Below are 57,671 nucleotides of genomic sequence, written 5' to 3' on the forward strand. Positions count from 1 at the left end.
CGGATGGAGCGCCGCCTCGCCGGTATCCCTGGTCAGCGCGCGCAGGACGAGACCGGGGACGCCGGGGAGACCGCGGCGGAGCCCGGCGCCCCGGAGGCGCCCGCGGCGGTCTGAGCCACGGCAGGACACACCGGTCCGAGGGGGCCCGCCGGTCGACGGCGGGCCCCTTCGGCGTTCCCGGGTGCCCGCTCCCGGCGGCCGTCCGCGCACGGTCGGACCATAGACTGTGCGGGACATCCGCAGGCGACAGTCGCCGGTCCGGTACGAGAGCGAGCCGAGGGAATTCCGATGGCCGAGTGGCGCCCCGTGCGGCAGGTCCGCACGCATGAGCTGGTGCTGGAGAGCATCGAGGCGCAGGTGCTCGCCGGGGAGCTGAAGGCCGGGGACCGGCTGCCGCCGGAGCGGGAGCTGGCGCCGGTGCTGGGGGTCAGCCGGTCGGCGCTGCGCGAGGCGCTGCGGGTGCTGGAGACCATCGGGGTGCTGGTCGCGCAGGCGGGCCGGGGCGCGGACGCCGGGGCGCGGATCGTACGCCACCCCGACGACGCGCTCGGTCGGCTGCTGCGGCTGCACTTCGCGCTCGGCAGCTACAGCCTCCACGACGTGCTGGAGGCCCGGGTCACGCTGGAGCGCTCCAGCTTCGAGGCGGCGGCGCGCCACGGTGCGCCGGACGCGCTGGCGGAGGCCGAGGAGCTGCTGGGGCGGCTGGGCGCGGCGGGCCTGTCCCCCGCGGACTTCAACGATCTGGACACCCGCTTCCACGTCGCCATCGCCCGCAGCTCCGGCAACGACCTCACCTCGACGCTGACCTCCGCGGTCCGTGAGTCGGTCCGCCCGCTGATCCTGCGCGCCCTGGAGGCGGCCGAGGACTGGCCGGCCACCGCCGCCGCCCTCAACGCCGACCACACCGAGCTGCTCCGCCTGGTCCGCGCGGGCGACGGCCCGGCCGCCGCCGACCTCGCCGAACGCCATATCCGCGGCTTCCACGGGACGCTGGTCGCGGACGCGGACGAGCCTGCGGACTCCCCCGCCCCCGGCGGCACGGAGGGCGCGGGCACGTAGCCCGCGCGGGCGGCGAGGCGCCGCCCGCATCCGACGGCCCCGCCGCACCCACGGCCCGGGGCCGGACTCCCGTTGCCCGGGTCGTCCCCGGGCCTCCCCGGCTTTCCCCCTGGCCGACGCCTGCCCGGCTGCCCGGACACCCGCCATCGGTCCGCCCGTAAAACCCCCTCCCCCACCCCCGTACGCCCCGATCGGCGCCGCCTCCTGTCCGGACTTCCGGACCGACGCTAGAATGGTCGGACCGTAAAACTCTGTGGGAGGCGCTCCATGCGTATCGGACTCTTCGCCACCTGCCTGGGGGACACGCTCTTCCCGGACGCGGTGAAGGCCACCGCCCTGCTGCTCACCCGTCTCGGGCACGAGGTGGTGTTCCCGCCGGAGCAGACCTGCTGCGGCCAGATGCACGTCAACACCGGCTACCAGCGCGAGCCGGTCCCCCTCGTCCGCGGCTTCGCGGAGCAGTTCGGGGACGCGTCGATCGAGGCGGTGGTGATGCCGTCCGGTTCCTGCGCCGGTTCGGTCCGCCATCAGCACGAGATCGTCGCCGCGCGCTACGGCGACGCCGCGCTCCGGTCCGGGGTCGCCACCGTCAAGGAGAAGACGTACGAACTCTCCGAACTGCTGGTGGACGTGCTCGGCGTCACCGACGTCGGCGCGTACTTCCCGCACCGCGTGACCTACCACCCCACCTGCCACTCGCTGCGGATGCTGCGGGTCGGCGAGAAGCCGCTGCGGCTGCTGCGCGCCGTCGAGGACATCGACCTCGTCGAACTGCCCGAGGCGGACTCCTGCTGCGGCTTCGGCGGCACCTTCGCCGTCAAGAACGCCGACACCTCCACCGCGATGCTGCACGACAAGGTCGGCCACATCACCGCCACCGGCGCGGACATCTGCGCCGCGGGCGACTCCTCCTGTCTGATGCACATCGGCGGCGGACTCTCCCGTATCAGGTCCGGCACCCGCACCCTGCACCTCGCACAGATCCTCGCCGCCACCCGCACCGCGCCGTACGTCCCGACGGAGGCCGTCCGATGAGCACCTTCCTGGGCATGCCCGCCGCCCCGCCCCGCGCCCCGTACGGCGCCGGGAACCTCCGCGGCGACCGCAGCTTCCCCAAAGCCGCCCATGACGAGCTGCGCAACGACCAACTGCGCCGCAACCTCGGCAAGGCGACCCACACCATCCGCGCCAAGCGGCTCGCGGTCACCGGCGAACTCCCCGACTGGGAGCGGCTGCGCGACGCCGGATCCGCCCTGAAGACCGCCACCATGAACCGCCTCCCCGACCTCCTGGAGGAGCTGGAGCGCAAGGTCACCGAGCGCGGCGGCACCGTCCACTGGGCGCGCGACGCGGTCGAGGCCAACGCGCTCGTCACCGAGCTGATCGAGGCGACCGGCAGCCGTGAGGTCATCAAGGTCAAGTCGATGGCCACCCAGGAGATCGGCCTCAACGAACACCTCGAAAGCCGCGGCATCACCCCGTACGAGACCGATCTCGCCGAGCTGATCGTGCAGTTGGCGCACGACAAGCCGTCGCACATCCTCGTCCCGGCGATCCACCGCAACCGCGACGAGATCCGGGAGATCTTCCTCAAGGAGATCCCGGGCGTCGACCCGGAGCTGGACGCCGTGCCCGCCCATCTGGCCGCCGCCGCCCGCGCCTATCTGCGGGAGAAGTTCATGACGACGAAGGTCGCCGTCTCCGGCGCCAACTTCGGCGTCGCCGAGACCGGCACCCTCGCCGTCGTCGAGTCCGAGGGCAACGGCCGGATGTGCCTGACGCTGCCCGAGACGCTGATCACCGTCATGGGCATCGAGAAGGTCATCCCGCGCTACCAGGACCTGGAGGTCTTCCTCCAGCTGCTGCCGCGCTCCTCCACCGGTGAGCGGATGAACCCGTACACCTCGATGTGGACCGGCACCACCCCCGGCGACGGGCCGCAGGACTTCCACCTCGTGCTGCTCGACAACGGCCGCACCGCCGCCCTCGCCGACTCCGTCGGCCGCGAGGCGCTCAACTGCATCCGCTGCTCGGCCTGTCTCAACGTCTGCCCGGTCTACGAACGCGCCGGGGGCCACGCCTACGGCTCGACGTACCCGGGCCCGATCGGCGCCGTCCTCACCCCGCAGCTCGCCGGGATGCACGCCGCCAAGGACGACCCCAACAGCTCGCTGCCGTACGCCTCCAGCCTCTGCGGCGCCTGCTTCGACGCCTGCCCCGTCAAGATCGACATCCCGTCGCTCCTGGTCGAACTCCGCCACCAGAAGACCGAGGAGTCCGGTACGACCGCGGAGAAGCTGGCCATGAAGGCGGCAGCCGGGGTGATGAAGCGGCCCAAGGTCTACACCGCCGCACAGAACGCCGCCCGCCTCGGCCGGGTCGCCGGTGGCCGCAGCGGCACCATCTCCCATCTGCCGCCGCCCTTCAACGGCTGGAGCGAGAGCCGCGACACGCCCGTACCGCCCCGGCACACCTTCCGCTCCTGGCTCGCCTCGGACGAGGGCACCGCCGCGCTGCGCGACGCCGCCGCCGAGGGCGCCCGGCAGCGGGCCGCCGCACCCGAGACCCCCGACACCCCCGAGGAGGACCGGTGACCACGACCGCACGCGAGACGGTGCTCGGCCGGATCCGCGACGCCCTGGCACTCGCCCCCGCCCCGGAGGCGGATGTCCCCCGCGCCTACCGCACCGGCCGCACCCTCCCCGACGCCGACCGGCTGGCGCTCCTGACCGACCGGCTCGTCGACTACCGCGCCGAGGTCCACCCCTGCACCGCCGAGGAGACCGCGGCCACCGTCGCCGCCGTCCTCACCCCCCGCGGCGCCCGCCTCGTCGGCATCCCCGCCGGACTCGACCGCACCTGGCTGACCGCCTACGACGGTGCACTCCGCGTGGACGACGCCGCGGTGGCGCCGCCCACGCTGGACGCCCTCGACGGCGTGGTCACCGCCTCCGCCGTCAGCTGCGCCGAGACCGGCACGATCTTCCTCGACGGCTCCCCGGACCAGGGCCGCCGCGCCCTCACCCTCGTCCCCGACCTGCACGTCTGTGTGGTCGATCTGTCGAGCGTGGCGGTCGGCGTCCCCGAGGCCGTCGCCCGGCTCGTCCCCGACCGGCCGACGACGCTGATCAGCGGCCCGTCCGCCACCTCCGACATCGAACTGGAACGCGTCGAGGGCGTCCACGGACCCCGCACCCTGGACGTGATCATCCGGACGGACGTCTGACCGGAGGCACCACAACGGCGAGGGCCCCGGGGAACACGCTCCCCGGGGCCCTCGCCGTGTGCCGGATGTCTCAGGCGGTGTGCCGGACGTCTCAGAACGGGCGGAAGCCGTCGTACTCCTGCTCCGCCTCGTCCCGCGCCGCGTCGCGGTCGCGGCGGCGCTGGGCCGCGGGCCGCGGCGCCTCCATACGGTGGTCCTCACCACGGCGGCCGAGCATCTCCGCACCGGCGGCCATCGTCGGCTCCCAGTCGAAGACCACGGCGTTGTCCTCGGGGCCGATAGCCACACCGTCACCGGTGTGCGCACCGGCCTTGAGCAGCGCGTCCTCGACACCGAGACGGTTGAGCCGGTCCGCGAGGTAGCCGACCGCCTCGTCGTTGTTGAAGTCCGTCTGCCGCACCCAGCGCTCCGGCTTCTCGCCGCGCACCCGGTAGAAGTGGTCGCCCTCCTCGGTGACCGTGAAGCCGGAGTCGTCCACCGCCTTGGGCCGGATGACGATCCGCGTCGCCTCCTGCACCGGCTTGGCGGCACGCGCCTGCGCCACGATCTCGGCGAGCGCGTACGACAGCTCCTTCAGCCCCTGCCGGGCGACGGCCGACACCTCGAAGACGCGGAAGCCGCGCTCCTCCAGATCGCCGCGGATCATGTCGGCGAGGTCCTGACCGTCGGGGATGTCGACCTTGTTGAGGACGACGATCCGCGGCCAGTTCTCCAGACCGCCGTACTGCGCCAGCTCCGCCTCGATCATGTCGAGGTCGGAGAGCGGGTCACGGTCCGACTCCAGCGTGGCGGTGTCCAGGACGTGGACCAGCACCTCGCAGCGCTCCACATGGCGCAGGAACTCCAGGCCCAGGCCCTTGCCCTGGCTGGCGCCGGGGATCAGACCGGGCACGTCCGCGATGGTGTAGACGGTCGAACCGGCCGTCACCACCCCGAGGTTGGGGACGAGCGTGGTGAACGGGTAGTCCGCGATCTTCGGCTTGGCCGCCGACAGCACCGAGATCAGCGAGGACTTACCGGCGCTCGGGAAGCCGACCAGCGCGACATCCGCGACGGTCTTCAGCTCCAGCACGATGTCGCGCGCCTCACCGGGCTCGCCGAGCAGCGCGAAACCGGGCGCCTTACGGCGCGCCGACGCCAGCGCGGCGTTGCCCAGACCGCCGCGCCCGCCCTGCCCCGCGATGAAGGTGGTGCCCTGCCCGACGAGGTCGGCGAGGACATTGCCCTTGCGGTCCATGACGACCGTGCCGTCCGGAACCGGCAGCACCAGGTCCTGGCCGTTCTTCCCGGCGCGGTGGTCACCGGCGCCGGGCTGGCCGTTGGTCGCCTTGCGGTGCGGATGGTGGTGGTATTCGAGAAGTGTGGTGACGTCCTGGTCGACGACGAGGATCACATCGCCGCCGCGCCCGCCGTTGCCGCCGTCCGGCCCGCCGAGCGGCTTGAACTTCTCCCGCATCACGGAGGCCACGCCGTGGCCTCCGTTACCCGCGGCGACATGCAGTTCGACGCGGTCCACGAAGGTGGTCATGGTGAGGTGCCTCCAGATAACTACGGGAATGTCTCTGTACTAACACGCCAAGGGCGGACCGGCCTTCCCGCACGTGCGAGAAAGGCGGTCCGCCCTCGGAGTGGTGCTACTGCTGAGCTGTCGCCCGGCGGCTGATCACTCAGCGACCGGAACGATGTTCACGACCTTGCGACCACGGTGGGTGCCGAACTGCACCGCGCCCGCGGCCAGGGCGAACAGGGTGTCGTCGCCGCCGCGACCGACGCCCGTGCCCGGGTGGAAGTGGGTGCCACGCTGGCGGACCAGGATCTCACCGGCGTTGACGGCCTGACCGCCGAAGCGCTTCACGCCGAGCCGCTGAGCATTGGAATCGCGACCGTTCCGAGTGGACGATGCGCCCTTCTTGTGTGCCATGTCTCCTCAGTCCCTTACTTCGCCGGAGCGTCGATGCCGGTGATCTTCAGCGCCGTGTGGAGCTGGCGGTGGCCGATCCGCTTCTTGTAGCCGGTCTTGTTCTTGTACTTCTGGATCCGGATCTTGTCGCCCTTGTGGTGGTCGACGACCTCGCCCTGGACCTTCACGCCGGCCAGGACCCACGGGTCGCTGGTGACCGACTCGCCGTCGACGACCAGCAGCGTCGAGAGCTCGACGGTGTCGCCGACCTTGCTGGTGGAAATGCGGTCAATCTCGATGACGTCGCCGACAGAAACCTTCTGCTGGCGTCCGCCGGTGCGCACGATCGCGTACACGCGGAACTCTCCTTCGCTGGAAACGGATCCTCTGATGCCAGCCGCTCACACGGGCTTGGGAGACTCCCGTGAAATCCGAGTGGACGAGCGGCCTCCCCCGGCCCGGAAGCCAGGAGGTGTGTGCTCAGGGGTTTGGCGTCACAGACACCGACGGTCAAGGTTACGGGGCCTTGACCTGGGGGTCAAACCGGCCCCGGGTCGTCACCGACCCGGGGCGCGGTCGGGACCGTCAGTCCTCCGCGGCGGGCTCGGCGACGGCGGTCTTCTTGGCCGCCGCCTTCTTCGTCGTCGCCTTCTTCGCCGTGGTCTTCTTCGCGGTCGTCTTCTTCGCGGCGGTCTTCTTGGCGGCGGTGGTGGTCTTCTTCGCCGCCGCCTTCTTCGTCGCCGTCGTCTTCTTGGCCGTGGTCTTCTTCGCGGCCGTCTTCTTGGTGGCGGTCTTCTTCGCCGCCGCCTTCTTCGCCGTCTTCTTGGCGGCGGGCGCCTCCTCGGCCGGAGCCTCGGCGGGCGCCTCGACGGTCTCCGCCGGAGCCTGGACCGGCTCCGCGGGGGCCTCGGCGGCCTGCGGTGCGGCGGCCTCCGGGGCCTCCACCACGACGACCGTCGCCTCGGCGGCCTGCGGGGAGCCCGCCGGGGCGGACACCTTGCGGGTCGCACGGCGGCGCGGACGGGCCGGTGCGGGCTCCGGGGCGGCGGGCGCCTCGGGCTCCGGCTCGGGCGCGGCCTCGGGCTCCGGGGCGGTCTCCGCCACCGGCACCACGATCGACGCGGCCTCGGCGGCCTTCGGCGCGCCCGCCGGGGCGGTCGCCTTCCGGCTCGCCCGGCGACGGCCACGGCCGCGCGAGGCGGCGGCCGCCTCGGCCTCGGCCGGGCTGCTGAACCACTCGTCGGCGTCGGCCACCGCGGGCTGCAGCTCCGCCTCGGTCACCGGCGCGGGCTCCAGCTCCGGCGCCTCGGCCTGCCCGGCCACCGGCTCCGCGGGCTGCTCGGCCACCTGCTCGTGGTGGTCGTGGCGCTCGCCGCCGCCCTTGCCCTTCTTCTTGCGCTTGCCGCCACCACCGGTGGTCGTCGGCTGGTCCATGTGGACGATGACGCCGCGACCGTTGCAGTGGACACAGGGCTCGGAGAACGACTCCAGCAGGCCCTGACCGACCCGCTTGCGGGTCATCTGGACCAGCCCCAGCGAGGTGACCTCGGCCACCTGGTGCTTCGTCCGGTCGCGGCCCAGGCACTCCAGCATCCGCCGCAGCACCAGATCGCGGTTGGACTCCAGGACCATGTCGATGAAGTCGATGACGACGATGCCGCCGAGGTCGCGCAGGCGCAGCTGACGGACGATCTCCTCGGCCGCTTCGAGGTTGTTCCTCGTCACGGTCTCTTCGAGGTTGCCGCCCTGACCGGTGAACTTGCCGGTGTTGACATCGATCACGACCATCGCTTCGGTCTTGTCGATCACCAGCGAACCACCGCTGGGCAGCCAGACCTTGCGGTCCAGCGCCTTCATCAGCTGCTCGTCGATCCGGTACGTCGCGAAGACGTCCACGTCCGACGTCCACTTCTGGAGCCGGTCGGTGAGGTCCGGGGCGACGTGCGCGACATAGCCGTGGATGGTCTCCCAGGCGTCGTCACCGCTGACGATGACCTTCGAGAAGTCCTCGTTGAAGATGTCGCGGACGACCCGGACGGTCATGTCCGGCTCGCCGTAGAGCAGGCTCGGCGCGCTCGTCGAGGGCGTCTTCGCCTTCTTCTGGATCTCCTCCCACTGCGCCTGGAGGCGCTCCACGTCACGGCGGAGCTCGTCCTCGCTGGCGCCCTCCGCGGCGGTACGGACGATGACGCCCGCGTCCTCGGGGACGATCTTCTTGAGGATCTGCTTCAGCCGGGCGCGCTCGGTGTCGGGCAGCTTGCGGCTGATGCCCGTCATCGAGCCCTCGGGCACGTAGACGAGGTAGCGGCCGGGCAGCGAGACCTGGCTGGTCAGGCGGGCGCCCTTGTGGCCGATGGGGTCCTTGGTGACCTGCACCAGCACGGACTGGCCGGACTTGAGGGCGGACTCGATGCGGCGCGGGCCGTTGCCCATGCCGAGCGCCTCGAAGTTGACCTCACCCGCGTACAGCACGGCGTTGCGGCCCTTGCCGATGTCGACGAAGGCCGCCTCCATCGACGGCAGGACGTTCTGCACCTTGCCGAGGTAGACGTTGCCGACGTACGAGGTCGACTGCTCCTTGTTGACGAAGTGCTCGACGAGGACGTTGTCCTCCAGCACGCCGATCTGGGTGCGCTCGCCGCTCTGGCGGACGACCATGACCCGCTCGACGGCCTCGCGGCGCGCCAGGAACTCCGCCTCGGTGATGATCGGCACCCGGCGGCGACCCTGCTCACGGCCCTCGCGGCGGCGCTGCTTCTTCGCCTCCAGACGGGTCGAGCCCTTGATGGACTGGACCTCGTCGGCGCTGGTCGACTCGGAGTCCTTCGCCTTGCGCTCGCGCGGCTCGCGGACCTTGACGACGGTGCGCTCGGGGTCGTCACCGTTGTGGGCCTCGCCCCCACCGTCGTCCCCGCTGCGACGGCGGCGGCGACGGCGACGGCGGCTGCTGCTGGAGCCGCCGGACGGCTCGTCGGCCTCCGCCTGCTCCTCGGCGGGCTGCTCCTCGGCGGGCTCCTCGGGCTCGGCGCCCTCCGGCTCCTGCTCGGACGCCTCGGCACCCTGCTCGTCCGCGTCGGCGGCCTCACCGCGACGGCGGCGGCGGCCACCGCGGCGACGGCGGCGCGAGGGGCGGTCGCCCGACTCGTCGTCGTGCGCCTCATGCTGCCCGGCGGTCTCCTCGGCCTCCTCGGGCTCCTCGGCGCTCTCCTGCGGCTCCTCGACGGGCGCGGCGGCGACCGGCTCGGCGACCCGCTCGGCGCGGCGACGGCGGCGACGTCCGGCGGGCTGCTCCTCGCGGGGCTGCTCGGGCTCGACCGCGGTGGCGGCCTCCTCCTCGCGGCGGGCCGCGGCGGCGGCAGCGGCCGCGGTCTCCGGGGTCTGGAACATCGGCTCGGCGAAGACCGGCGCCTGGAAGACGGCCGTCGGCGGACGCTGCGCACGGCGGCGGCCCCGGGCCGGGGCCTCCTTGGCGGGCGTCTCCTCGGCGGCGGGCGCCTTCTTCGCGGTGACTGCCTTCTTGGCCGCGGGCGCCTCGGCGACCGGCTCGGCGGCGCGCTCACCACGGCGGCGGGCCCGGCGGCGCGGCGCCTCGTCGGCCTCGGCCTTCGGCTCGGCCGGGGTCTCCCCGGCGGGCGTCTCCTCGACCGGAGCCTGGTCCCCGCCCTGCGGGGCACCGGCGGGCGCGGTGGCCTTACGGGTGGCCCGGCGGCGGGCGCGGGGGGCGGGCGTCTCCTCGACGGCCTGCGGGGTCTCCTCGACGGGCACGGCGGCCGACGCCTCGGCGACCGGGGCCTCCTCGGCGGCGCGCGGGGCACCGGCCGGGGCGGTGGCCTTACGGGTGGCACGGCGACGCGACCGGGCGGGCGCGGCCTCGGCGGCGGGCGTCTCCGCGGCGGGTGCCGCCGCGGCCGGGGCCTCGGCGGCGGGCGCCTCGGTGGTCCCGGCGGTCTCCGGCGCGCCCTGCGGGGCACCGGCGGGCGCGGTGGCCTTACGGGTCGCGCGGCGGCGGGTACGGGCGGGCGGCGCGGCGTCCTCGGCGGGCGCGTCGGCCGCGGGTACGGCCTCGGCCTGCGGCGCGGGCGCCTTGGCGGCGGCCTGCGGGGCTCCGGCCGGGGCGGTGGCCTTACGGGTGGCACGGCGGCGCGAGCGGGCCGGGGCGGCCTCCGCGGCGGGTGCTTCCCCGGCGGGCGCCTCGGACGGCTGCGGCGTGGCCGCGGCCTGGGGGGTGTCGCTCACCACGGCGGCGGCTCCGGCGCCCTGCGGCGGACCGGCCGGGCGGGAGGCCGCACGGCGCCTGCGGCGCGGCGGCAGCGTGTCGCTGGGGGAATTGTTGTCGTCCGCGCCACGGTCCGTGGACGGCGCGGGTGCGGTGGGCTCAATGGGTTCGAGCATGCGGGCGGTTCTCCCGTCACGCTCCCGGGCGCCGGGCCTGGTCCGGCCGCAGCACCGCGTCGTGGCGCGGATCTGCGGTCCGGGGCGCGGGCGCCGCACGGGAGCTGTCGTCTCGCTCGCCGGGCCCGTGGTCCGGGGCCGGCGAAAGTCTCCTGGTCAGTGCGTCTGCCGCACCGGGGTGGCTCCCTGGTTGGTCGGCGACGCGACGACGGCGCTCTACGCGGTGCCGTGCCCGGCACCAGCCGGGTTGACCCCGCTCGTCACCGTCGCGGCACGTGGCCCGGCGGCCGTGGATGGGGCGGCCGTGGCAGCGTCGCGGTCGGGCGCCAGCGGGTCGGTCACCGCGCCGGTCTCCTCATCGAGCAGCCCCTGCGCCAGCCTGGTCACCGCTGCGGGGACCGGCGGCGCCAGGTCGGCCGCGGCTCGGAGGCCGGACAGGACGTCGTCGGGTCGAACGGCAGGTGTCACATGCCGAACAACCAGCCGCAGTATCGCACAGGCTCTGCCGTCGGGCCTATCGGCCTCGGCGGCCGACGCCTCCAGCGCGCTGACCGCGGCCCGCGCGTCGAAGGCCCGCATGCCGTTCTTGGTACGGCGCTCGACCTGCACCTCCTCGGCGGCGAGGAACGCCGCCGCGGCCCGCTCGGCCTCCGCCGGCTCGACGCCGTCGAGCCGCAGCTCCCAGACCGAGGCCTGGAGCCGGTCGGCGAGACCGCTGGTCCGCGCCTCCACGGCGTCGATCACGTCGAGGCCCGAGGGCAGCGACGCGTCCAGCAACTCGCGCAGGGTCGCGGGGTCGCGCTCCTGGGTGAGCTGGATCTCCAGATACTCGGCCTCACTGCCCGTACCCGTCGGGGCGGCGTTGGCGTACGACACCTTGGGGTGCGGGGTGAAGCCCGCCGAGTAGGCCATGGGGACCTCGGCGCGGCGCAGTGCCCGCTCGAAAGCGCGCTGGAAGTCGCGGTGGCTGGTGAACCGGAGGCGGCCGCGCTTGGTGTAGCGCAGACGAATGCGCTGCACCGCCGGTGCGGGCGGCGGGCCTTCGGGCTGTCGCTTGCCCAGTGTCGTTCAGTCCTTCGTGAGTGCGGTCGTACTGCTACCAAGAGTACGTGCCACCCGCACCGCCGGTTCCCCGCGGTGCGCCCCGACCGCCGCCCGGGGCCGTGCTCAGCGGCCGATGAGGGCGCGGCGGACCTCGCGGGCGGCGTCCCGCGCCAGCCGCAGCGGCGGCCCGAGAACCGCGCGCAGCCCGTGACCCAGCGGGGTGAACACCGTGCGGTACAGCCACCGCGACGGGCGGGCCACCAGCCACCGCCAGAGGAAGGCGAGGCCCCGGCCGATCGCCCGGGAGATCCGCCCGGCGATCCGCCAGCAACCGGCGAGGAACTCCCCCAGGGCGCGGAGCACCGGCCACAGCACGTACCGCCAGACGGCGGTGGCGGGGATCACCACGAGCCACCGGAAGAGCGGGGCGAGGATCCGGTGGTACAGCCAACGGGCCGGTACGACGATCAGGTACCGGACGAGGAAGCGGACCGGGACCACCAGTCCGTGGTGGAGCAGCCAGACCGTCGCCCGGCCGAGCGGGGTGAGCACCGACCGGTACAGCCGGCGGGCGGGGATCGCGACCAGATACCGGAACAGGAACGCCACCGGGACCACGACCAGGTGGTGGAGGAGCCAGGCCAGGGCCCGGCCCACCGGGGCAAGCAGCCAGGTGTACAGCCACCGGCCGACGGGGGCGAGAACGGTCCGGCCGGTCCAGTGCAGGGCATCCCACAGCAGCCGGAGCGGGACCATGACGATCACCACGGGCACCGCGAGGAGCCGGGCGAGGCAGCAGCCCGGTGCGGCGGCGGGTGCCGCGCCCTTCGGTGTGCCGCCGTGTGCCATGCGCCGTTCCCCCGGATGTTCCGTACCGCTGCCGTTCCCGTGCGGGCTCAGGGCACCCGGGGGTGCTCCCCCGTCGGCACCCAGAAGCGGAGCTTCGCCCCGCGCCGGTCCTCGAACCGCCCGCCGCACGCCTCGATGACCTTACGGGAGGCGGTGTTGGTGGCATCACAGGTGATCAGCGCCTCTGCGAGGCCGAGCGCGCGGGCGCGTGGCAGGGCGGCGCGGAGCATCGCGGTGGCGTGGCCGCGGCGGCGGGCGGTGGGCCGGACGTCGTAGCCGATGTGACCGCCGTAGCGGCGCAGGAAGTCGTCGAGGCGGTGGCGCAGGCGCAGTCCGCCGAGGTAGATAGGGCCGTCGGTGTACCAGAGGTGGTCGCAGGGGATGCGGCCGTCGCCGGTCTCCTCGCGGGCGGCGCGGAGGCGGGCGGTGTACGCGGCGAAGACGGCGGGGTCGTGCCAGCGGGCGCCGTACTCCCGCAGGTCACGGCCGACGGCCGAACCGTCGTCGGGGGCGCCGCGCCCCTCGGCGCGCAGTTCGGCCATGGCGGCGAGGAAGGAGGCGTGGGCGGGGGCGGCGGGTGCGGTGAGTCGGGGTGGCATCGCCCCAGTGTGCGGGAACGGGAACGGCCCGGCATCGGAGTGTCGATGCCGGGCCGAACCGCCTTGCGCGGATGACCACTCGGGGAGTCGATGGCGCCAACTCCCGCCGCTCTCGCGGCCGTTCGGGAAGCTGTGCGCCAACCCCCCGCCCGCCGTGGCTACTTGTTGACCACCGAGAGCGGCAGCAGCTTCTTGCCGGTCGGGCCGATCTGGATGTCGAGGTCCAGCTGCGGGCAGACGCCGCAGTCGAAGCACGGGGACCAGCGGCAGTCCTCGACCTCGGTCTCGTCGAGGGCGTCCTGCCAGTCCTCCCAGAGCCAGTCCTTGTCGAGACCGGAGTCGAGGTGGTCCCAGGGCAGGACCTCCTCGTAGGTGCGCTCGCGGGTGGTGTACCACGCGACGTCGACACCGAAGTCCGGCAGCGTCTTGCCCGCCGCTTCCATCCAGCGGTCGTACGAGAAGTACTCGCGCCAGCCGTCGAAACGGCCGCCGCCCTCGTAGACCGCGCGGATGACGGAGCCGACGCGGCGGTCACCGCGGGAGAGCAGGCCCTCGACGATGCCGGGCTTGCCGTCGTGGTAGCGGAAGCCGATGGAGCGGCCGTACTTCTTGTCGCCGCGGATCTTGTCGCGCAGCTTGGCGAGGCGGGCGTCGGTCTCCTCGGCGGAGAGCTGCGGCGCCCACTGGAACGGGGTGTGCGGCTTGGGGACGAACCCGCCGATGGAGACCGTGCAGCGGATGTCGTTCTGACCGGAGACCTTGCGGCCCTCGGCGATGACGTTGACCGCCATGTCGCCGATCTGCAGGACGTCCTCGTCGGTCTCGGTGGGCAGCCCGCACATGAAGTACAGCTTCACCTGGCGCCAGCCGTTGCCGTACGCCGTGGAGACGGTGCGGATCAGGTCCTCTTCCGAGACCATCTTGTTGATGACCTTGCGGATGCGCTCCGAGCCGCCCTCGGGCGCGAAGGTCAGTCCCGAGCGACGGCCGTTGCGCGTCAGCTCGTTGGCCAGGTCGATGTTGAACGCGTCGACCCGGGTGGAGGGGAGGGACAAGCCGATCTTGTCCTCCTCGTACCGGTCGGCGAGGCCCTTGGCGACGTCGCCGATCTCGGTGTGGTCCGCGGAGGACAGCGACAACAGGCCGACCTCCTCGAATCCCGTGGCCTTGAGGCCCTTGTCCACCATCTCGCCGATGCCGGTGATGCTTCGCTCCCGGACGGGACGCGTGATCATGCCTGCCTGGCAGAAACGGCAGCCGCGGGTGCAGCCACGGAAGATCTCGACCGACATCCGCTCGTGGACGGTCTCGGCCAGCGGGACGAGCGGCTGCTTGGGGTAGGGCCACTCGTCGAGGTCCATGACGGTGTGCTTGGACACCCGCCACGGGACGCCGGAGCGGTTGGGCACGACGCGGGAGATCCGCCCGTCGGCCAGGTACTCGACGTCGTAGAACTTGGGGACGTAGACGTTGCCGGTCTTCGCGAGGCGGAAGAGCAGCTCGTCGCGGCCACCGGGGCGGTCCTCGTTCTTCCACGCCCGGATGATGTCGGTGATCTCCAGGACCGCCTGCTCGCCGTCGCCGACGACCGCGCAGTCCAGGAAGTCCGCGATGGGCTCCGGATTGAACGCGGCGTGGCCGCCCGCGAGGATCAGCGGGTGGTCCTCGGTGCGGTCCTTGGCCTCGATCGGGATCCCGGACAGCTCCAGGGCGGTGAGGAGGTTGGTGTAGCCCAGCTCCGTGGAGAAGGAGACACCGAGCACGTCGAAGGCGCTGACCGGGCGGTGCGCGTCGACGGTGAACTGCGGGACGCCGTGCTCCCGCATCAGCGCCTCCAGGTCCGGCCAGACGCTGTAGGTGCGCTCGGCGAGGACGCCCTCGCGCTCGTTGAGCACCTCGTAGAGGATCATCACGCCCTGGTTGGGCAGACCGACCTCGTACGCGTCCGGGTACATCAGCGACCAGCGGACGTCGCAGTCGTCCCACTCCTTGACGGTGGAGTTCAGCTCGCCGCCGACATATTGGATCGGCTTCTGGACGTGCGGGAGAAGGGCCTCCAGGCGCGGGAAGACCGACTCGACAGGCATCGCGGGATCTTTCGTCGGCGGGCAGGGGTGACCCTCAAGCCTAACGTGTCCGAAGGGGCGCCCTTGACGCACGGCAGGGGTGATGCGGGGGCGCGCCGGGTGACGGGGCGCCGGGCGGGCCCGGCCCGTGGTCTCCGGGGCGTCCGGCCTGCGACGGACCGGGGCGGCGCGGCGGTCCGGGCCCGCCGCAGGGCCTTCTACGCTCCCGGCGGTGCCTGCTTCCCGGCCTTTTTCCAGAGCCGGGGCAGACGTTCCTCGCACGCCGCCGCCCGCGCCTCCTGGCGGCCGTGGAGCAGCCCGTAGGTGAAGGCGCTCTCGCCCGCCGTGTGCGCCCGGTCGGCCAGCTCCCGCAGGGCCTCGCGGGTCACCACGGTGTCGTGGTGCTCGCCGAGCACGTCCTGGAGGGCGGTGGCGCGGCGCACACAGCGGGCGGCGGTCCGGCCCAGCGCGGGGCGGGCCGCCTCCGCGCCGTACCGGAAGCGCTTCGCCGCCTTACGGGCCTCGTGCAGCGCCCGGTCCCGCTCCGGGCCGGGCGGGGTCTCCAGGGCGCGGCACATCCGGCGGGAGAGGCGCCGGAAGTCCTTGCGCACCGCCCGGAGCAGTTCCTTCCGGGGCGCGCGGGCGGCGGCGGGGCGCAGCGGCGGGTCGGCGAGCAGCCGGTCCAGGGTGTCGAGCAGCGTCAGATAGCGGTGGCCGTCGAGCACCGCGGTCAGCCGCCGGGCGGCGCCGCGGCGGGGCCGGGACCAGCTGCGCACCCGGGTGCGTACCGGCCCCACGCGCAGCTCCCGCGGCAGTGCGGCGACCCCGTCACCGATCCGCGCGGTCAGCACCTCACGGTCCCGGTCGATCCCCAACTCCCCGGCGAGCCAGGAGAGTTCGGCGACGACGGGGTCGGTGGCCGTCCGGTCGAGCAACCGGCGGTAGGAGCGCAGCACCCCGCGCGCCCGGCGGGTGGCGACCCGCATCCGGTGCACCGCGTCGGGCAGCTCACGGCGGACCGCGGGGTCCAGCGCGACGAGCGCCCGGAACTGCTCCCCGAGGTAGGTGAGGACGGTGTCCCCGGCGGTGGCCCCCGGGGCGCCGCTCCCCCGGCCGGTGCCCGCCTCCCGGGAGGCTTCCGGTCCGCCGGGGCGCGCCCGCTCCGTCGCCGCCAGCGCCCGGGCGAGCTTCGACGGGTACGCCCCCGGGGTGAGGCCCGCGCCCCGCAGCCAGGCGTCCAGCGCGTCCAGCAGTTCGGGGGCGGCGCCGGGCGCCAGTTCGGCCTCCACCTCGTGCCAGGAGGCGCGGGCGCCGTCCGGCCGCTCGGCCCGGACCTCGTCGTACGCCAGCTCCGCGAGGGGCGCGCCCGCGGCGTCGGTCAGCACCGTCACCGTGCGCCGGGTCCGCAGCCGCACCACCGGGACCAGCGCGGCGCCGCGCACCCGGGAGCGGACGAGGGCGGCCAGCTCCGGCGGGAGGGTGTCGGCGAGCGGGGCGCGGATCTCGTCGCGGACGTCCGGGCCCACCGGGAGCTTGAGATGCCAGCCGGGGTCGGTGCCGCCGGTGCGGCGGCGCAGGGTGAGGCCGTCCGCGGCGAGGCGGCGGTCCGCGGTGTCGTAGTAGCGCGCGTCGAGGGCGGTGACGCCGCCCGGCTGCGCGGCGGCGACCCCGGTGACGGCGGCCGGATCCGGGAGCCGGACGCCGTCGGCGGCGCCGTACTTCCGCTCGGTCTCCCGCACGGTGAGCGCCATACCTCCGAATCTAGAACCTCGGCCCGCGCCGCGCCGCCCCCCGGCCGCCCGGTGGGCGGCCCCGCCCGGTGGCCCGCGCCGGGGCGCCGGGCCCGGCGCGCTTCCCGCCGTGCGCCACCGTTCCGCGCCCCCGTGCGCCCCACCTGACGACGGCGCGCCCGCCGGGACGGGGATCGCCCCGCACCGCCGCGAATTACGGTGTGCGAGGCCGGAGGCGGAGGGTCCGACGCCCTCGTCCGGCCCGCCCGATGCCGTCCGTCCGCCGGTCGCCCGCACGGCCCCGGCGGCCGACCTCCCGGAAGGGAGAACCCGTGCACCCGTCCCGCACCACCGGCGCCCGCCCGCCGGACCGCGCCGCGACCGGTACCCGCCCCCATCTGCTGATCGCGCCGAGCGGACCGGCCGCCGCCCGCGCCGCCCGCGACTTCGTCCGCGCCGTGCTGCGCGGCACCCCGGCCGAGCCGCTGCGGGACACCGCCGTCCTGCTCACCTCCGAGGCGGTCACCCGGGCGCACCCGCTCACGGACGGCGCGCCCGACGTACTGGTCCGGGTGGTGACCGGCGACGGTCCGGCCGGGGTGCGGGTCAGCGTCCACGGCGGGAGCGCGCCCCGGGCCGGGCACGACGGCGCCGCGGACCTCTCCGGGCTGCTGTTCGGCGCCCTCGCGCACGCCTGGGGTACGGCGGAGCCCGGCGGGACGGAGCGCCCCGCCGGGCTCTGGTTCGAACTGCGGGCCCCGCGGGTGGGGGCTCAGCGGGAGGCCGACACCGGCCGCTCCACCCGGATGGACTGCAACAGCCCTATGGCGATCCAGACGGCGAACATCGACGTACCGCCGTAGGAGACGAACGGCAGCGGCAGTCCGGTGACCGGCATGATGCCCAGCGTCATGCCGATGTTCTCGAACGCCTGGAACGCGAACCACGCGACGATCCCGGCGGCGACGATCGTGCCGTACAGACCGGCCGACTCCCGGGCGATGCGGCAGGCGCGCCACATCACGATGCCGAGCAGGACGATGATCAGGCCCGCGCCGACGAAGCCCAGTTCCTCACCGGCGACGGTGAAGATGAAGTCGGTCTGCTGCTCGGGGACGAACTGGCCGGTGGTCTGGCTGCCGTGGAAGAGCCCGGAGCCGGTGAGCCCGCCGCCGCCGATGGCGATGCGCGCCTGGTTGGTGTTGTAGCCGACGCCCGCCGGGTCCAGGCTCGGGTTGGCGAACGCGGCGAAGCGGGCGATCTGGTACTCGTCGAGAAGGTTGAGCTGCCAGATCGCGAGGCAGCCGACGACGCCGGTGCCCAGCAGGCCGAGGATCCAGCGGTTGGAGGCGCCGGAGGCGAGCAGCACGCCGAGGATGATGGCGCCCAGCACCATGATCGAGCCGAGGTCCGGCATCAGCAGGATGACCAGGACCGGCACCGCGGCGAGGCCGAGCGCCTGGACGACGGTGCGGTGGTCGGGGTGCGGGGTGTCGCCCGCGTCGACCCGGGAGGCGAGGATCATCGCCATCCCCAGCGTGATGGTGATCTTGGCGAACTCGGCGGGCTGCAACGAGAAGCCGCCGGGGATCGCCAGCCAGGACCGCGAGCCGTTGATGGTGGCGCCGATCGGCGTGAGCACCATCAGCGCCAGCACCACCGACAGGCCGTAGAGCACCGGGATGGCGCCGCGCAGCGTGCGGTGGCCCAGCCAGATCGTCCCGGCGGCGAGCGCCAGGCCGATACCGGTGTTCAGCAGATGCCGCAGGAAGAAGTAGTACGGGTCGCCGTGGTTCAGCTCCGTGCGGTTGCGGGTCGCGGAGAAGATCAGCATCGCGCCGAGCAGCGACAGCGCCAGACACGACAGCAGCAGCGGCCAGTCGAGCTTGCGGACCGCCGAGTCGCGGTCCATCAGCTTGCCCCAGGCGCCGGTCTCGGGGGCGTACCGCCGGACGTTGAACATCCGGGAGGTGGGACTCGTCGTCATCCTTCGTCCCCTCCCTGGTCCGACTGGTCCGCCTGATCCGACTGGTCCGTCCCGTCCGCCTGATCCGTCCCGTCCGCCGACGGGTCGGTGGCGTCGTCGGCGGGTTCGACGGGCTGCGCCTGGATGGTGCCGTCGCGCTCGATGACCGGCAGCGACGACTCCGGGACCGGCAGCAGCGCGGACTTCTTGTCGATGCCGCCCTGCTCGTCGACGCCGTAGAGCGCGTCGTAGATCTTGCGGACGGCCGGTCCCGAGGCGCCGGAGCCGGTACCACCCTGGGAGATGGTCATGACGATGGCGTAGTCCTTGGTGTACGTCGCGAACCAGGAGGTCGTCTGCTTGCCGTAGACCTCGGCGGTACCGGTCTTGGCGTGCATCGGGATCTTCTCCTGCGGCCAGCCCTGGAAGCGCCAGGCGGCGGTGCCGCGGGTGGCGACACCGGCGAGCGCCGAGTCGATCTGCTTGAGCGTGGCCGGGGAGTCGGGCAGCTTGCCGTGCGCCTTCGGCGTGATCTTCTCGATCTTCTTGCCGTCGGGGCTGACGATCGCCTTGCCGAGGGTCGGGTCGTGGAGCGTGCCGCCGTTGGAGAGCGCGGCGTAGATCGTCGCCATCTGGATCGGGGTGACGAGGGTGTCGCCCTGGCCGATGGAGTAGTTGACGGAGTCACCGGCGCGCATCTTCATGCCGGACTCGCAGTTCTCCCGGGCGATCTTGGAGACGTAGTCGTCGGCGTTCTTGCCCTGGGCGCACCAGCCGGTCTTGTTCGCCTCCCAGTAGTCCTTCTTCCAGCGGCGGTCCGGCACCCGGCCGCTGACCTCGTCCGGCAGGTCGATACCGGTCTTCTTGCCGAGACCGAACTGATGGGCCGTCTTGTAGAACCAGTCGGCGGGGTGCTTCGGGTTGTTGCCGCCGTCCTTCTTCCACTGGTCGTAGGCGATGTTGTAGAAGACCGTGTCGCAGGAGACCTCCAGCGCGCGGCCGAGGCTGATCGGGCCGAAGTTCTCCGACTCGAAGTTCTTGAAGACCTGACTGCCGATGTTGAACGAGCTGGTGCAGGGGTAGTGCCCGTTGAACGGGTAGCCCGCGTTGACGGCGGCGGTGGTCGAGATGACCTTGAAGATCGAGCCGGGCGCCGCCTGCCCCTGGGTGGCGCGGTTGAGCAGCGGGTAGTTGGACTTCTTGCCGGTGAGCTTGGCGTAGTCCTTCCCGGAGATCCCGCCGACCCAGGCGTTCGGGTCGTACGAGGGGTTCGACGCCATCGCGACGACGCGGCCGGTCTTCGCCTCCATGACGACGACGGCTCCGGCGTCCGCCTTGTAGTTGGTGCCGGTGTTCTTGTCGTGCTCCAGGCGGGCGTCCTTCATCGCCTGGAGCAGCTCCTTCTCCGCCACCGCCTGGACGCGGGCGTCGATGCTGGTGATGACGTTGGAGCCGGGGACGGCCGGGTCGCTGTGGGCCTTGCCGATGACCCGGCCGAGGTTGTCGACCTCGTAACGGGTGACACCGGCCTTGCCGCGCAGTGCGCTGTCGTACGTCCGCTCCAGCCCGGAGCGGCCGATCTGGTCGGAGCGCAGCAGCGGCGAGCGGGTGTGCTCGGCCTTCTTGATCTCCTCGTCGGTGACCGGCGAGAGATAGCCGAGGACCTGCGCGGTCTCCGCCTTCGCCGGGGCGGCGTAGCGGCGCACGGCGGTCGGCTCGGCGCTGATGCCGGGGAAGTCCTCGGAGCGCTCGCGGATCTGCAGGGCCTGCTGGGTGGTGGCCTTGTCGGTGATCGGGATGGGCTGGTACGGCGAGCCGTTCCAGCACGGCTGCGGGGTCTTCGCGTCGCAGAGCCGGACCTTGTTACGGATCTCCTGCTCGGGGATGCCGAGGACGTCGGAGAGCCGGCCCAGGACCGCCTTGCCGTCGTCCTTCATCTTCAGCAGCTCGGTGCGGCTGGCGGAGACCACCAGCCGGGTCTCGTTGTCGGCGAGCGGCACCCCGCGGGAGTCGAGGATCGAGCCGCGGGTGGCCGGGTCGACGACCTGCTGGACGTGGTTGCTGCGGGCCTTGCTCGCGTACTCCTGGCCGTTGCGGATCTGGAGGTACCAGAGGCGGCCGCCGAGGGTGAGCAGGAGGGAGAAGACGAGGATCTGGATCGCGACGAGCCGGGCGGTGACGCGGGAGGTCCGGCCGGTCTCAGGAATGTTGCTCACGGCGCCTCCGCAGCTCGGTCCGGGTGCGGGGCAGTCGGTCGGTCACAGCCGCTTGACCCCCTTGATGCGGGCGGCCTTGTTCCGCGCGGAGCGGCCGAGGAGACCGCCGCGGGAGGAGCGGCCCGGCTTCGCGGACTTCATCCCGCCGCGGGACGCCTTGAGGCCGGTGCCGGTGGTCATCCAGCCGTACGCGGGCTCCCGCCCGGCGACCGTGCCGCTCGGGCTGCCGGAGCCGTCGCCGGTCAGCGGCTCGCCCTCCAGCCGTCGGGCGAGCGCCATCACGCCGGGCACGATGAACGGGGCGAGCAGCAGGTCGTAGACGGTGGCGCTGAGGACCAGACCGCCGACGCCGACATGCCGGGCGGTGGTGTCGCCGACCAGGGCGCCGACCCCCGCGTAGAGCAGTGTGGAGACGACGGCGGCGCCGACGACGGCGAGCAGCGGGACGGTCGCCGAGCGGTGGCGGCCGTTCTCCGGGCGGGTCAGGCCCACCGCGTACCCGACGATGCAGAGCACCAGCGCATAGCGGCCGATGGCGTGGTCGGACGGGGGCGCGAGGTCGGCGAGGAGGCCCGCGGCGAAGCCGACGAGGGCGCCGCCGACGTGCCCGTAGACCAGCGCGAGGCCGACGACGACGAGCAGCAGCAGGTCCGGGACGGCGCCGGGGAGTTGGAGCCGCGCCAGGACGCTGACCTGGAGGACCAGGGCGACGATGACGAGCGGGACGGTCAGCAGGATCCGGTAGAGGCGCATCGGTCAGCTCCTGGGGGATTCGCCGTCGGAGGGGTCGGCGGTGACGGTGACCGTGGGCGTCGGCCGGGGCTTGGCCGGCGGGGCCGGCAGCACGGTGTCCCGCGGGTCCTGGCGCGGCGGCCGGACGACCACCCCGACGACGTCGAGCTGGGAGAAGGCGACGTAGGTGCTGACCTGGACGGTGCGGGTCAGATCGCCGTTGGACGGTTCGACCTTGACGACGCGGCCGACCGGCACGCCGGGCACGAACGGCTTGCCCTTGCTGGAGCCGAAGGTGACCATCCGGTCGCCCTTCTTCACCGACGCCTTGCCGTTGAGGAGTTGCACCCGCATCGCCCGGCCGCCCTGACCGGAGGCGAAGCCGATCTCGTTGGTCTTCTCCATCCGGGTGCCGACGGTGAAGTCCGGGTCGTTGGCGAGCAGGATGGTGGCGGTGGAGGTGCCGACGGTGGTGACGCGGCCGACGAGCCCGTCGCCGTTGAGCACCGTCATGTCGCGGGCGATACCGTCCCGGCTGCCCGCGTCGATGGTGACCGTCCAGGAGAAGCCCTGGGCCGCGCCGATGGCGATGACCTGGGCGCCCTTGATGCCGTACTGCCCGGCACCGGCGGTCTTGAGCATCTTGTCCAGCTCGGCGGCGCGGTTGCGGTTGCGGTCGGACGAGCCGAGCTTGGCCTTCAGGGCGGCGTTCTCGCGTTCCAGCGCGGCGATCCTGGTGTGCCGTTCGCCGGAGTCGCGTACCGCGCCGATGGCGTTGCCGATCGGGTTGACCGCTCCGGCGACGCCGTTCTCGACGGGGCCGAAGGCGGAGGCGGCGGCTTGGCGGGCACCGTCGAGCGGGGACTGTTCGCCACCTCGGATGTCCACCGTGATCAGCGCGAACGCGATGGCGACCAGCAGCACAAGTAGCAGCCGGCTCTCTCGTGTGTCCCTCACGTGCGGCGGCCGTGTCCTTCCTCGTAGGACCGGCCGGCTGCGGGCCCGCGCCGGTCTCGTTCGGGAGTGCTGAGCGTTCTGCCTGTGTGTGCGGTGGCTGATGGTGCGGGGTCAGTCCACCGGATTTTTCGGGGGGTTGGGGCGGTGCCCGGGCCGGGTGTGGGCCGTCCCGGGGTGGTCCTGTATATCAGCGGGCCGGGAAAAGAAGAGGACGGCCCTCCGCCATGGTGCCCGCCCGGCACGGACGCCGCAGGGCGTCCGCGCCGTGGGCGGTCCGGTCGGGTTACCTGCGCGGCTGGGAGTCGAGGACCTGCTGGAGCGCCTCGAACTCCTCGACGCACTTGCCGGAGCCGAGCGCGACGGAGTCGAGCGGGTCCTCGGCGATGTGGATGGGCATCCCGGTCTCGCGGCGCAGCCGCTCGTCGAGACCGCGGAGCAGGGCGCCGCCGCCGGTGAGGACGATGCCGCGGTCCATGACGTCGCCGGACAGCTCCGGCGGGCACTTGTCGAGGGTCGTCTTGACCGCGTCGACGATGGAGTTGACCGGCTCCTCGATGGCCTTGCGGACCTCGGCGGCGGAGATGACGACGGTCTTCGGCAGCCCGGAGACCAGGTCACGGCCGCGGATCTCGGTGTGCTCGTCCTGCTCCAGGTCGTACGCCGAACCGATGGTGATCTTGATGCTCTCGGCGGTCCGCTCGCCCAGCAGAAGGCTGTACTCCTTCTTGATGTGCTGGATGATCGCGTTGTCCAGCTCGTCACCGGCGACCCGGATGGACTGGGCGGTGACGATGCCGCCGAGCGAGATGACGGCGACCTCGGTGGTGCCGCCGCCGATGTCGACGACCATGTTGCCGGTGGCCTCGTGGACCGGCAGACCGGAGCCGATCGCGGCGGCCATCGGCTCCTCGATGATGTGCACCTGCCGCGCGCCCGCCTGCGTCGACGCCTCGATGACGGCGCGGCGCTCGACGCCGGTGATGCCCGAGGGGACGCAGACCACGACCCGCGGACGGGCCAGATACCGCCGCTTGTGGATCTTGAGGATGAAGTACCGGAGCATCCGCTCGGTGATCTCGAAGTCGGCGATGACGCCGTCCTTCAGGGGCCGTACGGCGACGATGTTGCCGGGCGTGCGCCCGATCATCTTCTTCGCCTCGGCGCCCACCGCGAGGATGCCACCGGTGTTGGTGTTGATGGCCACCACCGAGGGCTCGTTCAGCACGATCCCGCGACCCCTGACGTACACCAGCGTGTTGGCGGTGCCGAGGTCGACAGCCATGTCACGGCCGATGAACGACATGTTGTTCCCCATGAGGATACGTCTGGCCTTCCCAACTGGAGCGAATGCTTACTGGAGGTCGGCAGGAGGTGATGCGCCACACGGCGCGGAAGCTTCATCGTAGTTCGTCGCGCCGCCCGCCCGAACACGGCGGTGGGCGCCACTTGCGCCATTGTCGGCGGTACCCGCACCCGCCTTCCTCAATGGTGACGTCGTGTCGCGGAGTCGCGTTCCCCCGAACGTCCTTCATATGCCAGGAGGCGACCGATGATTTCACCGGTCGCCCCTGGTCACGAGCGGTATACGCGCGATGATGTATCAGGAAAGGCCGGGAAAGAAAATCTTGATCTCCCGCTCGGCGGACTCCTCGGAATCCGAGGCGTGGATCAGATTCTCCCGGGTGATCGTGCCGAAGTCCCCACGAATGGAGCCACTCGGTGCGGTAATCGGGTCGGTGGGACCGGCGAGCGCGCGGACGCCCTCGATGACCCGCTCACCCTCGACGACGAGGGAGACCACCGGGCCGGACGCCATGAAGGTCATCAGCGGCTCGTAGAAGTCCCGACCGACGTGCTCGGCGTAGTGCTGTTCGAGGATCGCGCGGTCGAGGGTGCGCAGTTCCAGGGCACCGATCGTCCAGCCGGCCTTCCGCTCGATCCGGCCGATGATCTCGCCGACCAGGCCACGACGGACCGCGTCAGGCTTGAGAAGGACGAGGGTGCGCTGGCTCATGAAGAAGGCTCCTTGGGAAGAACGGGACTGCGGTGAGGCGAGGCTACAGGGCAGCGGCCCACGCCCGGCGGGCGGGACCGCGGGCGGGGCGCCGCCCGCACGGTGCGCCGCCGGGGCGACACCCACAGGCACCGACCGGCCGCCGGACCGTCCCTCCCCGCCCGCCGCCCGCGCGGGCGGAGCGCTACGCCGCCTCCGCCTCCGCCTCGGCCATCGCCGCCCAGCGGGCCTTCGCCTCGTCGATCTTCCGGCCGTAGTGCACCGACGCCCACCACAGGGCGGCGAACACCAGGCCCAGGAAGAACATCGTCGGGACGACGAAGCCGCTGGCGATCAGGGCTATCTGGAGCGCCCAGCCCAGCTGCACCCCGCCGGGGCGGGTCAGGGCGCCGCACAGCAGGACGCAGAGCAGCATCGCGATGCCGCTGACCGTCCAGACCGTGGCCGCCGGGAGGTCGTTGAGCTGCATCGCGACCAGACCGGCGAAGCCGATGAGGAAGAACTCCCCGATCAGGGTGCTCGCGCAGAGCGTACGCATCGTCAGCCCCTCCCCAGCAGCAGCCGGGCCTCGCCGACCGTGATCACCGAGCCGGTGACCAGCACCCCGGCTCCGGAGTACTCGCCCTCCTCCTCGGCGAGGGTGATCGCCGCCTCCAGGGCGTCGTCGAGCCGCGGCTCGACCTGGACCCGCTCACTGCCGAAGACCTCGACGGCGACCGCGGCCAACTCGTCCGGGTCCATCGCGCGGTGGCTGGAATTACGAGTGACCACGACCTCGGCGAAGACCGGCTCGAACGCCTCCAGGAAGCCCCGGACGTCCTTGTCGGCGCTGGCCCCGACCACACCCACCAGGCGGCTGAAACCGAACGCCTCGGTGACCCCGTCGGCCGCCGCGCGGGCACCCGCCGGGTTGTGCGCGGCGTCCAGCACGACGGTGGGGCTGCGGCGGACGACCTCCATCCGGCCCGGCGAGGCGACCGAGGCGAACGCCCGGCGGATGGTGTCGATGTCCAGGCTGCGGGCGTGCGCCGAGCCGATGCCGAAGAACGCCTCGACCGCGGCGAGCGCCACCGCGGCGTTGTGCGCCTGGTGGGCGCCGTAGAGCGGGAGGAAGATCTCCGGGTACTCGCCGCCCAGACCGCGCAGCGTCAGCATCTGCCCGCCGACCGCGACCTCGCGGGAGAGCACGCCGAACTCCATGCCCTCACGGGCGACGGTGGCGTCCACCTCGACCGCGCGCTTGAGCATCACGGACGCCGCCTCGACCGGCTGCTGCGCCAGAACGACCGTCGCGTCCTTCTTGATGATTCCGGACTTCTCGACGGCGATCTTCTCGGGGGTGTCCCCCAGCCGGTCGGTGTGGTCCAGCGCGATGGGGGTGATCACCGCGACGTCGCCGTCGATGACGTTGGTCGCGTCCCAGGTGCCGCCCATGCCGACCTCGACGACGGCGATGTCCACCGGGGCGTCGGCGAAGGCGGCGTACGCCATCGCCGTCAGCACCTCGAAGAACGAGAGCCGGAACTGCTGCTGGGCGTCGACCATCTCGATGTACGGGGCGATGTCCCGGTACGTCTCGATGAAGCGCTCGGCGGAGATCGGCGCGCCGTCCAGGCTGATCCGCTCGGTGACGGACTGGACGTGCGGGCTGGTGTACCGGCCGGTGCGCAGGTCGAAGGCGCCGAGCAGCGCCTCGATCATCCGGGCGGTGCTGGTCTTGCCGTTGGTGCCGGTGATGTGGATGGCCGGGTAGGCGCGGTGCGGGGAGCCGAGGATGTCCAGCAGCGCCTCGATGCGCTGTACCGACGGGTCGAGCTTGGTCTCCCCCCAGCGGCCCGCCAGCTCCTCCTCGACCGCGCGCAGCGCACGGTCGGTCTCGGGGTCCTCGGGCCGGGCGGGCACGTCCCCCTGCGGGGGCCCCGCCTGGGCGCGCAGGGTGCGGCTGCCGGCCTCGATCACCGCGAGATCGGGGTCGCGCCGGGTCTCGGCGTCGACCATCTCCTCGAAGGCGTCGGTCTGCTCGTGGTCGTCGTTCTGGGGGCTCTCGCTCACGCCGACCAGTCTACGAGTCACCCCTGACAACGGTCTCGCCCGCACCACGGCCCGCGGACCTTCCCAGGCCAGGGGCGTGCGACCGGGAACCGGACGCCCCGCGGGCCGCCGGGCCGCGCCGCGCCGTCCGCGCCGCGCGGCCCGCCGCGGTCACCGCAGCGCCGCCTTCATCATCGCCCGGGCGACCGGCGCCGCCAGACCGTTGCCGGAGACCTCGTCGCGCGCGGCGCCGCTGTCCTCGACCATCACCGCGACCGCCACCTGCCGCCCCCGGTCGTCCTGCGCGTACGAGACGAACCACGCGTACGGGGTACCGCTGTTGTCGACGCCGTGCTGCGCGGTGCCGGTCTTGCCGCCGACCGTCAGCCCGTCGATCTTGGCGTTGGTGCCGGTGCCCTGCTCGACGACGGTGCGCATCGCGGAGCGCAGCTGCTCGGCGGTGTGCGCCGACATCGTCCGGCCGTACGTCTTCGTGCCCGGCTCCTCCAGGGTGTTGCCGGAGCCGTCGGTGAGCCGGTCGACCAGCTGCGGGGTCTTCAGCTCGCCGCCGTTGGCGATGGCGGCGGCGACCATCGCCATCTGCATCGGCGTCGCCTGGTCGTCGAACTGCCCGATGCCGGAGAGCGCGGTCTGCGCCTCGTCCATGTCCTTGGGGTAGACGCTCTTGCCGGTCCGCACCGGGGTGTCGATCTTCCCGTCGTTGAAGCCGAACTTCTCCGCCTGCGCCCGGACCTTGTCCTGGCCCAGGTCGGCGGCCATCTTCGCGAAGACGGTGTTGCAGGAGTAGCGGAGCGCGGTGCGGATGTCGGCGTTCTCGCACGGCGCCGAGGCGCTCTCGTTGGTCAGCTGCGTGCGGGTGTGCGGCAGCGTGTACGGGTCGGGGCTGCGGGTCGGCTCGTCCACCGAGGAGTACAGCCCGTCCTCCAGCGCCGCCGCGGCGACGACCAGCTTGAAGGTGGAGCCGGGCGGCAGCGACTGGCGCAGCGCGCGGTTCACCTCGGGGCTGTCCGGGTCGTCGCTCATCGTCCGCCACGCCTTGGCGTCCTTGTCATCCGATCCGGCGAACTTCCCCGGGTCGTAGGAGGGCGTGCTCACCATTCCGAGGATCTTGCCGGTCGCCGGGTCGAGGGCGACGGCGGCGCCCTTCTTGCCGCCGAGCGCCGCGTACCCGGCCTTCTGCACGGACGCGTCGATCGTGGTGGCGACGTCGCCGCCCTTGGGGCGCTTGCGGGAGAGCGCGTCCACCGGGGACTGCAGGCGGCTGTCGGTGCCGTCCAGGAGGTCGCCGTAGAGCGCCTCCAGCTGGGTGGAGCCGTAGACCTGCGAGGCGAAGCCGGTGACCGGTGCGTAGAGGGCGCCGTCGGTGTACGTGCGCTTGTACCGCAGCGATCCGGAGGTCTCGGCGGAGCCGGTGACGGGCCGGTCGTCGACGAGGATGTTGCCCATCGGGGCGGCGTACTTCCCTATGGTGACCCGGGGGTTGTGCGGATCGCTCTGATACGCGTCGGCCTTGGCTCCCTGGATCCAGGTGACCCAGCCCATCAGCGCGACGATCAGCGTCAGGCAGAAGACCGAGACCCGGCGCAACGGTTTGTTCATGATCGGCGCGGCTCCTCACGATTCGGGCGGTTCCTCCGGAAACTCCGGGGCCCCGCCCCAGGGTCACCCGTCTTGATGAGAGCGCGATGAAAATGACCTTTCGGCCCGGCCGGGGAACTTTTCCGCGTATTCCCCCCTCTTGGTCGGAGGGGTCTTGGCGGGCCCCTTCCGGTACGAGTGGACGGAATACGGGAGCGAAGAACGTGCCGCCGACACGTCAGCGGATGCATCTGGTGCTGCTCACCGCCTGGACGGTGCTGTGGTTCGCCGTGGTCGAGCCGCACGGCGGCTTCTCCTGGCACTATCTGCGGGCGGGCGGCGAACTCCTCTACCAGGGCTCCGCCGGCGACGGCACCGGCGGCCTCAACCTCTACGCGCACCACCCCGAGCTCCAGATGGGCCCGGTCAGCTTCCTGGTCGCCGGGGTCTTCAACCCGTTCCCCGAGGCCACCGGGCAGTTCCTGGCCGCGGCGCTGATGTCACTGCTCGGCCTGGTGATCACGGTGCTGGCCGGGCGCAGCGCCGCCGAGTACTTCCTGGGCACCGGCACCAACCACCGGCGGCTGCGGCAGCGGGTGCTCGTCGCCGGTCTCGCGTTCATCCCGATGTGGATCGAGGTCGCGGTCCGCTTCGGCCACCTCGACGACGTCCTCGCGCTCTTCTTCACCGCCCTCGCCGTCCGGTTCCTGACCCGCGGCAGCCCGGCGGCGACCGGCGTCTGCCTGGCGCTGGCGATGGACGCCAAGCCGACCGCGCTCGCCTTCCTGCCGCTGCTGCTGGCGCTGCCCCGGCGGCAGTGGCTGCGGGCCGGGCTGTGGTGCGCGGCGCTGGTCGCGGTCGCCTGGCTGCCGTTCTTCCTGGACTCCCCCGACACGGTCGCCGCGGCGCGCTTCACCATCCCCAACCATCCGGCGTCCGCGCTGCGCTGGCTGGGCGTCGGCGACCCCGAGACACCCGGCTGGGACCGCCCCGCCCAGGCCCTGCTGGGGCTGACGCTCGGCTCGCTGGCGGTGTGGCGGGGCCGGTGGGCCGCCGTGGTGCTGCTCGGCGCCAACGCCCGTATCGTCCTCGACCCGAGCGTCTACACGTACTACACGGCGTCGGTGCTGCTCGGCACCTTGCTGTGGGACGTCATCGGGCAGCGGCGGCTGGTGCCGTGGTGGAGCTGGCTGGCGCTGCTCACCCTCTACGGCAGCGTCTTCGTCGTCCCGGACGACGCGGCGCGCGGTCTGATCCGGCTGGGCTTCGTGGCGGTCTCCACCGCGTACGTCCTGCTGTGGCCGGTACGCGAGCGGGGACGGCGCAGGCCCCCCGCCGGTGAGGGCGAGGGGCCTGCGGTGCACATCCCGGGGCAGTCCCCGGGTGCGGTCATGCCTGCGGGAGCGCCGCCAGCTGAGCGGTGATCCGGACGAGGTCCGCCTCGGCGGTCTCCAGGCGGCCGCGGATCTTGTCCACGACCTTCTCCGGCGCCTTGGCGAGGAACGCCTCGTTGCCGAGCTTGCCCAGCGCCTGCGCCTTCTCCTTCTCTGCGGCGGCCAGGTCCTTCGTCAGCCGCTTGCGCTCCGCCTCGACGTCGATCGCACCAGAGAGGTCCAGCGCGACGGTGGCCCCGGCGACGGGCAGCGACGCGGTGGCGCTGAACGCCTCACCGGCGGGCTGGAGCCGCAGCAGCGCGCGCATGGCCGTCTCGTGCGCCGCCAGCGGCGTACCGGCCAGCTCCAGCTGCGCGGGCACCTTCTGACCGGGCTGGAGACCCTGGTCGGAGCGGAACCGGCGGACCTCGGTGACGACCTGCTGGACCAGCGCGATCTCCTGCTCGGCGGCCTCGTCCCGGAAGCCGGAGTCGGCCGGCCAGTCGGCGACGACCAGCGATTCGCCGCCGGTCAGCGTCGTCCACAGCGTCTCGGTGACGAACGGCACGATCGGGTGGAGCAGCCGCAGCGTGACGTCCAGGACCTCGCCCAGGACCCGCGCCGAGACCTTCGCGCCCTCGCCACCGGCCATGAACGTCGTCTTCGACAGCTCGACGTACCAGTCGAAGACCTCGTCCCACGCGAAGTGGTAGAGGGCGTCGGCGAGCTTCGCGAACTGGTAGTCGTCGTAGTAGGCGTCGGCCTCGGCGACGACGGTGTTCAGCCGGGAGAGGATCCAGCGGTCGGTGGCGGAGAGCTGCTCGGCCGGGGGCAGTTCGCCCTCGATCGTCGCGCCGTTCATCAGCGCGAAGCGGGTGGCGTTCCAGATCTTGTTGGCGAAGTTCCGGGACGCCTGGACCCAGTCCTCGCCGATCGGCACGTCGGTGCCGGGGTTGGCGCCGCGGGCCAGCGTGAACCGCAGGGCGTCGGAGCCGTACCTGTCCATCCAGTCCAGCGGATTGACGGTGTTGCCGAACGACTTCGACATCTTCTTGCCGTGCTCGTCCCGGACCATGCCGTGGAAGGCGATGGTGCGGAAGGGCACCTCGTCCATCGCGTACAGGCCGAACATCATCATCCGGGCGACCCAGAAGAACATCAGGTCGTAGCCGGTGACCAGCGTGGAGTTCGGGTAGAACTTCGCGAGGTCCGCGGTCTTCTCCGGCCAGCCCATCGTGGAGAACGGCCACAGACCGGAGGAGAACCAGGTGTCGAGGACGTCGGTGTCCTGCTCCCAGCCCGCGCCGCTCGGCGGCTGCTCGTCGGGACCGACGCAGACCATCTCGCCGTTCGGACCGTGCCAGACCGGGATGCGGTGGCCCCACCACAGCTGGCGGGAGATGCACCAGTCGTTGAGGTTGTCGACCCAGTCGAAGTAGCGCTGCGTCAGGTCGGCGGGGTGGATGTTCACCCGGCCGTCGCGGACCGCGTCGCCCGCCGCCTCGGCGAGCGTCTCGACCTTGACCCACCACTGGAGCGACAGCCGCGGCTCCAGCGTGGTCTTGCACCGCGAGCAGTGGCCGACGGAGTGGACGTACGGCCGCTTCTCCGCGACGATCCGGCCCTCGGCGCGGAGCGCGGCGACGATCGCGGAACGGGCCTCGAAGCGGTCGAGCCCCTCGAACGGGCCGTGTGCGGTGATGACGCCGCGCTCGTCCAGGACCTCGATCGACTCCAGGTCGTGGCGCTGGCCGATGGCGAAGTCGTTGGGGTCGTGGGCGGGCGTCACCTTGACGGCGCCGGTGCCGAACTCCGGGTCGACGTGGGTGTCCGCGACGACCGGGATCGTCCGGCCGGTCAGCGGCAGCGCGATCCGCTTGCCGATGAGGTGGGCGTAGCGCTCGTCGTCGGGGTGGACGGCGACCGCGGTGTCACCGAGCATCGTCTCGGCGCGGGTGGTGGCGACGACGATGGTGTCCTCGCCCTCGCCGTACTTCATGGAGACGAGCTCGCCGTCGTCGTCCTGGTAGTCGACCTCGATGTCCGAGATGGCCGTCAGACAGCGCGGGCACCAGTTGATGATGCGCTCGGCGCGGTAGATCAGCCCGTCGTCGTACATCTTCTTGAAGACGGTCTGGACGGCGCGGGAGAGGCCCTCGTCCATGGTGAAGCGGTCGCGGTCCCAGGCGACGCCGGTGCCCAGACGGCGCATCTGCCCGGCGATCTGGCCGCCGGACTCGGCCTTCCACTGCCAGACCCGCTCGACGAACGCCTCGCGCCCCAGGTCGTGGCGGGACTTGCCCTCCTTGGCCAGCTCCCGCTCGACGACGTTCTGGGTGGCGATGCCCGCGTGGTCCATACCGGGCTGCCACAGCGTCTCGTAGCCCTGCATGCGCTTACGGCGGGTGAGGGCGTCGATCAGGGTGTGCTCGAAGGCGTGGCCCAGGTGGAGCGAGCCGGTGACGTTCGGCGGGGGGATGACGATCGTGTACGGGGGCTTCTCGCTCTTCGCGTCGGCGGTGAAATAGCCCCGCTCCACCCAGCGCTCGTACAGCGGCCCCTCTACGTCGGCCGGCGTGTACTGAGTCGGCAGTTCGGGGGCGCTGTGGTGGCTCTGCTGAGTGTTCTCGGTCACGACCGACAGTGTACGGGCGCGGATGTCGCAGCTTCGAATCGGTTTCGCCCCCGGGGCACCGACTGTCAGCGGCGTCGTACAGGATGTGTCGGGGCAGGACACAGCCTGCCGCCAGTAGTCACGAGGGGAACCGCTCCATGAGCTTCAACCAGCCGCCGCCCGGACCGTACGGCCAGCAGCCGCAGCAGCCCGGACCGTACGGTCAGCCGCAGCCCCCGGCCCCGCAGCCCGGTTACGGCTATCCGCAGCAGGGCGCCCCGGTGCCCCCGCAGCAGGGCTACGGCTATCCCCAGCAGGGCGCACCCCAGCAGGCGCCGTACGGCCAGCCGCAGCAGCCGGGCCCCTACGGCCAGCAGCCGCAGCCCCCGTACGGCCAGCAGACGCCCTACGGCGCGATCCCGCAGGGCCCGCCGCCCGCCTCCGGCGGCAACGGCAAGAAGATCGGCCTGATCATCGGCGGCGTGGCGGTCGTCGCCGCCATCGCGGTCGGCGCGTACTTCGCCTTCGGCTCGGGCGGCAGCGTCCCCCCGTACACCATCGTCCTCAAGGACAAGCTGGTGAGCGGCGAGTACACCAAGGCGCCCGAGCAGCCCGGGGCGCAGGAGGGGGCCAAGGACTTCTCCGACGACAAGGACCTGCGGACGATGGGGATCACCAACGGCAAGGCCGTCACGGGGTCCTACTCCAACTCCGGCGGTCAGCTCCTCGGCGTCACCGGCATCTACGGCGAGGTCGCGGACCCGAACTCGGCGGTGGACGCCCTCTTCGCCAAGATCGACGAGCAGCAGAAGAAGTCGAAGGCGACGATCGAGACGACGGTGCCGACCGCCTCGTACTCCCCCGACGACTTCGACGGCGCCGTGCTGAAGTGCCGGACCCAGAAGATGACGGTCTCGGCCGGTGGCGCCTCCGCCGCCATGACGGCGTCCACCTGCATCTGGGCCGACAGCAGCGCCGTCGGCGTCGTCAACTCCCAGGCCAAGCCCGACCCGACGGGCGCCTCCGGCGCGCAGGCGCTCTCCGCCGAGCAGCTGTCGGACAAGACCGCGAAGGTCCGCAACGAGGTGCGCCAGGAGAAGTGACCCTCCGCGGGACCGACGAGAGCCGCCCGGCAGCGCGTGCGCTGCCGGGCGGCTCTCGTGTGGACAGGGGGCGCTACGCGCTCTTCTCGTGCGGTTCGCCCGACTCGCCGCGGCTGCGCGGCACCAGGGTCGGGTTGACGTTGGAGTGCACGACGTCCTCGGTGATGACGACGCGGGCCACGTCCTTACGGGAGGGCACCTCGTACATCACCGACTGGAGGACCTCCTCCATGATGGCGCGCAGACCGCGGGCGCCGGTCCCGCGCAGGATCGCCTGGTCGGCGATGGCCTCCAGGGCCGGGCGGTCGAAGTCCAGCTCCACGCCGTCGAGTTCGAAGAGGCGCTTGTACTGCTTGACGAGGGCGTTGCGCGGCTCGACGAGGATCTGCAGCAGCGTCTCGCGGTCGAGGTTGTGGACCGAGGTGAGGACGGGCAGCCGGCCGATGAACTCCGGGATCATCCCGAACTTCACCAGGTCCTCCGGCATGACGTCCTTGAGCTGGTCCTTCGACTCGATCTCGCGCTTGGAGCGGATCGTGGCGCCGAAGCCGATGCCCTTGGCGCCGGACCGCGCCTCGATGATCTTGTCCAGACCGGCGAACGCGCCGCCCACGATGAACAGCACGTTCGTCGTGTCGATCTGGATGAACTCCTGGTGCGGATGCTTCCGCCCGCCCTGCGGCGGCACCGAGGCGGTGGTGCCCTCCAGGATCTTCAGCAGCGCCTGCTGGACACCCTCGCCGGAGACGTCACGGGTGATCGACGGGTTCTCGCTCTTACGGGCGACCTTGTCGATCTCGTCGATGTAGATGATCCCCGTCTCGGCCTTCTTGATGTCGAAGTCCGCGGCCTGGATCAGCTTGAGCAGGATGTTCTCGACGTCCTCGCCGACGTAACCGGCCTCGGTGAGGGCGGTCGCGTCCGCGAAGGCGAACGGGACGTTCAGCATCCGGGCGAGGGTCTGCGCGAGCAGGGTCTTGCCGGAGCCGGTGGGGCCGAGCAGCAGGATGTTGGACTTGGCCAGCTCGATGCCCTCGTCGCCGCGGCCACCGCCGTTCTCGCCCGCCTGCACCCGCTTGTAGTGGTTGTAGACAGCCACCGAGAGGGCCTTCTTGGCAGGCTCCTGGCCGACGACGTAGCCGTTCAGGAACTCGTAGATCTCGCGGGGCTTGGGAAGCTCTTCCCAGCGCACCTCGGAGGTCTCGGCGAGCTCCTCCTCGATGATTTCGTTGCAGAGGTCGATGCACTCGTCGCAGATGTACACACCAGGTCCCGCGATGAGCTTCTTCACCTGCTTCTGACTCTTTCCGCAGAACGAGCACTTGAGCAGGTCGCCGCCGTCACCGATGCGTGCCACGAGGTGCTTCCCCTTCGCCTGGGATCCGCATTGCTCCTACGGACCCGGGTGCTTGCCTATCGACGGTACCTTGCCGGGCCCTTCGTACGGGCCCCCCTTGGACCGACTCCGTCGACTCGGTCCAAGGGGGCGGGCGTCCGGCGCCTGTGCGCGGTACCGCTAGCCCATCGAGACCGACGCCTTGCGCGTCGACACGATCTGGTCGACCAGACCGTACGCCAAGGTCTCCTCGGCAGTCAGGATCTTGTCGCGCTCGATGTCGTCCCGGATCTTCTCGATCGGGGTGGAGGAGTGCTTGGCCAGCAGATCCTCCAGCTGCGAACGCATCCGCAGGATCTCGTTGGCGGCGATCTCCAGGTCGGAGACCTGACCGCGACCGGTCTCGCTGTACGGCTGGTGGATCAGCACCCGGGCGTTGGGCAGCGCCATCCGCTTGCCGGGGGTACCGGCGGCGAGCAGCACGGCGGCGGCGGAGGCCGCCTGGCCCATGCAGACCGTCTGGATGTCGGGCTTCACGAACTGCATCGTGTCGTAGATCGCGGTGAGCGCCGTGAAGGAGCCGCCCGGGGAGTTGATGTAGATCGAGATGTCACGGTCGGGGTCCATCGACTCCAGGCACAGCAGCTGCGCCATGACGTCGTTGGCCGACGCGTCGTCGATCTGCACGCCGAGGAAGATCACCCGCTCCTCGAAGAGCTTCGCGTACGGGTCGTACTCGCGCACGCCCTGCGAGGTGCGCTCGACGAAGCGCGGCACGATGTAGCGGGACTCGGCGCGCGGGCCGGAAAACTCGGACTCGGCGCCCTGGTACAGGCCGCTGCCGGGGAAGTTGTTCATCGGGAGGTTCACCGTCCTGGTGGCGATCAAGGGGCTGGGTGGCTGTGGGGCGAGTGGTCCGCGGGCTCAGGCCCCGGTGCCGCCCCCGCCCGGAACGCCGGCGGCGGAGGTCATGACGTCGTCGATGAGGCCGTACTCCTTGGCCTCGTCGGCCGAGAACCAGCGGTCACGGTCGGAGTCCTGGGTGATCCGCTCGACGGTCTGACCGGTGTGGAACGCGGTCAGCTCGGCCATGCGCTTCTTGGTGTGCAGCAGCCGCTCGGCGTGGATCTTGATGTCCGACGCGGAACCGGCGAGACCGGCCGAGGGCTGGTGGATGAGGATCTCCGCGTTGGGCAGCGCGAACCGCTTGCCCGGGGTACCGGCGCTCAGGAGGAACTGCCCCATGGAGGCGGCCAGGCCCATGGCGATCGTCACCACATCGTTCTTGATGTACTGCATGGTGTCGTAGATCGCCAGGCCGGCCGAGATCGAGCCGCCCGGGGAGTTGATGTAGAGGAAGATGTCCTTGTCCGGGTCCGCGGCCAGGAGAAGCAGCTGCGCGGTGATCTTGTTGGCGATGTCGTCGTCGACCGGCTGGCCGAGGAAGATGATCCGCTCGCCGAGCAGCCGGTTGTAGACCTGGTCGCCGAGGCCACCGAAGGTCGGCTCAGCGGCGGCGGAAGGCATCGGGATCGTCACGTGTCCACCTGCTCGTTGTCGGACGGTACGGAACCGTCTCAGCGTCGTCTGCCGGGGCGTGGGGGTCTGCGCCGTACGGTGTGGCCCCGGCGCGTTCGGAGACTCCCCTGCCCTCGTATCTACGGACCCTAACGCGCAGGTCGGACAACGCCATCCCGCTTGGTGAACTGTTCGCTGTGAGCGCAGGCTCACCAGGCCGTGACGAGCACGGGCCCGAACACACGCAGCGGCGCGTTCGGGCCCGTGATCAAGGGGTGCGGGAGGGTGCCGGAGCTCAGCTCTCGGTCTTCTCCGCGGCCTCGGTGCCCTCGGCCTCGGCGACGACCGTCTCGGCGGTCTCGTCCTCGTCGTCGTCCAGCTCGACGGCCTCGCCGTTGCTGTCCTTGACGGTGGCGGCCTCGACGACGACGGCGAGCGCCTTGCCGCGGGCGACCTCACCGACGAGCATCGGCACCTGGCCGCCCTCGACGACCGCCTGGGCGAACTGGTCGGGGGACATACCGGAGGACTGCGCGCGGCGCATGAGGTGCTCGGTGAGCTCCTCCTGGCTGACGTTCAGCTTCTCCTTGTTGACCAGCTCATCGAGGATGAACTGGGTCTTGATGCCCTTCTCCGCCTGCTCCTTGGTCTCGGCGTCGAACTCCTCCTCGCTCTTGCCCTGGATCTCCAGGTACTTCGCGAGGTCGAGGCCCATCTGGCCGAGCTGGTGGTTGACGAGGTTGTGCTTGCGGGTGTTGATCTCGTCCTCGAGAAGCTTCTCGGGGATCGGGACCTCCACGAGCTTCAGCAGCTCCTCGAGCACCTTCTCCTGGGCCTGGGTGGCCTGGTCGTACTTCTTCATCTGCTCGAGGCGCTTGGCGCTGTCGGCCTTCAGCTCGTCGAGCGTGTCGAACTCGCTGGCCAGCTGCGCGAAGTCGTCGTCCAGCTCGGGCAGTTCGCGGGCGGCGACGGCGGTGACGTCGACCTTGACCTCGGCCTCCTTGCCCTGGGCGGAGCCGCCCTTGAGCTCGGAGGTGAAGGTGGCGGTGCCACCGGCCTCGACGCCCTTGACGGCCTCGTCGATGCCGTCCAGCAGCTCACCGGAGCCGACGGTGTAGCTGACGCCCTTGGCGACGCCGTCCTCCAGGACCTCGCCGTCCACCTTGGCCTCGAGGTCCAGCGTCAGGACGTCGCCGTCCTGCGCGGCGCGCTCGACCGGGGAGGTGGAGGCGAAGCGCTCACGGAGCTGCTCGACCGACTTCTCGATGTCCTCGTCCGACACGGCGACCGCGTCGACCTCGACCTCGATGCCGGAGTAGTCCGGGATCTCCAGGGTCGGGCGGATGTCGACCTCGGCGGTGAAGGCCAGCAGCTCGCCGTCCTTCAGCTCGGTGATGTCGACCTCGGGCTGGCCGAGGACGTTCAGCTCACCCTCGTTGACCGCTTCGGTGTAGAACTTCGGGAGCGCGTCGTTGACGGCCTCCTCCAGCACGGCGCCGCGACCGAACCGCTGGTCGATGACGCGGGCAGGGATCTTGCCCTTGCGGAAGCCCTTCACCGTGACCTGCTGGTTGATCTTCTTGTACGCCGCGTCGAGGCTGTCCTTGAGCTCCTCGAAGGGCACCTCGACAGTGAGCCGAACCCGGGTCGGGTTCAGGGTCTCCACGGCGCTCTTCACGGTTCGGTCTCCTTGGGGCTGACTTCTGGGGTTCTGCTCGGATCTTCCGGGATGCTCCCGCGCTGCGGGCCCCGGCCGATCGCGCCCGGTACAGAGACACACGGGCACGCAGCTTGCATAGTAACCGCAAGGACGAGGGCACCGACAATGCGACCTCGCGGGCCCCCACGGAGGGCGCCCACGGCGCGGGTGACGTGGCCAGACCCCACTTCCGAATTTTCGGAAGTGGTTGGCTGCGGCCGCGCCCCGGGGAACCGGTCACCAGGACGTACGCCGTGAATACTGCTGGTCGGGGTGGCCGGATTCGAACCGACGACCTTCCGCTCCCAAAGCGGACGCGCTACCAAGCTGCGCCACACCCCGTCGGTGCGACACAGAGGGTACATGGCCGATGGCGCTGCGGCTGCCGGATATCCGGGCACGGTCAACCGGTGTGCGGTGGAGGGGTCCGACCCGCTACAGTGCACTGCGTGCCGGGGTCGCGACGACCAGTGGCATCTGCGGGCGTAGCTCAATGGTAGAGCCCCAGTCTTCCAAACTGGCTACGCGGGTTCGATTCCCGTCGCCCGCTCAGCGCGGTGAGAGGCCCCGGACCGGTCGGTCCGGGGCCTCTTGTCGTACGCCTCGCCATCGCGCGCGGGCGCCCGCGCGCGGCGCTCTAGGGTGACCGGCATGGAGATCTGGATCAATCCCGCGTGTTCCAAGTGCCGTTCCGCGGTCGGCCTGCTCGACGCGGAGGGGGCGCGGTACACGGTGCGCCGCTATCTGGAGGAGCCGCCGACGGCGGACGAGATCCGCGCCGTGCTGGAGCGCCTGGGTCTGGAGCCGTGGGAGATCACGCGGACCCAGGAGGCCGAGGCGAAGGAGTTGGGGGTGGCGTCCTGGGAGCGGTCGGACGCCGGGCGGGAGCGGTGGATCGAGGCGCTGGCCGCGCATCCGCGGCTGATCCAGCGGCCGATCATCACCGCGGACGACGGCACGGCGGTCGTCGGGCGCAGCGAGGACGCGGTGCGCTCGGCGCTGGCGCGGGGCACCGGGAGCTGACACGGATACGGGGCCGGGCCGCGGGTGCGGTCCGGCCCCGGGGCCGGCGGGCGGCGCCGCGCGGTGTGCCACCGGGCGGCGGCGGGGCGCTCAGAACGTGATGTGGTTGATCGTGTCCGCGAGGGAGTTGAAGAACCGGTTTATGGACGGGGCCATGCCGGTGGAGGCGAGGAAGAACCCGAAGAGGATGGCGACGATCGCCGGGCCCGGTTTGATTGTTTTGCCGCGGATCAGCACGATCAGCACGATCCCCAACAGCAGCACCACTGACAGCGACAGAGCCACACTGATCACACCCTCGGTCGGAAGCCTCACCGGCCGGGAAGTGTGCAGCTGCGCACACCCCCGCAGGCACCCATCGTGCCACCAAGTCACTTCCCACCGCATACGGGTGACGAATCATCGGCCAAGGCTTTGCCCGCTCCGTGCGGTCGAGGGGCGAAGCGGAGGAACGTCACGCTCGTACGGCGGGCCGGGGGCGTTTCGGCAAGGTGCCAGGAAGCGGGCGCGGGGCGGCCGGGCGGGGCACCGTACGGTGCGGGCGGTGCGGAGGGAAACGACGCGCGCCGCGGGAACGCCAATTCGGCCGGAATATTTCGCTACCGCTGGCCGATAAGTGACGTTCGCCACGCGGCTATTCATCGGGTGACGCACGCCGCATTCACCGCGCGGAAGCCGGAGCATATTCCCTGATGTGACATCACTCATGTATGCCACGGCGGCGTGTCGACGGCGCGGGGGCGACATTCCTTCCGGCGGGACCCTCGTACCTTATCGACCGTTTTATGGGGGTGAAATGCCCCAAAACGGTGCGTCGGGTGTGGAGTTCAGGGAGGTGCGCGGGTTATTGCGGGGGCGCGGTACGGAAAGGGATCACGTCGGGGCGGGGCCGCTGTACGGCGCTTACCTGGGGGAATGGTGAATTGCCCGGTGGTGGTTTTACGCATTCGACGGATCGCCACTAGGGTGCCTCAGATGTTTCCGCCTGTGCCGACCTCGCGACGTGCTCTCCCCGCGGTCCGGGAGGGGGCGGATGCGCACCCGGCGCCGCCCTCGGGCGGACCGGCGCCCGCGCGGGGGCGGGACGCGTTCTTCGACAATGCGAAGTACCTCGCCATCGTGCTGGTGGCGATGGGGCACTCCTGGGAGCCGCTGACCGACGGCAGCCGCGCCGCCGAGGCGCTGTACATGACGGTCTACGCCTTCCACATGCCGGCGTTCATCATCATCTCCGGCTACTTCTCCCGCAGCTTCGACATGCGCAAGGACCGGCTCCAGCGGCTGATCACCGGCGTCGCCGTGCCGTACATCCTCTTCGAGGTCGCGTACACCTTCTTCGCGCGGTGGGCGAACCACGATCCGAAGATGCCGATCAGCCTGCTCGATCCGTGGTTCCTGACGTGGTTCCTGGTCGCGCTCTTCATCTGGCGGCTGACGACGCCGCTGTGGAAGGTGGTCCGCTGGCCGGTGCCGCTGGCGCTCGCCATCGCCGTCGCCGCCTCCGTCTCGCCGGAGATCGGGGACGATCTCGACCTCCAGCGGGTGCTGCAGTTCCTGCCGTTCTTCGTGCTGGGGCTGAATCTGAAGCCGGAGCACTTCGCGTGGGCGCGGCGGCGGGCGGTGCGGATCGCGGCGGTGCCGGTCTTCGCGACGGCGGTGGTCGTGGCGTACTGGGCGGCGCCCCGGATGACGTCGGCGTGGTTCTACCACCGCGACAGCGCGCAGGAGCTGGGGACCACCTGGTGGGCCGGTGCCGTGATGTATCTGGCGCTCTTCGGGTGCTCGCTGGTGCTGACGGCGTGTTTCTACTCCTGGGTCCCGACCCGGCGGACGTGGTTCACGGTGCTGGGCGCGGGCACGCTCTACGGCTATCTGCTGCACGGCTTCCTCGCCAAGGGCTCCCGCTTCTGGGGCTGGTTCGACGACTACGCCTGGCTGCACACGCCGCTCGGGGAGATCGCGGTCACCCTGATCGCCGGTGCGGTGGTCACGGCGCTGTGCACGCCGCCGGTCCGCAAGGTCTTCCGGTTCGCGATGGAGCCGACGATGGCGTGGGCGTTCCGTAAGGACCCGGAGGACGCGCGGCGGACGACCGCCGGGGGGAACGAGCCGGAGGCGGGCGCCCCGGCGGTGGGCGCGGACCGGGCGGAGCCGGGCAGCCGCGCCGCGGCGGCACGGTAGTTCCGCGGACTTCTCCCGAAAGTTCCGCGGACTTCTCCCGAAAAAAATCGGAGTTTCTCAACTCCCCTCCCCTCTCCTTCCGTTGACGCGCCGCGTCCGGGCGTACGGGCGGTCGCCGCTCCGGCTCCGGCCCGCGCTTCGCCGCACCCGGAATCTCCTTTGGTAATCTAACTATCGACCTTTTCTTGACCCTCTCTTGACCTTGGGTGTGAATTCCCGGCGCTTTGCCCGCTTTCGCCTTGCGGAGGGGCGCCGGTGATCCACCCGTTCAGCTGTCCGTCCCTCAGACCTTGGAGGAGCCATCGGTCACGCGCAGACCCTGATAGCCATGGGCGGGGCCTTTCTGGCCGCCGCCGTGCTCGCCCGCATCGGCCGCCGGATCGGCCTGCCCACCATCCCCCTCTTCATCCTGGCCGGGATCCTCCTCGGCCCGCACACCCCCGGCCTGGTGCTGGTCGCCGACCCGCACGACCTGGAGATGCTCTCCCTCCTCGGCCTGGTGCTGCTGCTCTTCTACCTCGGCCTCGAATTCCATGTGGACGACCTCAAGAACGGCGGGCGCAAGATGGCGCTGGCCGGTGGCGCCTATCTGGCACTGAACGTCGGCGCCGGTCTCGCCTTCGGCTTCGCGCTCGGCTGGGGGACGTCCGAGGCGCTGGTGCTCGCCGGGGTGCTGGGGATCTCCTCGTCCGCGATCGTCACCAAGGTGCTGGTCGACACGGGACGGCTGGGCAGTCCGGAGGCGAAGCCGATCCTCGGGATCATCGTCGTCGAGGACATCTTCCTGGCGCTGTACCTGGCCGCGCTCCAGCCGGTGATCTCCGGTGCGGACTCGTTCGGTGAGGCGGCGTTCGACGCGGGCAAGGCGTTCGGGTTCCTGCTGCTGCTCGCCGCCGCCGCGCGGTGGGGCACCCGGGTCGTCGACCGGCTGATCGCCACCCGGGACAACGAACTCCTCGTCATCTCCTTCCTCGGCGCGGCCGTCCTGGTCGCCGGGTTCTCCGAGTGGTTCGGGGTCGCGGACGCCATCGGCGCGTTCATGGTGGGTCTGATGCTGGGCGGGACCAGCTCCGGCGACCGGATCCGGGAACTGGTCCATCCGCTGCGGGACGCGTTCGGCGCGATCTTCTTCTTCGCCTTCGGCCTCTCCATCAACCCCGGTGACCTGCCGTCGGTGCTCGGGCCGGTGCTGATCGCCGTCGCGCTGACGGTGGCGATGAACGTCGCCGCCGGGCTGCTGGCCGCCCGGATCCACGGCTTCGGGCCGCGGCCCGCCGCGGGCATCGCCACCTCGCTGCTGGCCCGCGGTGAGTTCGCGCTGATCCTGGCGACGATGGCCGCGGCCGCCGGGCTGGACGAGCGGCTGTCGCCGTTCATCGCCGGATACGTACTGATCCTCGCGGTGCTCGGACCGCTCGCCGCCGGGCGCGCGGAGCTGCTGGCGCGGGTGCTGCCGGGCGGCCGTCGGGCCACGGCGGACGCGCCGGACGCCGCGGACCCGGCGCAGGAGGCGGCGCCCGAACCGGTCGGCGCTACGCGTCCCGGCAGATGAGAAGCAGCGCCCGGTCGTCGTTGACGTCCTTGGCGACCGCCTCGATCAGATGCCAGGCGGCGCCCGCGAAGCCGCCCGCGACATAGCGGTCGGCCTCGCCGGTCAGCCGGTCCATGCCCTCGGCGATGTCCCGCTCCGCGGACTCGACCAGGCCGTCGGTGAACATCATCAGCACATCGCCGGGGCGCAGGCGGCCCTTCACCGGGTCGAACTGCGCCCCGTCGTACACCCCGAGGAGCGGGCCCTCACCGGACTTCTCCTCCCAGCGGCCGCTCCCGGCGCAGAGCTGGAGGGCCGGGAGATGCCCGGCGGAGAGCAGTTCGTAGTCGCCGGACTCCAGGTCGAGGACGAGGTGGATGGAGGTCGCGAAGCCCTCGTCCCAGTCCTGGCGCAGCAGATAGCCGTTGGCCGCGGGCAGGAAGCTGTTCGGCGGCAGCGAGCCGAGGAGACCGCCGAAGGCGCCGGAGAGCAGCAGGGAGCGGGAGGCCGCGTCCATGCCCTTGCCGGAGACGTCGGTGAGGACGACCTCCAGGATGTTGCCGCCCTGGGTGCGGGAGGCGACGACGAAATCGCCCGAGAACGACTGCCCACCGGCCGGACGCAGCGCCATCTCGTGGTGCCAGCCGTCCGGCAGCCGGGGCAGCTCGCTCTGGACCCGGATGCGTTCGCGCAGGTCGAAGAGCATGGTGCTGCCGCGCCGCCAGGGCACGCCGACCCGGCTGCGGAACTGCGCGATCAGCAGACCGATCAGCCCGACGGCGGCGACGATCAGGACCGTGCCGGGCGTGATGCGCTCCGGTCCCTCGTCGTACGGGCCGAAGAGCGCCGCCTCCACGATCAGTGCGGTCGCGGAGGCGGCGTAGAGGACGAGGAGGTTGGCGGGGCGCAGGAGGAGGCCACCGGCGATCACCGGAAGGACCAACGCGGTCGGTCCGAACCACTCCGTGTGCCACAGGGTGCCGCCCGCGATGAACGCCACCGAGAGGAGCAGCGCGGCGAGGGCGGGTCCGTCGGAGCCGTCGCCGCGGAAGTAGTCGACCCCCGCCTTGCGCACGCCGACGCGGGCCCGGTGCAGCGCTTTGTGCAGCCGGGCCGTCAGGGGTTCCGATCCCGGGCGGCGAGTCATGTCACGGGGACTTTATCCACCCGTTCGGCGGCACGTCGATTCGCCGGACACAGCCCGGTGTGATTGCCGGGAATCCCGTTCGAAATGCGGTCGCGCTGCCGGAGAGCCTCCTGGTACAGGTGGCGTATGACGACAGAGGTACGGGTGTTGCAGCCGGACGAGGGAGACGTCTGGTACGGAAAGCTGGAGCGGGCCTTCAGCGAGGAGGAGACCGACGAGGAACGGGCCGCGTGGCGGGGGCTGATGGAGCCCGGCCGCTCCCTCGCCGCCTGGGACGACGGCGAGATCGTCGGCACCGCGGGCGCCTTCTCCTTCGGGGTGACCGTGCCGGGCGGGGCGTCGGTGCCCGCGGCCGGGGTGACGATGGTCAGCGTGCAGCCGACGCACCGCCGCCGCGGGGTGCTGACGGCGATGATGCGGCGGCAGCTGGACGACGTACGGGAGCGGGGCGAGCCGCTGGCGATACTGACGGCGTCCGAGTCCGCGATCTACGGGCGGTTCGGGTACGGCGCGGCGACGCAGGAGATGCGGATCAAGGCCGACACCACCCGGGTGGCCCCTTCGGCGCTGCCCGGTTGTGATGACGTACGGCTGCGGCTGAAGGAGCCGGACGAGGTACTGGCGGCGTGCGAGGCGGTCTACGCGCGGACGGTCGCGGGGCGCGCCGGGATGCTGGTGCGGCCGCCGGGCTGGGACCGGCTGATGATCCTCGACCCGGAGGACGACCGCGACGACGACGAGACCCCGTTGCAGTGCGTGGTGGCCGAGACCGGCGGAGAAGTGACCGGATATGCCCGCTACTCCGTGGTGATGGACTGGGCCGAGGCCGGGGCACAGGGCACCGTGCAGGTGCGGGAGCTGGCCGCGCCCGATCCGGTGGTGGGCGCCGCGCTGTGGCGCTATCTGTTCGGCATCGACCTGACGGCGTGGCTGACGGCGCAGAACCTGCCGGTGGACGATCCGCTGCTGCACCTCGTCCCGGACATGCGGCGGTGCCTGATCGGGCTGCGGGAGGCGGCGTTCGTCCGGCCGGTGGAGCTGGGCGCGGCGCTGGCGGCGCGGACGTACCAGGTGCCGGTGGACACGGTGCTCCAGGTGGCCGACCCGTTCTGCCCGTGGAACGAGGGCCGTTGGCGGCTGTCCGCCGACCGCACCGGCGCGGTCTGCGAGCGGACCACCGACCCGGCCGAGCTGGCGCTGTCCGTGCGGGAGCTGGGCTCGGCGTACCTGGGCGGCTTCACGCTGTCGGCGATGGCCGGGGCCGGGCGGGTGCGGGAGCTGCGGCCGGGGGCGCTGGCGGCGGCGTCGGTGGCGTTCGGCGTGGATGTCGCGCCGTGGCTGCCGCACGAGTTCTGAGCGGACGGGCCCGGCCCCACGGCGGTGGCCGGGCCCGGGGCGCGGTGTCCCAGGGCCCGGCGCGCGCCGTTCAGCCCGCGTGCGCCGGTTGGCAGCGCGGGCACCAGAAGAGGTTGCGGGCCGCCAGGTCGGCGGTGCGGATCTCGGTGGCGCACAGGTGGCAGGGCTGGTGGGCGCGGCGGTAGACGTACACCTCGCCGCCGTGGTCGTCGACGCGCGGCGGGCGGCCCATCGCCTCCGGCAGATGCTCGGGCCGTACGGTGTCGATCCGGTTGTGGCGGACGCCCTCGCGCATCAGGGCGGCGAGGTCGGCCCAGATCGCGTCCCAGTCGTCGCGGGCGAGCGCCTTGCCGGGGAGGTACGGGTCGATGCCGCGGCGGAAGAGGACCTCGGCGCGGTAGACGTTGCCGACGCCCGCGACGACCTTCTGGTCGAGGAGGAGCGCGGCGACGGTGGTGCGGCTGCGGGAGATGCGCCGCCAGGCCCGTTCGCCGTCGTCCTCGGGGCGCAGCGGGTCGGGGCCGAGGCGGTCGTGTATCGCCTGCTTCTCGGCGTCGGTGATCAGTGCGCAGGCAGTGGGTCCGCGCAGGTCGGCGTGGTGTTCGCCGGTGGCGAGGCGGAGCCGGACGGTGTCGGTGGCGGGCGGCGCCGGGGCGGTGCCGAAGCCGAGCTTGCCGAAGAGACCGAGGTGGATGTGGATCCATCCGGCGGGCCCGAAGCCGAGGAAGAGGTGCTTGCCGTGGGCCTCGGCGCGCTCCAGGACCCGGCCGTCGACGAGCGCCGCCCCGGCGGCGAACCGGCCCTGCGGGCTGCTCGCACGGACCGTCTCGCCCGCGAAGCGCTCGCGGTGGTCGAGGGCGAGGCGGTGGATGGTGTGCCCCTCGGGCATGCGGTGCGTCCTTCAGAAGGTGGTGCGCCCGCTCCCCCGGCGGCCGGGGAAGCGGGCGGCGTCGGGCTCGGGGCCGATCAGCCCTGGGGGTGGTGGGCCGGGATCGGGGGGAGTTCGCCGGTGGTCTCGTACGCCGAGAGCATCTCGATGCGGCGGGTGTGACGCTCCTCGCCGGAGTACGGGGTGGCGAGGAAGATCTCGACGAAACGGGTCGCCTCTTCCAGGGTATGCATCCGGCCACCGACGGAAATCACGTTTGCGTTGTTGTGCTCGCGGCCCAGCTTCGCGGTCTCCTCGCTCCAGGCCAGTGCGGCCCGGACGCCCTTGACCTTGTTGGCGGCGATCTGCTCGCCGTTGCCGGAGCCGCCGATCACGATGCCGAGGGCGTCGGCATCGGCGGCGGTCCGCTCAGCTGCACGGAGGCAGAACGGGGGGTAGTCGTCCTGGGCGTCGTAGAGGTGGGGACCGCAGTCGACGGGCTCGTGGCCGTGGGCCTTGAGCCAGTCGACGAGGTGGTTCTTGAGGTCGAAACCGGCATGGTCGGAGCCGAGATACACGCGCATGGCATGAGTGTGGCATGCGGAATGCGGCTCTGTGGCGCCGGGTCTTCGTACATATGGCGGGGAGGTTTCAGCCACTCTTCATACAGCTGAACAGGAACGGCAACGATCCGGAGTCGGATCTTCCTAAGTGGTCGGTGTCACCTGTCTAATGCGGGGACTCGAAACCGAGAACCACTGAAGGACGGTGCACATGGGCACGCACCCGCCTACCACGGACGGGCTTCAGGCAGGACTCAAGAACCGGCATCTGTCGATGATCGCCATCGGTGGCGTCATCGGAGCCGGACTGTTCGTCGGGTCCGGAGCCGGTATCAAGGCCGCCGGACCGGGCATTCTCCTCTCCTACGCACTGACCGGACTTCTGGTCGTGCTCGTCATGCGGATGCTGGGTGAGATGGCCGCGGCCTCCCCCACGTCCGGTTCGTTCTCCGCTTACGCGGACCGTGCGCTCGGCCGCTGGGCCGGGTTCACCATCGGCTGGCTGTACTGGTTCTTCTGGTCGGTCGTGCTGGCCGTCGAGGCGACCGCCGCTGCCGCGATCCTCACCAATTGGGTCCCCGCCGTCCCGCAGTGGGCGTGGGCACTGTTGGTCATGATCGTGCTGACCGGTACCAACCTGATCTCCGTCGGCTCGTTCGGCGAGTTCGAGTTCTGGTTCGCCGGTATCAAGGTCGTCGCCATCGTCATCTTCATCATCGTCGGTGCGCTGGCCATCTTCGGTCTGCCCCCGGGCGACCACGCGGTCGGGCTGAGCAACTTCACCGGTCACGGCGGCTTCCTGCCGAACGGGCCCGGGGCGATCCTCTCCGGCATGCTGCTGGTGGTCTTCTCCTTCATGGGCAGCGAGATCGTCACCCTGGCGGCCAGCGAGTCGCCGAACCCGGTGAAGGCCGTGCGCCAGGCCGTCAACAGCGTCATCTGGCGGATCGCGCTCTTCTACCTCGGCTCGATCGCGGTCATCGTGACGCTGCTGCCGTGGAACGACCCGAAGCTGGACGCGAGCCCGTACGTGGCCGTGCTGGAGTCGCTGAAGATCCCGTACGCGGGCACCGTGATGGACGTCGTCGTGCTGACGGCGGTGCTGTCCTGCCTCAACTCGGGCCTCTACACCGCCTCCCGGATGGCCTTCTCGCTGGGTGAGCGCGGGGACGCGCCGAAGGCGTTCGCGAAGGTCAACAAGGGCGGCGTACCGGCCGTGGCGATCTGGGCGTCGGTGGCCTTCGGCTTCGTCGCGACGATCTTCAGCTACACCTCGCCGGACACCATCTTCCAGTTCCTGCTGAACTCCTCGGGCGCCGTCGCGCTCTTCGTGTGGCTGGTCATCTGCTTCTCCCAGCTGCGGATGCGCAAGGTCATCGAGCGGGAGATGCCGGAGCGGCTGACGGTCCGGATGTGGCTGTACCCGTGGCTGACGTACGCGACGATCGCGCTGATCCTCTTCGTCGTGGGCTACATGTTCTACGACCCGGACGGCCGTAAGCAGATGGTCCTGTCCGTCGTCGCCGCCGTCGTCGTCCTCGCCGTCGGCCTGATCCTGGACCGCCGCCGTCCCCGTGAGGCCGCCGCCATACCGGGGCAGGCTCCCGCCGCCGAGGCGCCGGAGGCCGCTGCCGCGCAGAGCGCGGACCGCGCCTAGCCGACCGGCAGGGGGAACGGGCCGGGCCCCGCAGTCACCATCTGGGTGAGTGCGGGGCCCGGCCCGTTCGCGTGTGCGCGGCCCGCGGTCAGCCGCGGCGACCGGCCAGTTTCCAGGCGGTCGGCAGGGCGCCCATCGCCAGCGCCGCCTTGAGGGCGTCGCCGATCAGGAACGGCACCATCCCGACGGCGAGCGCCTGGCCGAAGGAGATGCCGGTGGAGAGCGCGAGGTAGGGGACGCCGACGGCGTAGATCACGGCGAGACCGACGGCCATCGTCCCGGCGGTGCGCAGCGCGCCCCGGTCGCCACCGCGGCGGGCCAGCGCGCCGACGACGACGGAGGCGAGCAGCATGCCCAGGACGTAGCCGAAGGTGGCGCCGCCGGGGCCGGACCTGCCCTCGGCGAACCACGGCACGCCCGCCATGCCGACCGCGGCGTACAGCGCGAGGGAGGCGAGACCGCGGCGGGCGCCGAGGGCGGTGCCCACCAGCAGCGCGGCGAAGGTCTGGCCGGTGACCGGCACCGGGGAGCCCGGGACCGGGAGGGCTATCTGGGCGGCGACGCCGGTGAGGACGGCACCCCCGGCGACCAGCGCGGCGTCACGGACGCGGGCGCGGGAGGCGGTGGCGGCGGGCAGCAGATCGGCGAGGACCGCACCGGGACGGGTGAGAGCGGCAGTGCTCATCGGAACTCCGCGAAGGTCGGAGGGATACGGACAGGTCGGACCTGATGGACGGTAGTCCAGCCGGGCCACCGCGAACATCGTGTGGCGGCGACAAAGCGGCGGCGGGCGGCTTGGAGAGTTCCGAACATCCCCCATCCGCGTCCGGCGCAACCGTCCCGCGCCCCTTTTCGCAGGTCACGTGATGCTCATCACCAAGCGGGCGTACGTTTTGCGGTGGTCGCCGGGGCGGGGAAACTGTGAAGGACAGCCGGCCGCGCCACCCGCGGGGCCCCGCACCGCGTGAGAGTACGAGCCATGCACGACGCACCACCCTCCTCCGGGAAACCTCCGCTCGGAGAGGGGGCCGGCGAGCGGGAACCGCTCTCCGGGGGGCTCAAGCAGCGCCATCTGACGATGCTGGGGCTGGGCGGGGTGATCGGCGCCGGGCTGTTCGTCGGCTCCGGTGCGGGTATCGCGGTGGCCGGGCCCGGCATCACGGTGTCGTATCTGATCGCCGGTGCGCTGGCGATGCTGATCATGCGGATGCTGGGCGAGATGTCGGCGGCGATGCCGGCGTCCGGGGCGTTCTCGGTGCACGCGGAGCGGGCGCTGGGCCGCTGGGCCGGGTTCAGCGTCGGCTGGCTGTACTGGTTCCTGCTGGTCGTGGTGCTCGCCGTGGAGGCGACGGGCGCGGCGCAGATCGCGCACGGCTGGGTGCCCGCGGTGCCGCAGTGGGGCTGGGTGCTCCTCTTCATGGTGGTGTTCACCGGCGCCAACCTCGCCGCGGTGAAGAACTTCGGCGAGTTCGAGTTCTGGTTCGCCACGCTGAAGGTCACCGCGATCGTGCTCTTCCTGGTGCTGAGCCTGCTGGCGATCTTCGGGGTGCTGCCGGACACCGAGCCGGTGGGGCTCGCCAATCTGACCGGTCAGGGCGGCTTCCTGCCGCGCGGCTGGTCCGGGGTGGTCTCCGGGGTGCTGGCCGTGGTGTTCGCGTTCGGCGGTCTGGAGGTCGTCACCATCGCGGCGGCGGAGTCGGACGATCCGGCGCGGGCGGTGGGCCGGGCGGTGCGCAGCGCGGTGTGGCGCATCCTCTTCTTCTACGTCGGCTCGATGCTGGTGATCGTCACGCTGCTGCCGTGGTCGAAGCTGGTGCCGGGGAAGAGCCCGTACGTCGCGGTGCTCGACCACATCGGCATCCCCGCCGCCGGGCTGATCATGAACATCGTGGTGTTCGTGGCGCTGCTGTCGGCGCTGAACGCCAATCTCTACGGCGCCTCCCGGATGATCTTCTCGCTGGCGGAGCGGGGCGAGGCGCCGCGCGGGCTGCTGAAGGTGGCCGGTGGGGGCGTGCCGCGGCGGGCGGTGCTGGCGTCGGTGGCGTTCGGCTTCGTATCGGTGCTGCTCAATCTGGAGTGGCCGGATTCGGTGTTCCTCTATCTGCTGAACGCGGTCGGCGCGGTGCTGCTGTTCGTCTGGGCGCTGATCGCCGTCTCGCAGCTGCGGCTGCGGCGCCGGATCGAGCAGGAGGCGCCGGAGAAGCTGACCCTGCGGATGTGGGCCTTCCCCTATCTGACCTGGGCCGCGCTGGCGGGGATGGCCGCGGTGCTGGTGCTGATGCTCACCGATGCCACCGCCCGGCCGCAGCTGCTGTGGTCGGCGGGGGCCACCGCGCTGGTCCTGCTGGTCGCGGGCGTCCGCGAGGTGCGCGGGCGGACATCCCGGCGCTGAGGCGGAGTTGTGCCGCCATGGGTGGCCTTGTGGTGGCATACGACGATGACCTGGACACGTACGGTCACGATCACGTCTGAATACCGAACATTCGCTGCATGCCTGTTGCCCTGAGCGGACACCGCCACCCAGACTGAGCGCGCTTCACCGAGGACCCCTCGATTACGCGCCATGCGCAGGGCTGTGCCTTGCCGTCGCGGGCGGGGGGCCGGGGGTCGGCGGCGGAGGCGTACAGGTCGCAGCCCCGGGAGAACGCAGGTTCCGCTCGCTCTCACCACTGGGACAGGTACGACATGAATGGGATACCCCCGTCCGCGACCGCGCGTGAGCGGTCCGCGGACCAGGGAGGCGACGGCGGCACCCCGCTGTCCAACGGCCTCAAGCAGCGCCATCTGTCGATGATCGCCCTGGGCGGGGTGATCGGCGCCGGGCTCTTCGTCGGCTCCGGTGCGGGCATCGCCGCCGCCGGACCCTCGATCGTCCTGGCCTACGCGGTCTCCGGTGCGCTGGTCATGCTGATCATGCGGATGCTGGGGGAGATGGCCGCGGCGAACCCGGCGTCCGGGTCGTTCTCGGTGCACGCCGGGCGGTCGATCGGGCCGTGGGCCGGGTTCACCGCGGGCTGGATGTTCACCGCGCTGCTCTGTGTGGCGGTGGCCGCCGAGGCGATCGGCGCCGCCGGGATCATGACGCAGTGGTTCCCGGGCACCCAGCCGTGGATGTGGGTACTGCTCTTCATGGTGATCTTCTGCGGGACCAACCTCGCGGCGGTCAGCAACTTCGGTGAGTTCGAGTTCTGGTTCGCCGCCCTGAAGGTCGCCGCGATCGGCATCTTCCTGATCCTGGGCCTGCTGGCGATCTTCGGCGCGCTGCCGGGCACCGCCGCGCCGGGCGCCTCCCATCTCACCGGCGACGGCGGCTTCCTGCCCAAGGGCGTGGACGGGCTGATGGTCGGCCTGCTGGCGTCGGTCTTCGCGTACGGCGGTCTGGAGACGGTGACGATCGCGGCTGCCGAGTCGAAGGACCCGGTGCGCGGGGTGGCGCGGGCGGTGCGGACCGCGATGTGGCGGATCGCCCTCTTCTACGTCGGCTCGATGGCGATCATCGTCACCGTCATCCCGTGGAACGAGTCCTCGATCACCAAGAGCGGCCCGTACGTCGCGGTCCTGGACTACCTGAAGATCCCGGCGGCCGGGCAGATCATGAACGTGGTCATCCTGGTGGCGCTGCTCTCCGCGATGAACGCCAACATCTACGGCTCGTCCCGGATGGCGTTCTCGCTGACCTCGCGCGGGCACGGCCCGGCGTTCCTCGGCAAGGTCAGCGGCGGGGTGCCGCGCCGTGCGGTGGTGCTCTGCTCGGCGTTCGGTTTCCTCGCGGTGCTCTTCAGCTTCTGGTGGCCGACGACGGTCTTCCAGTGGCTGCTCAACATGGTCGGCGCCGCGGTGCTGGTGGTGTGGGGCTTCATCGCCGCCGCCCAGCTGCGGATGCGCCGTCAGCTGGAGCGGGAGGCGCCGGAGAAGCTGGTCGTGAAGATGTGGGCGTTCCCGGTCCTGACGTGGGTGGCGCTGGCCGGTATCGCGGCGGTGCTGCTGCTGATGCTGCGCGACGGCGACCAGCGGGTCCAGCTGCTGTTCACCGGCGGGTTCGCGCTGGTGCTGGCCGTGATCGGGCTGCTGCGCTCGAAGGTGGGCCGCACCCCCGTCGACGGCGAGCGGCCCGCGGCCGGCTGACCGGACCGCACCCTCGCGTACGAGGCGGGGGGGGGGGCCCCCCGGGGGGGCCCCCCCCCCCCCGCTTTTTGGGCCCGCGGGCCCCCCCCCCCCCGCGCGGGGTGGCCCCCCCCCGCACCACGACAAGCACCACGCGGCCTATGTGAAGGGTGCGAACGACACCCTGGAGCAGCTTGCCGAGGCCCGCGACAAGGGCCAGTGGGGCGGCATCAACGGGCTGGAGAAGAACCTCGCGTTCCACCTCTCCGGGCACATCCTGCACAGCATCTACTGGCACAACATGAGCGGTGACGGCGGCGGCGAGCCCGACGCCAAGGACGGTGTGGGCGAGCTGGCCGACGCCATCGCCGAGAGCTTCGGTTCGTACGCCGGTTTCAAGGCCCAGCTGACGAAGGCCGCCGCCACCACGCAGGGCTCCGGCTGGGGCGTGCTCGCCTACGAGGCGGTCAGCGGCCGGCTGATCGTCGAGCAGATCTACGACCACCAGGGCAACGTCGGCCAGGGCTCGGTCCCGATCCTGGTCTTCGACGCCTGGGAGCACGCCTTCTACCTCCAGTACAAGAACCAGAAGGTCGACTTCATCGAGGCGATGTGGCAGGTCGTCAACTGGCAGGACGTGGCCAAGCGCTACGCCGCCGCCAAGGAGCGCGCGAACACGCTGCTGCTGGCGCCGTGACACCCCCCGTGCGTCCTGCCTCGTGATCGTCTTCTCAACCTTCACCCGGCAGGCGGAAGAACGGCAGGGCCCCGCGAGGACGTGACTCGCGGGGCCCTGCCCATTGCCGGAGAAGGCTCAGTCGAAGACCGGACCGGCCGTGCGGGTCCGCTTGATCTCGTAGAAGCCGGGGACGGAGGCGACCATCAGGGTGCCGTCCCACAGCCGGGCGGCCTCCTCGCCCTTGGGGGCGGGCGTGACGACGGGGCCGAAGAAGGCGATCCGCCCGCCGTCCGCGCCGGGCACCGCGATGACCGGCGTGCCGACGTCCTGCCCGACCAGTTCGATGCCCTCCTTGTGGGAGGCGCGCAGCGCGGTGTCGTACGCGTCGGAGTCCGCGGCGTCGATCAGCTCGGCGGGGAGCCCGGCGTCGGCGAGGGCGGCGACGAGCGCGGCGCGGTCGCGGCCCATGCCCTCGTGGTGCATCCGGGTGCCGAGCGCGGTGTAGAGCGGGCCGAGGACGTCGCTGCCGAAGCGCTGCTCGGCGGCGGTGCAGACCCGCACCGGGGCCCAGGAGCTGCCGCCGGGCCGCATCGGCTCGGCGTACTCCGGCGGGAGGTCGTCGAGACGGTTCTCGTTGAGCACCGCGAGGCTCATGACGTGCCAGCGGACCTCGACCGGGCGGACCTTCTCCACCTCCAGCATCCAACGGGACGTCATCCAGGCCCAGGGGCACAGCGGATCGAACCAGAAGTCGGCGGGGGTCTTCGCGGTGTCGGACACAGGCTCTCCTCGGGTGCGGTGGGTGCCGGGGCGTACGCCGGTCGGCGCCCGCTTCAACAGAGTGCGGCCGTGCCATGATTCCCGTGTTCGACCGGTGGACCACGGAACCGGAAGAAGACCACGAAAAGGACGAAGGAGTCAGAGCGTGCCAGGTGAGAATCTGTCCCGGGACGAGGCCCACGAGCGCGGACGGCTGCTGAGCGTCGACGGGTACGACGTGGCGCTGGACGTGCGGTCGGCGGTGAAGGGCGAGGACACCTTCCGCTCGCTGACCACCATCCGCTTCCGCTGCGCCGAGCCGGGCGCCACCACCTTCGCGGATCTGCTGGCGCCGTCGGTGACGTCGGTGACGCTCAACGGCACGGTCCTGGACCCGGCGGCGGTCTTCGACGGCACCCGCATCACCCTCGCCGGTCTCGCGGCGGAGAACACCCTCACCGTCGACGCGCAGTGCGCCTACAGCCGCACCGGCGAGGGGCTGCACCGCTTCGTGGACCCCGAGGACGGCGAGGTCTACCTCTACACCCAGTACGAGCCCGCGGACGCCCGCCGGGTCTTCACCACCTTCGAACAGCCCGACCTGAAGGCGCCGTTCACCTTCGAGGTGACCGCGCCCGAGGAGTGGCTGGTGCTGAGCAACGGCGCGGAGGAGGGCGAGCCGTCCGGCGGCCACCACCGCTTCGTGACGACGCGGCCGATCTCCACGTACATCACCGCGGTGGTCGCCGGGCCGTACCACTACGAGCGGGACAGCTACCGGCGGACGTTCGAGGACGGCACGGAGCTGACGGTCCCGCTGGGCGCGCTCTGCCGCAAGGGGCTGGCCAAGCACTTCGACGCGGCCGACATCTTCACCGTCACCAAGCAGGGCCTGGACTTCTTCCACGACCACTTCGACTACCCGTACCCGTTCGGCAAGTACGACCAGGCGTTCGTCCCGGAGTACAACATCGGGGCGATGGAGAACCCGGGCTGTGTGACCTTCCGCGAGGAGTTCGTCTTCCGCGGCAAGGTCACCGAGGCGGCGTACGAGCGCCGGGCCAACGTCATCCTGCACGAGATGGCGCACATGTGGTTCGGCGACCTGGTCACCATGGAGTGGTGGGACGACCTGTGGCTCAAGGAGTCGTTCGCCGACTACATGGGCGCGCTGTCGCTGGTGGAGGCGACGCGCTTCACCAACGGCTGGATCACCTTCGCCAACAACCGCAAGTCCTGGGCCTACCGCGCCGACCAGCTGCCCTCCACCCACCCGGTCACCGCCGACATCCGTGACCTGGAGGACGCCAAGCTCAACTTCGACGGCATCACGTACGCCAAGGGCGCCTCGGTCCTCAAGCAGCTGGTGGCGTACGCGGGACGGGACGCGTTCCTGGAGGGCGCCCGCCGCTACTTCAAGCGTCACGCCTACGGCAACACCCGGCTGGGCGATCTGCTGTCGGTGCTGGAGGAGACCTCCGGCCGCGACATGGCCGCCTGGTCGCGCGCCTGGCTCCAGACCGCCGGGGTCAACGCGCTGACCCCGCAGGTCACCTATGACGCCCAGGACCGCATCACCGAACTCGCCGTCCTCCAGGAAGCCGCCGCCTCCCACCCGGAGCTGCGGCCGCACCGGGTGGCGGTCGGTCTCTACCGGCGCTCGGACGCGGACGGCGCGCTGGTGCGCTACGCCCGCGCCGAGGTCGACGTCGCAGGTCCCCACACCGTCGTCACGGAGCTGACCGGCGCCGAGCGGCCCGAGCTGATCCTCGTCAACGACGACGACCTGACGTACTGCAAGACCCGCTTCGACGAGGGCTCGCTCGCCACCCTCCGCGCCCACCTCGGCGACCTCACCGATCCTCTGGCCCGTGCGCAGTGCTGGTCGGCGGTGTGGGGGCTGACCCGTGACGGGCTGATGCCGGCCCGCGACCACCTCGACCTGGTGCTGCGGTTCGCCGGGCGGGAGAGCGACATCGGCGTGCTCCAGACGCTGCAGGGGCAGGCGCAGGGGGCGCTCCGGTCGTACACGGCGCCGGAGTACCAGGAGGCGGCGGCGCGGGCGCTGGCCGAGGGCGCGCTGCACGAGCTGCGGCTCGCGGCGCCCGGCAGCGACCACCAGCTGGCCTGGGCCCGGCACTTCGCCGCGGTCGCCACCCAGCCGTCCGACCTCCAGCTGCTGCGCGGTCTGCTGGACGGCACCGCGCGGATCGACGGTCTGGAGGTCGACCAGGAGCTGCGCTGGGCGTTCCTGGCGTCGCTGGCGTCGGAGGGCGCGGCGGACGCCGCCGCCGTCGACGCCGAGCTGTCCCGCGACGACACCGCGTCCGGCAGGCGCCACCAGATCCGCTGCCTGGCCGCCCGGCCGGACGCCGCGGTCAAGGCGCGGGCGTGGGCCGACGTGGTGGAGTCCGACACCCTGTCCAACGCGCTGGTGGAGGCCACCATCAGCGGCTTCGCCCGGCCCGGCCAGGGCGAGCTGCTGGCGCCGTACGGCGAGCGGTACTTCGCGGCGCTGGAGCGGATCTGGCGGGAGCGGTCGATCGAGATCGGGATGGCCGTGGTCCGCGGGCTCTTCCCGTTCTGGCAGATCGAGCAGGCCACGCTGGACGCCACCGACGCCTGGCTGACCGAGCACCCGGACGCCGCGCCCGCGCTGCGCCGTCTGGTGTCGGAGCAGCGCGACGACCTGGCGCGCGCGCTGCGGGCCCGGGCCTGCGACGCGGCGGCGGGCCCGCGGGACTGACGGACACCGGGGCCGGCCGGTCCGGGGCGGTGGGCCGACCGGCCCGCGGGCGCCCGGCCGGTCGGCCCCGCCCCGAACACCCGTGCAGCTGAACGGAGTTGTCCGCTTCCTGCCACAGGTGTGTAACAACCGTGAGCGGGCACCCCGCGCGCGGGAAAAGTGCCGGGCATGACCCAGGACACCCCGCTCTCCCCGCTCCCCCGCACCGACGGCCGCAGCCCGCTGGTCACCGCGCACCGGTTGCGCGAGCGGGGCGTCACGGCCGCCGAGACCGCCGGGCGCTGCCGCCCCGGCGGCCCCTGGCGCGAGGTGCTGCCCGGTGTGTACCTGCTGCACCCGGGGCCGCCGTCCACCGAGGAGCGGCTGCGGGCCGCCGTGCTGTACGCGGCCGAGCGCGGCCCGTCGGTCCCGTACCAGGGCGGTGGGGTGCGGCCGGGGGCGCGGGCGATGCTGACCGGTCCGGCGGCGCTGGCGCTGCACGGCGTCGCCGCCGCTCCCCCGCTGCCCTCGCTCAACCGGCTGCACGTCCTGGTGGGCCGCGGGCGGCGGCTGCGCTCGGCGGGGTTCGCCCGCGTCGTGCGCTCCGCGGAGCTGCCCGGGCCCGAGGAGGTCGACGGGCTGCCGGTCGCCCCGGTGGCGCGGGCGCTCGCCGACACGGTGGCGACGCTGACGGACGCGGCGGCGGTACGGCATCTGGTGACGGAGGCGGTCCGCGACGGGCACGCCGAGGCCGCCGCGGTCGTCGGCGAGCTGCGCCGGGCCCGGCTGGCGGCGCGCCCGCACGTGGTGGACACGGTGGCGCTGCTGCTGGCCGGGGACCGCGGCCACGCCGAGGACCGGCTCTACGCGCTGGTGCGCCACCACGGACTGCCGGACCCGCTGTGGAACGTCGGTCTGCGGCTGCCGGACGGCCCGCACCTGGGCGGGGTGGACGCGTACTGGCCCGCCGAGGCGGTGGCGGTGGAGATCGACACGGCGGCGCCCGACGGGGACGGCACGCTGCCCGGCGCGGCCTGGATCCGTAAGCGCGAGCA

46 protein-coding genes, 2 tRNA genes and 1 pseudogene (2 of these 49 running past the window's edge) are annotated in these 57,671 nt (G+C 71.9%); 19 read left to right on the top strand and 30 right to left on the bottom strand.

Annotated features, from left to right (window positions below):
* The 5 genes from IF23_RS0115220 to IF23_RS0115240 all read left to right on the top strand — a co-directional run.
* Positions 1-114 carry the 3' portion of a membrane protein gene (locus IF23_RS0115220; RefSeq protein ID WP_030283863.1) on the top strand. It extends 1,974 nt beyond the left edge of the window, so the window shows 114 of its 2,088 coding nt (coding positions 1,975-2,088); its start codon lies beyond the left edge, outside the window; the stop codon is at positions 112-114.
* Positions 115-288: 174 nt separating this feature from the next.
* Positions 289-1,059, top strand: a complete 771-nt coding sequence (locus IF23_RS0115225; protein WP_030283865.1) for a FadR/GntR family transcriptional regulator — start codon at positions 289-291, stop codon at positions 1,057-1,059.
* A 267-nt stretch (positions 1,060-1,326) separates the two neighbouring features.
* Positions 1,327-2,094, top strand: coding sequence for a (Fe-S)-binding protein (locus IF23_RS0115230; protein ID WP_030283867.1), 768 nt, complete (start codon positions 1,327-1,329; stop codon positions 2,092-2,094).
* On the top strand, positions 2,091-3,653 hold the full coding sequence (locus IF23_RS0115235; protein ID WP_030283869.1) for a lactate utilization protein B: 1,563 nt from the start codon (positions 2,091-2,093) through the stop codon (positions 3,651-3,653). The genes IF23_RS0115230 and IF23_RS0115235 overlap by 4 nt, the downstream gene beginning before the upstream one ends.
* On the top strand, positions 3,650-4,285 hold the full coding sequence (locus IF23_RS0115240) for a LutC/YkgG family protein (RefSeq protein ID WP_030283871.1): 636 nt from the start codon (positions 3,650-3,652) through the stop codon (positions 4,283-4,285). The genes IF23_RS0115235 and IF23_RS0115240 overlap by 4 nt, the downstream gene beginning before the upstream one ends.
* 91 nt (positions 4,286-4,376) lie before the next feature.
* Here IF23_RS0115240 and obgE read toward each other — a convergent pair whose 3' ends face one another.
* From obgE to IF23_RS0115285, 9 genes are all read right to left on the bottom strand, one after another.
* Positions 4,377-5,813: a GTPase ObgE gene (obgE, locus tag IF23_RS0115245; protein ID WP_030283873.1), complete on the bottom strand. Its 1,437-nt coding sequence runs from the start codon at positions 5,811-5,813 to the stop codon at positions 4,377-4,379.
* A 135-nt stretch (positions 5,814-5,948) separates the two neighbouring features.
* Positions 5,949-6,206 (bottom strand): 50S ribosomal protein L27, encoded by a 258-nt coding sequence (rpmA, locus tag IF23_RS0115250; protein WP_009717948.1) that lies wholly within the window; start codon positions 6,204-6,206, stop codon positions 5,949-5,951.
* Positions 6,207-6,220: 14 nt separating this feature from the next.
* Entirely contained in the window at positions 6,221-6,541 is a 321-nt protein-coding gene (gene rplU / locus IF23_RS0115255) for a 50S ribosomal protein L21 (protein WP_030283879.1), read from the bottom strand.
* Between the two features lie 229 nt (positions 6,542-6,770).
* On the bottom strand, positions 6,771-10,577 hold the full coding sequence (locus IF23_RS0115260) for an Rne/Rng family ribonuclease (RefSeq protein WP_030283881.1): 3,807 nt from the start codon (positions 10,575-10,577) through the stop codon (positions 6,771-6,773).
* Positions 10,578-10,793: 216 nt separating this feature from the next.
* Positions 10,794-11,597 carry a TIGR03936 family radical SAM-associated protein gene (locus tag IF23_RS0115265; RefSeq protein WP_030283883.1) on the bottom strand — a complete coding sequence of 268 codons (804 nt, stop codon included), beginning with the start codon at positions 11,595-11,597 and terminating at the stop codon, positions 10,794-10,796.
* A gap of 147 nt (positions 11,598-11,744) precedes the next feature.
* Positions 11,745-12,470 carry a hypothetical protein gene (locus IF23_RS0115270; RefSeq protein WP_030283885.1) on the bottom strand — a complete coding sequence of 242 codons (726 nt, stop codon included), beginning with the start codon at positions 12,468-12,470 and terminating at the stop codon, positions 11,745-11,747.
* Between the two features lie 47 nt (positions 12,471-12,517).
* Positions 12,518-13,069: a GNAT family N-acetyltransferase gene (locus IF23_RS0115275; RefSeq protein ID WP_030283887.1), complete on the bottom strand. Its 552-nt coding sequence runs from the start codon at positions 13,067-13,069 to the stop codon at positions 12,518-12,520.
* A 158-nt stretch (positions 13,070-13,227) separates the two neighbouring features.
* Positions 13,228-15,156, bottom strand: a complete 1,929-nt coding sequence (locus IF23_RS0115280) for a TIGR03960 family B12-binding radical SAM protein (RefSeq protein ID WP_030283889.1) — start codon at positions 15,154-15,156, stop codon at positions 13,228-13,230.
* 197 nt (positions 15,157-15,353) lie between these two features.
* A complete protein-coding gene (locus IF23_RS0115285; RefSeq protein WP_030283891.1) occupies positions 15,354-16,886 on the bottom strand; it encodes a CYTH and CHAD domain-containing protein in 1,533 nt (510 codons plus the stop codon).
* Positions 16,887-17,197: 311 nt separating this feature from the next.
* Here IF23_RS0115285 and IF23_RS0115290 point away from each other — a divergent pair, with 311 nt between their 5' ends.
* Positions 17,198-17,728, top strand: a complete 531-nt coding sequence (locus tag IF23_RS0115290) for an ATP-binding protein (protein WP_107126941.1) — start codon at positions 17,198-17,200, stop codon at positions 17,726-17,728.
* On the opposite strand, the gene rodA is transcribed toward IF23_RS0115290, so the two are convergent.
* The 9 genes from rodA to IF23_RS0115335 form a co-directional block, all read right to left on the bottom strand.
* Positions 17,638-18,852, bottom strand: a complete 1,215-nt coding sequence (gene rodA, locus IF23_RS0115295; protein WP_030283895.1) for a rod shape-determining protein RodA — start codon at positions 18,850-18,852, stop codon at positions 17,638-17,640. The genes IF23_RS0115290 and rodA overlap by 91 nt on opposite strands.
* Complete coding sequence (gene mrdA / locus IF23_RS0115300; protein WP_078653995.1) at positions 18,849-21,047, bottom strand: penicillin-binding protein 2; 2,199 nt, start codon at positions 21,045-21,047, stop codon at positions 18,849-18,851. The genes rodA and mrdA overlap by 4 nt, the downstream gene beginning before the upstream one ends.
* 42 nt (positions 21,048-21,089) lie before the next feature.
* Positions 21,090-21,800: a rod shape-determining protein MreD gene (gene mreD, locus IF23_RS0115305; protein ID WP_030283899.1), complete on the bottom strand. Its 711-nt coding sequence runs from the start codon at positions 21,798-21,800 to the stop codon at positions 21,090-21,092.
* A gap of 3 nt (positions 21,801-21,803) precedes the next feature.
* Positions 21,804-22,736 (bottom strand): rod shape-determining protein MreC, encoded by a 933-nt coding sequence (mreC, locus tag IF23_RS0115310; RefSeq protein WP_030283901.1) that lies wholly within the window; start codon positions 22,734-22,736, stop codon positions 21,804-21,806.
* A gap of 283 nt (positions 22,737-23,019) precedes the next feature.
* Positions 23,020-24,039 carry a rod shape-determining protein gene (locus IF23_RS0115315; protein ID WP_003985182.1) on the bottom strand — a complete coding sequence of 340 codons (1,020 nt, stop codon included), beginning with the start codon at positions 24,037-24,039 and terminating at the stop codon, positions 23,020-23,022.
* Between the two features lie 297 nt (positions 24,040-24,336).
* On the bottom strand, positions 24,337-24,750 hold the full coding sequence (gene ndk, locus IF23_RS0115320; RefSeq protein WP_030283902.1) for a nucleoside-diphosphate kinase: 414 nt from the start codon (positions 24,748-24,750) through the stop codon (positions 24,337-24,339).
* A gap of 184 nt (positions 24,751-24,934) precedes the next feature.
* Complete coding sequence (locus tag IF23_RS0115325) at positions 24,935-25,288, bottom strand: DUF4233 domain-containing protein (RefSeq protein ID WP_030283904.1); 354 nt, start codon at positions 25,286-25,288, stop codon at positions 24,935-24,937.
* A gap of 2 nt (positions 25,289-25,290) precedes the next feature.
* A complete protein-coding gene (gene folC / locus IF23_RS0115330) occupies positions 25,291-26,802 on the bottom strand; it encodes a bifunctional tetrahydrofolate synthase/dihydrofolate synthase (protein ID WP_030283906.1) in 1,512 nt (503 codons plus the stop codon).
* A 150-nt stretch (positions 26,803-26,952) separates the two neighbouring features.
* Positions 26,953-28,401 (bottom strand): peptidoglycan D,D-transpeptidase FtsI family protein, encoded by a 1,449-nt coding sequence (locus IF23_RS0115335; protein WP_030283908.1) that lies wholly within the window; start codon positions 28,399-28,401, stop codon positions 26,953-26,955.
* A 224-nt stretch (positions 28,402-28,625) separates the two neighbouring features.
* On the opposite strand from IF23_RS0115335, the gene IF23_RS0115340 reads away from it, so the two are divergent.
* Entirely contained in the window at positions 28,626-29,804 is a 1,179-nt protein-coding gene (locus IF23_RS0115340) for a hypothetical protein (protein ID WP_037678270.1), read from the top strand.
* On the opposite strand, the gene IF23_RS0115345 is transcribed toward IF23_RS0115340, so the two are convergent.
* A complete protein-coding gene (locus IF23_RS0115345; RefSeq protein ID WP_030283911.1) occupies positions 29,770-32,388 on the bottom strand; it encodes a valine--tRNA ligase in 2,619 nt (872 codons plus the stop codon). The genes IF23_RS0115340 and IF23_RS0115345 overlap by 35 nt on opposite strands.
* Before the next feature lie 137 nt (positions 32,389-32,525).
* On the opposite strand from IF23_RS0115345, the gene IF23_RS0115350 reads away from it, so the two are divergent.
* Entirely contained in the window at positions 32,526-33,470 is a 945-nt protein-coding gene (locus IF23_RS0115350) for a hypothetical protein (RefSeq protein ID WP_030283912.1), read from the top strand.
* Positions 33,471-33,543: 73 nt separating this feature from the next.
* Here IF23_RS0115350 and clpX read toward each other — a convergent pair whose 3' ends face one another.
* The 5 genes from clpX to IF23_RS0115375 all read right to left on the bottom strand — a co-directional run bounded on the left by clpX (position 33,544) and on the right by IF23_RS0115375 (position 38,365).
* Positions 33,544-34,827 carry an ATP-dependent Clp protease ATP-binding subunit ClpX gene (clpX, locus tag IF23_RS0115355; protein WP_030283913.1) on the bottom strand — a complete coding sequence of 428 codons (1,284 nt, stop codon included), beginning with the start codon at positions 34,825-34,827 and terminating at the stop codon, positions 33,544-33,546.
* A gap of 159 nt (positions 34,828-34,986) precedes the next feature.
* Positions 34,987-35,664: an ATP-dependent Clp protease proteolytic subunit gene (locus IF23_RS0115360; protein ID WP_030283914.1), complete on the bottom strand. Its 678-nt coding sequence runs from the start codon at positions 35,662-35,664 to the stop codon at positions 34,987-34,989.
* A gap of 66 nt (positions 35,665-35,730) precedes the next feature.
* Positions 35,731-36,333: an ATP-dependent Clp protease proteolytic subunit gene (locus IF23_RS0115365; protein WP_030283915.1), complete on the bottom strand. Its 603-nt coding sequence runs from the start codon at positions 36,331-36,333 to the stop codon at positions 35,731-35,733.
* 286 nt (positions 36,334-36,619) lie between these two features.
* Positions 36,620-38,002 (bottom strand): trigger factor, encoded by a 1,383-nt coding sequence (gene tig / locus IF23_RS0115370; protein WP_030283916.1) that lies wholly within the window; start codon positions 38,000-38,002, stop codon positions 36,620-36,622.
* Positions 38,003-38,288: 286 nt separating this feature from the next.
* Positions 38,289-38,365: transfer RNA gene (locus IF23_RS0115375), tRNA-Pro, on the bottom strand.
* A 137-nt stretch (positions 38,366-38,502) separates the two neighbouring features.
* On the opposite strand from IF23_RS0115375, the gene IF23_RS0115380 reads away from it, so the two are divergent.
* Positions 38,503-38,573, top strand: a tRNA-Gly gene (locus tag IF23_RS0115380).
* Between the two features lie 101 nt (positions 38,574-38,674).
* Positions 38,675-39,046, top strand: a complete 372-nt coding sequence (locus IF23_RS0115385) for an arsenate reductase family protein (RefSeq protein ID WP_030283917.1) — start codon at positions 38,675-38,677, stop codon at positions 39,044-39,046.
* A 90-nt stretch (positions 39,047-39,136) separates the two neighbouring features.
* Here IF23_RS0115385 and IF23_RS0115390 read toward each other — a convergent pair whose 3' ends face one another.
* Complete coding sequence (locus tag IF23_RS0115390; protein ID WP_030283919.1) at positions 39,137-39,331, bottom strand: hypothetical protein; 195 nt, start codon at positions 39,329-39,331, stop codon at positions 39,137-39,139.
* A gap of 690 nt (positions 39,332-40,021) precedes the next feature.
* Here IF23_RS0115390 and IF23_RS0115395 point away from each other — a divergent pair.
* Positions 40,022-41,227 (top strand): acyltransferase family protein, encoded by a 1,206-nt coding sequence (locus IF23_RS0115395; RefSeq protein WP_078653997.1) that lies wholly within the window; start codon positions 40,022-40,024, stop codon positions 41,225-41,227.
* Between the two features lie 328 nt (positions 41,228-41,555).
* Positions 41,556-42,779, top strand: coding sequence for a cation:proton antiporter (locus IF23_RS0115400; RefSeq protein ID WP_030283922.1), 1,224 nt, complete (start codon positions 41,556-41,558; stop codon positions 42,777-42,779).
* Here IF23_RS0115400 and IF23_RS0115405 read toward each other — a convergent pair.
* The gene (locus IF23_RS0115405) at positions 42,760-43,905 is read right to left on the bottom strand and encodes a PP2C family protein-serine/threonine phosphatase (protein WP_030283924.1); all 1,146 of its coding nucleotides are present in this window, start codon (positions 43,903-43,905) and stop codon (positions 42,760-42,762) included. The genes IF23_RS0115400 and IF23_RS0115405 overlap by 20 nt on opposite strands.
* 126 nt (positions 43,906-44,031) lie before the next feature.
* Between IF23_RS0115405 and IF23_RS0115410 the strand changes: the two genes are divergently transcribed.
* A complete protein-coding gene (locus IF23_RS0115410) occupies positions 44,032-45,261 on the top strand; it encodes a GNAT family N-acetyltransferase (RefSeq protein ID WP_030283925.1) in 1,230 nt (409 codons plus the stop codon).
* A 70-nt stretch (positions 45,262-45,331) separates the two neighbouring features.
* On the opposite strand, the gene IF23_RS0115415 is transcribed toward IF23_RS0115410, so the two are convergent.
* Complete coding sequence (locus tag IF23_RS0115415; RefSeq protein ID WP_030283927.1) at positions 45,332-46,150, bottom strand: Fpg/Nei family DNA glycosylase; 819 nt, start codon at positions 46,148-46,150, stop codon at positions 45,332-45,334.
* A gap of 77 nt (positions 46,151-46,227) precedes the next feature.
* Positions 46,228-46,713 (bottom strand): ribose-5-phosphate isomerase, encoded by a 486-nt coding sequence (locus IF23_RS0115420; RefSeq protein WP_030283928.1) that lies wholly within the window; start codon positions 46,711-46,713, stop codon positions 46,228-46,230.
* Between the two features lie 190 nt (positions 46,714-46,903).
* On the opposite strand from IF23_RS0115420, the gene IF23_RS0115425 reads away from it, so the two are divergent.
* Complete coding sequence (locus IF23_RS0115425) at positions 46,904-48,349, top strand: amino acid permease (RefSeq protein WP_051739588.1); 1,446 nt, start codon at positions 46,904-46,906, stop codon at positions 48,347-48,349.
* An 88-nt stretch (positions 48,350-48,437) separates the two neighbouring features.
* Here IF23_RS0115425 and IF23_RS0115430 read toward each other — a convergent pair whose 3' ends face one another.
* Complete coding sequence (locus tag IF23_RS0115430; protein WP_030283931.1) at positions 48,438-49,034, bottom strand: biotin transporter BioY; 597 nt, start codon at positions 49,032-49,034, stop codon at positions 48,438-48,440.
* Positions 49,035-49,328: 294 nt separating this feature from the next.
* Between IF23_RS0115430 and IF23_RS0115435 the strand changes: the two genes are divergently transcribed.
* The 3 genes and pseudogenes from IF23_RS0115435 to IF23_RS0115445 form a co-directional block, all read left to right on the top strand.
* The gene (locus IF23_RS0115435; protein WP_030283933.1) at positions 49,329-50,741 is read left to right on the top strand and encodes an amino acid permease; all 1,413 of its coding nucleotides are present in this window, start codon (positions 49,329-49,331) and stop codon (positions 50,739-50,741) included.
* Between the two features lie 293 nt (positions 50,742-51,034).
* Positions 51,035-52,474 carry an amino acid permease gene (locus IF23_RS0115440; RefSeq protein WP_051739589.1) on the top strand — a complete coding sequence of 480 codons (1,440 nt, stop codon included), beginning with the start codon at positions 51,035-51,037 and terminating at the stop codon, positions 52,472-52,474.
* A 115-nt stretch (positions 52,475-52,589) separates the two neighbouring features.
* Positions 52,590-53,150, top strand: a pseudogene (locus IF23_RS0115445) (superoxide dismutase); the annotation flags it as partial.
* A gap of 117 nt (positions 53,151-53,267) precedes the next feature.
* On the opposite strand, the gene IF23_RS0115450 reads toward IF23_RS0115445, so the two are convergent.
* On the bottom strand, positions 53,268-53,912 hold the full coding sequence (locus tag IF23_RS0115450; RefSeq protein ID WP_030283938.1) for a DsbA family protein: 645 nt from the start codon (positions 53,910-53,912) through the stop codon (positions 53,268-53,270).
* Between the two features lie 145 nt (positions 53,913-54,057).
* Here IF23_RS0115450 and pepN point away from each other — a divergent pair, with 145 nt between their 5' ends.
* Together pepN and IF23_RS0115460 are read left to right on the top strand one after the other, a co-directional pair.
* On the top strand, positions 54,058-56,637 hold the full coding sequence (gene pepN, locus IF23_RS0115455; RefSeq protein WP_030283941.1) for an aminopeptidase N: 2,580 nt from the start codon (positions 54,058-54,060) through the stop codon (positions 56,635-56,637).
* Between the two features lie 168 nt (positions 56,638-56,805).
* Positions 56,806-57,671, top strand: the 5' portion of a protein-coding gene (locus IF23_RS0115460) for a hypothetical protein (RefSeq protein WP_030283942.1). Its footprint extends 145 nt past the window's final position; only the first 866 of its 1,011 coding nucleotides appear in the window; it begins with the start codon at positions 56,806-56,808; its stop codon lies beyond the right edge, outside the window.

Origin of the sequence: Streptomyces catenulae (genome assembly GCF_000718015.1) — a bacterium.
In the GTDB taxonomy this organism is placed as follows: Bacteria; Actinomycetota; Actinomycetes; order Streptomycetales; family Streptomycetaceae; genus Streptomyces; species Streptomyces catenulae.

Excerpts from the sequence above, each read along its gene's own strand:
- IF23_RS0115400 (WP_030283922.1), top strand. The coding sequence starts at position 41,556 with ATGGGCGGGGCCTTTCTGGCCGCCGCCGTGCTCGCCCGCATCGGCCGC.
- IF23_RS0115325 (WP_030283904.1), bottom strand. The coding sequence starts at position 25,288 with ATGCGTACGCTCTGCGCGAGCACCCTGATCGGGGAGTTCTTCCTCATC.
- IF23_RS0115260 (WP_030283881.1), bottom strand. The coding sequence starts at position 10,577 with ATGCTCGAACCCATTGAGCCCACCGCACCCGCGCCGTCCACGGACCGT.
- IF23_RS0115335 (WP_030283908.1), bottom strand. The coding sequence starts at position 28,401 with ATGAACAAACCGTTGCGCCGGGTCTCGGTCTTCTGCCTGACGCTGATC.
- IF23_RS0115230 (WP_030283867.1), top strand. The coding sequence starts at position 1,327 with ATGCGTATCGGACTCTTCGCCACCTGCCTGGGGGACACGCTCTTCCCG.
- IF23_RS0115280 (WP_030283889.1), bottom strand. The coding sequence starts at position 15,156 with ATGCCTGTCGAGTCGGTCTTCCCGCGCCTGGAGGCCCTTCTCCCGCAC.
- rpmA (WP_009717948.1), bottom strand. The coding sequence starts at position 6,206 with ATGGCACACAAGAAGGGCGCATCGTCCACTCGGAACGGTCGCGATTCC.
- IF23_RS0115385 (WP_030283917.1), top strand. The coding sequence starts at position 38,675 with ATGGAGATCTGGATCAATCCCGCGTGTTCCAAGTGCCGTTCCGCGGTC.
- rodA (WP_030283895.1), bottom strand. The coding sequence starts at position 18,852 with ATGACGACGAGTCCCACCTCCCGGATGTTCAACGTCCGGCGGTACGCC.
- IF23_RS0115440 (WP_051739589.1), top strand. The coding sequence starts at position 51,035 with ATGAATGGGATACCCCCGTCCGCGACCGCGCGTGAGCGGTCCGCGGAC.
- mreD (WP_030283899.1), bottom strand. The coding sequence starts at position 21,800 with ATGCGCCTCTACCGGATCCTGCTGACCGTCCCGCTCGTCATCGTCGCC.
- IF23_RS0115395 (WP_078653997.1), top strand. The coding sequence starts at position 40,022 with ATGTTTCCGCCTGTGCCGACCTCGCGACGTGCTCTCCCCGCGGTCCGG.
- IF23_RS0115430 (WP_030283931.1), bottom strand. The coding sequence starts at position 49,034 with ATGAGCACTGCCGCTCTCACCCGTCCCGGTGCGGTCCTCGCCGATCTG.
- IF23_RS0115350 (WP_030283912.1), top strand. The coding sequence starts at position 32,526 with ATGAGCTTCAACCAGCCGCCGCCCGGACCGTACGGCCAGCAGCCGCAG.
- IF23_RS0115275 (WP_030283887.1), bottom strand. The coding sequence starts at position 13,069 with ATGCCACCCCGACTCACCGCACCCGCCGCCCCCGCCCACGCCTCCTTC.
- IF23_RS0115410 (WP_030283925.1), top strand. The coding sequence starts at position 44,032 with ATGACGACAGAGGTACGGGTGTTGCAGCCGGACGAGGGAGACGTCTGG.
- IF23_RS0115340 (WP_037678270.1), top strand. The coding sequence starts at position 28,626 with ATGCATCTGGTGCTGCTCACCGCCTGGACGGTGCTGTGGTTCGCCGTG.
- IF23_RS0115425 (WP_051739588.1), top strand. The coding sequence starts at position 46,904 with ATGGGCACGCACCCGCCTACCACGGACGGGCTTCAGGCAGGACTCAAG.
- IF23_RS0115435 (WP_030283933.1), top strand. The coding sequence starts at position 49,329 with ATGCACGACGCACCACCCTCCTCCGGGAAACCTCCGCTCGGAGAGGGG.
- IF23_RS0115415 (WP_030283927.1), bottom strand. The coding sequence starts at position 46,150 with ATGCCCGAGGGGCACACCATCCACCGCCTCGCCCTCGACCACCGCGAG.
- IF23_RS0115285 (WP_030283891.1), bottom strand. The coding sequence starts at position 16,886 with ATGGCGCTCACCGTGCGGGAGACCGAGCGGAAGTACGGCGCCGCCGAC.
- IF23_RS0115405 (WP_030283924.1), bottom strand. The coding sequence starts at position 43,905 with ATGACTCGCCGCCCGGGATCGGAACCCCTGACGGCCCGGCTGCACAAA.
- IF23_RS0115420 (WP_030283928.1), bottom strand. The coding sequence starts at position 46,713 with ATGCGCGTGTATCTCGGCTCCGACCATGCCGGTTTCGACCTCAAGAAC.
- IF23_RS0115365 (WP_030283915.1), bottom strand. The coding sequence starts at position 36,333 with ATGCCTTCCGCCGCCGCTGAGCCGACCTTCGGTGGCCTCGGCGACCAG.
- IF23_RS0115235 (WP_030283869.1), top strand. The coding sequence starts at position 2,091 with ATGAGCACCTTCCTGGGCATGCCCGCCGCCCCGCCCCGCGCCCCGTAC.
- IF23_RS0115315 (WP_003985182.1), bottom strand. The coding sequence starts at position 24,039 with ATGTCGTTCATCGGCCGTGACATGGCTGTCGACCTCGGCACCGCCAAC.
- IF23_RS0115270 (WP_030283885.1), bottom strand. The coding sequence starts at position 12,470 with ATGGCACACGGCGGCACACCGAAGGGCGCGGCACCCGCCGCCGCACCG.
- IF23_RS0115225 (WP_030283865.1), top strand. The coding sequence starts at position 289 with ATGGCCGAGTGGCGCCCCGTGCGGCAGGTCCGCACGCATGAGCTGGTG.
- ndk (WP_030283902.1), bottom strand. The coding sequence starts at position 24,750 with ATGAGCCAGCGCACCCTCGTCCTTCTCAAGCCTGACGCGGTCCGTCGT.
- obgE (WP_030283873.1), bottom strand. The coding sequence starts at position 5,813 with ATGACCACCTTCGTGGACCGCGTCGAACTGCATGTCGCCGCGGGTAAC.
- IF23_RS0115360 (WP_030283914.1), bottom strand. The coding sequence starts at position 35,664 with ATGAACAACTTCCCCGGCAGCGGCCTGTACCAGGGCGCCGAGTCCGAG.